This is a genomic window from Dietzia cinnamea NBRC 102147 (assembly GCF_001571065.1).
Lineage (GTDB): Bacteria > Actinomycetota > Actinomycetes > Mycobacteriales > Mycobacteriaceae > Dietzia > Dietzia cinnamea.
In genome coordinates this window covers 1-47,760 of the sequence record NZ_BCSW01000024.1, presented here as the reverse complement: position 1 = coordinate 47,760, position 47,760 = coordinate 1, and the positions used below count along the sequence as shown (strand labels likewise).

The following is a 47,760-nucleotide window of genomic DNA, read 5'->3' as shown; positions in this document are numbered from 1 at the left end:
CCCACCTGTTGCGTCGGGAGATGGAGTCGGGTGCCAGTGGCGGGGACTTCGTGGCCGCGTGCCGCACGGTGCTCCGTCGCCTCGAGGGCGCCTTCACTCTGGTCTTCAGCCATGCCGCCCACCCGGACGTCCTCGTGGCCGCGCGGCGCTCGACCCCGCTCGTGCTGGGTGTCGGCGAGGGTGAGATGTTCCTGGGGTCCGACGTCGCGGCGTTCATCGAGCACACCCGTGACGCCATCGAGCTGGGTCAGGACAACGTCGTGGTCCTGCGCGCGGACTCGTACGAGATCACCGACTTCGCCGGTGAGCCCTCCGAGGGGCGTCCCTTCTACATCGACTGGGATCTGGCCGCCGCCGAGAAGGGCGGCTACGACTACTTCATGCTCAAGGAGATCGCCGAGCAGCCGGGGGCGGTCGCCGACACCCTGCTCGGTCACTTCCAGGACGGTCGCATCGTGCTGGACGAGCAGCGGATGAGCGATCAGGACCTGCGCGACATCGACAAGGTGTTCATCGTGGCCTGCGGCAGTGCCTACCACTCGGGCATGGTCGCCAAGTACGCGATCGAGCACTGGACCCGGCTCCCATGCGAGGTCGAGATCGCCTCGGAGTTCCGCTATCGCGACCCGGTCCTGGACCGTTCCACGCTCGTGGTGGCCATCTCGCAGTCCGGCGAGACCGCGGACACCCTCGAGGCGGTCCGTCACGCCAAGGCCCAGAAGGCCCGTGTCCTGGCGGTGTGCAACACCAACGGTTCGCAGATCCCTCGGGAGGCCGACGCCGTCCTGTACACGCATGCCGGGCCGGAGATCGGTGTCGCCTCCACCAAGGCGTACCTCGCGCAGATCACGGCCAACTACCTGGTCGGTCTCGCGCTCGCGCAGGCTCGCGGCACCAAGTACCCGGACGAGGTGGCGGCCGAGTTCCGTCAGCTCGAACGCATGCCCGAGGACATCCAGAAGGTCGTCGACTCCCTGGGTCCGGTCCGGGGGATCGCCCGCGAGCTCGCCGGCTCCAAGTCGGTGCTGTTCCTCGGCCGCCACGTGGGGTACCCGACGGCACTGGAGGGCGCGCTCAAGCTCAAGGAGCTGGCGTACATGCACGCCGAGGGGTTCCCGGCAGGGGAGCTCAAGCACGGTCCGATCGCCCTCATCGAAGAGGGTATGCCGGTCTTCATCGTGATGCCGCCGGTCGAGGGTCGCGGGGTCCTCCACTCCAAGCTGGTGAGCAACATCCAGGAGATCCGGGCCCGCGGCGCGCGGACCATCGTGATCGCCGAGGAGGGCGACGAGGTGGCCCGGCCCCTCTCGGACTACTTCATCCCGATCCCGGCCTCGACCACTCTGCTCCAGCCGCTGCTGGCCACCATCCCGTACCAGGCCTTCGCCGCCGAGGTCGCCGCCGCGCGCGGGTACGACGTGGACAAGCCCCGCAATCTCGCCAAGTCCGTCACGGTGGAGTGACCCGCCCGCGATAGTCAGATCATGAGGCGCGCCCATCCCGTCGAGGTCATCCGCGCCGCGGAACGTCCGCTCATCGAGGCGGCCGCCGCGGCCGGGGACCCCGACGCGGTGATGCGGCGCGCGGCGGCGGGCGTCGCCCACCACACCGCGGCGCTGTTGCGTGAGCGCACCGGCGGCGTCTACGGCCGCTCCGTGCTGCTGCTGGTGGGCAGCGGTGACAACGGCGGGGACGCCCTGTACGCGGGCGCGATCCTGCGTGGCCGCGGGTGCCGCGTGGAGGCCGTTCTGCTGAGCCCGGACCGCGTGCACGAACGTGGTCTCGCCGCCCTGCGCCGCGCGGGCGGGCGGGTGCGCGGCGCGGAGACCGTGGGCTCCCACGTACCCGTCCCCGATGTCGCCGTCGACGGTGTGGTGGGTCTGAACGGCAGGGGACCGCTGCGTGACCCGGCGGGAGCGATCGTCCGGGGCTTGACGGCGGCCGGCGTGCCGTGGGTGGCGGTGGACCTGCCCAGCGGGATCGACGCCGACACGGGCACCGTTCACGAGCCGCACGTGCGGGCGGCGCTCACCGTCACCTTCGGCCTCATGCGCCGCGCCCACCTGCTCGCCTCGCCGGAGTGCGGCCGCGTCGAGGTCGTGGACATCGGCCTGGCCGAACCGCCGGACGGCCCGGACGTCGTGCGGCGCCCCGGCCCCGCCGAGGTGGGGCGCCATTGGCCGGTGCCGGGGCCGGACGACGACAAGTACACGCAGGGCGTGGTCGCGGTGCGCGCCGGGTCCGAGCGGTACCCGGGTGCGGCGGTCCTGTGCGTGTCGGCTGCGGTGACGGCCACGTCCGGGATGGTGCGGTACGTGGGGGCGGGGGCGGACGCGGTGCTGGCCGCCCGCCCCGAGGTGGTGTGCCACCCGACGGTCGCCGACGCGGGCCGCGCCCAGGCGTGGATCGTGGGGCCCGGCGGAGGGACGGGGCCGGACGCGGTGGCGGACATCGACGCGGTCCTCGCGGAGGGGCGGCCGACGGTGCTCGACGCGGACGCCCTCACCTGCGTCGCGACCCACCCGGTCCTGCTGCGGAGCGCCACCGCGCCGGTGCTGCTCACCCCGCACGCCGGCGAGTTCGACCGGCTCACCGGCGGATGGGACCGCGGCGACCGCCCCGGCGCGCTGCGCCGGTACGTCGCGGGGCTGCGGGACCGTGGGATCGAGGCGACGGTGCTGCTCAAGGGACGTGTCACCCTGGTCGACGACGGCGAGACGACGTTCGCGGTGGACTCCGGTTCCTCCTGGGCCGCGACGGCCGGTTCGGGCGATGTGCTGTCCGGGATCGTGGGCGCGTTGCTCGCGAGCGGCAGGGCGGCGTACGGATCTCCGGCGTGGCCGGCGGTCGAGGCGGCGACGGTGCACGGGGAGGCCGCGCGCCGGGCGGCGCACCGACACACCGTGGGCGCGGGCGGTGCTCACGGGGGCCCGGGCGCGCCGATCGGTGCATCCGACCTGCTGGCCGCGATACCGGGGGCGATCTCGGCGCTGCGGGGGAGGGAATCGCTGCCCGCCGGCGCTTTTTGGCAGAATTGACAGAATGGGTCCAGTTGTCCCCCCGGCTCCGTGCCGCGCCGAGATCGATCTGGACGCGATCGAGCACAACAGTCGCGTCCTCGTCCGGTCTGCCCGCGGGGCCCGGGTCATGGCCGTGGTCAAGGCCGACGCCTACGGGCACGGCGCCGTCCCCGTCTCCCTGGCCGCGCTACGCGGGGGTGCGCACGCGTTGGGGGTGACCACCATCGTCGAGGCCCTGCAGCTGCGATCGGCGGGCATCGACGCGGAGATCCTCGCGTGGCTCTACTCCGCCTCGGACGACGTCCGCGCGGCGGTCGAGGCGGATATCGACCTCGCGATCCCCAGCCCGGCCCACCTGGACACCGTCCTGGAGGCCGCGCGCCGCACGGGCCGTCGTGCCCGTGTCACCCCCAAGATCGACACGGGCCTCGCGCGGTCCGGCATCTCCCTCGAGGAGTGGCCGGCCGTGCTCGAGCGGCTCGTCACGGCCACGGCCGGCGGGCTGGTCGAGGTCACGGGGCTGATGGCCCACTTCGCGCACGCGGACGACCCGGGTAACCCGGTCATCGACCTGCAGGTGGCGCGGCTCCACGAGTGTGTGGCCCAGGCGCGGGGCCGTGGTCTGGACTGCCCGGTCAACCACCACGCCAACTCGGCCGCGACGCTCACCCGCCCCGAGGACGGGTTCGAGATGGTCCGCCCGGGCATCGCGCTGTACGGCCTCAACCCGGTCGAGGGACTCGAGGTGGACCTGGTGCCCGCCATGACGTTCTCGGCCGAGGTGCTCATGGTCAAGAGGCTGGCCGCGGGGCAGGGTGTGAGCTACGGGCACACGTGGCACGCCCCTCACGACACCACCGTCGCCCTCATCGCGGCGGGCTACGCCGACGGAGTGTGGCGGCTGCTCTCGGGCCGGCTGGACGTCTCGATCGGCGGGCGGCGCTATCCGAACGTCGGCCGCGTGTGCATGGACCAGTTCGTCGTCGACCTCGGACCCGACCCCGGACAGGCGGTGCGGGTGGGGGACACCGCCGTGTTGTTCGGCACGGGCGCTGACGGCGGGCCCACCGCCGCCGAGTGGGCCGAGACCCTGGGCACCATCCACTACGAGGTGGTCACCGCGGTGCGTGGCCGGGCCGCGCGCCACCACGTGGTACGCGGCAGCCATGCCGCGCCGTCCGCGCGTGGGACCCGCGCCGTCGCGCGGAGCGACGACGCCGCACCGGGGGCCGGGCGGGGGGTCGGGGGATGAGCGAGGACCACGACGACGAGGTCGGCGACGACCCGCGCGGTGGGCCCCGGCTGCGATTCCCGAGACGGCCCGAGCGGTCGGCCGCCGAGACACCGGTCGAGATCCGACCACCCGAGGTGGCCGGAGGCACGCCGCGCGACGCGGAGGCGGTCGCCGAACGGATCCGGACGCCCGGTGGCCTGCGCGCCGGCCTGAGCGCGCTCGGCGCCGCCACCCTGGGTTCGGTGGTCACGCTGCTGCCCGGCCGACGCGCCAACGACCCGTGGGCCGGCGAGGACATGTGGGAACTCGGGGTGGACCGGGGTTCCATGGTCGCCGCGACCGACGGTGTCCCGCTCGCGGTGCGCGAGGCGGGGCCCACCGACGCTCCGATGACGGTCGTGTTCGTCCACGGCTACACCCTGTCGATGGACACCTGGCATTTCCAGCGCCGGCACCTGGCCGACCGGTTCGGCTCCGAGATCCGGATGGTCTTCTACGACCAGCGCGGGCACGGCCTGAGCGGGGCCGGCTCGCGGAAGAACGCGACCATCGACCAGCTGTCCCGGGACCTCGACACCGTCATCTCGGCGACCGCCCCCACCGGGCCCGTCGTCGTGATCGGCCACTCCATGGGCGGGATGACCGTGATGGGGTTCGCCGCCCGGCACCCCGAGACGGTCCGTGAGCGGGTCCTGGGGGTCGGGCTGGTCTCCACCGCGATGGCGGAGCTCTCGGAGGCCGGACTCGGGGCGGTGCTCGACAACAGGAGCGTGGCCCGCCTCGCCGGGCTGGCCGGCCGCAGCCCCGGCGTGTTCACGAGCAGCCGGCGCGCGCTCGGGGCGATCATCTCGCCGTTCATCTACGGCGGGTCGTTCGGGGACCCCGCCACGGTCAGTCCGACCGTCGCCCGGTTCGTGGACAAGCTCATCGCCTCGACCGACGTGCTGACCATCGCCAACTTCTTCGAGACCCTCACGCGGCACGACGAATCGGCCGCCATGCCCGTTCTCCGCGAGGTCCGCACGACGGTCCTCAGCGGCGACCGGGACCTGCTCACCCCGCTGGACCGGTCGGTCGACATCGTCGAGGAGCTCCCCGACGCCGAGTTCGTCGTGGTCCCGGGCGCCGGGCACATGGTGATGCTCGAGGAGCCCGCGCACGTGTCCGAGGTGTTGGGCGACCTCGTGGCCGACGCGATCATCGAGTGGCGCCGCCTCGAGCGGGCGGGCCGCGCCGACGGGAGCCGGACATCGTGACGATCGGTGTGCCGGGGGAGCGCGACCTGCCGACGGTCGAGGACACGCGCGCGCTGGGCGTCGAGCTGGCCGGGCTGCTCCGCGCCGGCGACGTGGTGGTGCTCGACGGACCCCTCGGCGCGGGCAAGACCGCCCTGACCACCGGGATCGCCGCTGGCCTCGGCGTGCGGGGCCGCGTGACCTCGCCGACCTTCGTCATCGCGCGCCGCCACCCGCCCACGACGCCCGGCGGCCCGGGGCTCGTCCACGTCGACGCCTACCGCTTTCTCGGCGGGCAGGACCCGGACGGGACCCGGCCCACGACGGGCGACCTGGCCGACGAACTCGAGTCCCTCGACCTGGACTCGGCCCTCGACACCGACGTCGTGGTGGTCGAGTGGGGCGCCGGGTTCGTCGACTCGCTCGTCGAGGCCCCGCTCGTGGTGACCCTGCGCCGGCCCGACGGCACCGACGTGCGCACCGCCGTCTGGAGCCGGGGCGCCTCGCCCGGCCACGCGGTCGGCCCGGCGGTACCCTGACCTCGTGCTGGTCCTCGCCGTCGACACCTCCACCCCCTTCGTCACCGCGGGGGTGTGCCGCCTCGTGCCCGGTGACGACCACCCTGTGGTCGAGACGCTGGCCATCCGCGTCACCGAGGACGCCCGCGCCCACGCGGAGCTGTTGACCCCGCACATTCTCGACTGTCTCGCCGATGCCGGCCTGGCCGCGGACGGCCTCGACGCCGTGGTGGTGGGCACCGGCCCGGGTCCGTTCACCGGGCTGCGGGTCGGGATGGCCACCGCCGCCGCGTTCGCCGACGCCCTCGGCAGACCGGTCCACGGGGTGTGCTCGCTCGACGGGCTCGCGGCCACCGCGCGCGCCGCCGGGGCCGACGGGGACCTCGTCGTCGTCACCGATGCCCGTCGCCGCGAGGCGTATCACGCCCGCTACTCACCGCAGGGCGTGCGGACGTCGGGTCCCACGGTGGGGCCCGCCGCCGACATCGACGTCGCGGGCGCCACCCACTTCGTCGGGGATCCCGACCGCCTGCGCGAGGTCACCGACGCCCGCGGTCCCGCCGACACCCACGGTCCCGCCGACACCCACGGCCCCGGCGCCGTCCGCGGCGACCACGGCGCGGGCGACGCGCTGCCGCGTGTCCTCGACGGCGTGCACGCGCCCGATCCGGCCGGACTCGTCACCGCGGCGGCCGACGCCTTGCTCACCGACGCGGCACCGGCCCCGCTCGAGCCTCTCTACCTGCGACGCCCCGACGCGATCCCGCCCCGGCGCGCCGAACCCTCCGCGGCCCTGCGCGGGGTGGGGCGATGACCGGGACGCCGGACGTCGTCCACGACGCGCTGGTCCCCGACGACGCCATGCGCTGCGCCGACCTGGAGAGGCTCCTGTTCCGCGGCGACGGCCCGTGGTCGGCGGCGGCGTTCCTGTCCGAGATCGGCTCGCGTCACACCACGTGCCTGGCCGCCCGCGTCGACGGGCGGCTGGTCGGCTACGCGGTCCTGGCCGGGCTCGGGCCCGAGGGCGACCGCGAGTTCGAGGTGCACACCATCGGCGTCGACCCGGAGTACCAGGGGCGCGGCATCGGACGCGCGCTGCTGCGGCGGATGCTCGCGGTGGCCGACGCGGAGGGCGCGCCGGTCGTCCTGGACGTGCGGACCGACAACGTCCCCGCGCGCACGCTGTACGAGACCCACGGGTTCGAGGTCGTCGGCCTGCGGCCCCGGTACTACCGGCCCAGCATGGCCGACGCGCATCTCATGGTGCGGTCGGCGCGGGCCGGCGGGCGCGCGGACGGTGACGTCGCCGGCAGCGCGGGCGGCGGAAGCGCGGACACTGGTGGCGACGACACGGGAGAGGGGAGCGGCCGATGAGGACCGTCATGGGGATCGAGAGCTCGTGCGACGAGACGGGCGTGGCCGTGGCGCGGGTCCACGACGACGGGCGGGCCGAGCTGCTGTCCGACGTGGTCGCCTCGTCGATGTCCGAGCACGCCCGCTTCGGCGGCGTCGTCCCCGAGATCGCCTCCCGCGCCCACCTCGAGGCGCTCGTCCCCACGGTCCGCGCCGCGCTCACCGAGGCCGGGGTGGAGCGACCCGACGCCGTCGCCACCACCATCGGACCCGGGCTGTCCGGAGCACTGCTCGTGGGCTCGTCCGCGGCCAAGGCCTACGCCGCCGCCTGGGGCGTGCCGTTCTACGCCGTGAACCATCTGGTCGGCCACGTCGCCGTCGCGGGCTTCGACGGCGGGCCGCTGGGGGAGTGCGTGGCCCTGCTGGTCTCCGGCGGCCACACCCAGCTGCTGCACGTACGCTCGCTGACCGAGCCGGTCGCGGAGCTCGGGTCGACCGTCGACGACGCCGCCGGCGAGGCGTACGACAAGGTCGCCCGTCTGCTCGGTCTCGGTTACCCGGGCGGACCGGTGATCGACCGCCTGGCCGCCACCGGCGACCCCCGCGCCATCGCGTTCCCCCGCGGGATGACCGGCCCGCGCGACGCCCGCCACGACTTCTCCTTCTCCGGGCTCAAGACCGCCGTGGCCCGGCGGATCGAGACCGCCGAGCGGGACGGCGAGCAGCTCGACGTGGCCGACGTCGCGGCGTCGTTCCAGGAGGCGGTCGCCGACGTTCTCACCATGAAGGCCGTGCGGGCCTGCACCGATCTTGGGGTGGACACCCTGCTCATCGGCGGCGGCGTGGCGGCCAACTCGCGGCTGCGCGACCTCGCCGCCCACCGGTGCGCCGAGGCCGGCCTCACACTGCGTGTCCCGCGGCCGCGCCTGTGCACGGACAACGGCGCCATGGTGGTGGGGGTCGCCTCCGCCCTGCTCGCCTCGGGCGCCGCGCCCAGTCCGCTGACCGTCGCCGCCGACCCGGGCCTGCCGGTCGAGGTCACGCAGGTCGCCTGACTCCGCAGGCGGGCGGCACGGCGCCCGGCGCCGGCACGGCGCCGACGCGGCTAGAACCCGAGAATCGCCATCCCCATCGCGGCGGACGTGAGCGCGAGGACGAGGAACATGAGCATCCACGCGATGCCGAGGTAGCCGATGACGAGGGCCGAGATCGCCATCGCGCGGCCCTCCTGTCCCCGCCGCCTGATCTGCGCGAGCGACACGTGCCCGAGGATCACCACGATCACGGTGATGACCGCGGGCACCAGCGGGACGAACAGGCCGAGGAACGAGCCGAAGACGACGTTGCCCACGGCGACGACGAGGGCTACGAGAGCCAACTCGTTTCCGCCTGCCGGGTGCACCGGGTCATACGGGTCGGACACCGGCCGGTCAGTCCCCGGCCGGTTCGGTGCGATCGACGCGGGTCCGTTGCGCGAAGTACAGGCCGAGCCCGGCGAGCGTGAACCCGCCGATGAAGTTCCCGATGTGGACCGGGATCTGGTTCCACAGCAGCCAGTCGGCGACGCTCACGTCCGCCCCGAGCATCATCCCCGCGGGGATCGTGAAGTGGTTGACCACCGCGTGCTCGTAGCCGAGCGCGAAGAACGTGAGGATCGGCAGCCAGATCGCCAGGATCTTGCCCGAGGTGCTCGAGGAGGAGAACGACATGATCACGCCCAGCGCCACCAGCCAGTTACACAGCACCGCGCTGAGCGTCACCCAGCTCAGCCCGGTGACCAGGCCCGCCTCCTTGTAGGCGATCGTCTTCTCCACCGCGAGGTCGGCGAGGGCCTGGGCGCCGGTCGCGTCCGGCTCCGTGCCCATCCCCGTGAGCACGGAGGTGATCATCCAGGCGGCGGCGAGTCCGCCGATCGTGTGGCCGAGGATCATCCAGCCGAAGACCCGCAGACAGTCCCGCACCCGGACCCGCTTCTCCATGACCGCGAGCGGCACGAGCCCGTAGGCGCCGGTGACGAGTTCCCACCCGAGCAGCACGACCAGGGTGAGGCCGATGGGGAAGAGGACGGCGCCGACGATCTCGACCCCGGTCGCGTCGGTGACCATGACGGCCAGCGTCGTGGCCGCGCCGAGCAGATAGACGGCGAGGAAGCCCCGCAGTGCCAGCTGCCATCCCGGGATGTGGGCCTTCTTCTCCCCGGCGTCGACGGTGGCGGTGACGATGTCGGGAGGGGCTACTGCAGTCATTGCTGGGCCTCGCTGTCCTCGATGGGTGATCGGATCGGGCAGAGGTGTTCTGGTCGCTGACGTCCGTGCGTGCGGGCGAGCCTACCGGCGGCGGGGGGATCCGCAACGCGAAGAGCCTGCACGCGGTTTCCTTGAGTGCTGGCACTCGCCTGTGTAGAGTGCCAATAGACACGGTGCACCGAGGGCGTCACCCGCGACGGCGCACGCGGCGGGCCGGGTCGTACGGAAACCACGGGACGCCCTCGGTGTCCCGGATCTTCGAACCACACTCCGAGCCGCCCGGGATCCGGGCGGCCACACCCCATACGGGAGGATCATCGTGGCGATCAAGCCGCTTGAGGACAAGATTCTCGTCGAGGCCATCGAGGCCGAGACCACCACGGCGTCCGGCCTCGTCATCCCGGACACCGCCAAGGAGAAGCCCCAGGAGGGTACCGTCGTCGCGGTCGGCAAGGGCCGCTTCGACGAGGACGGCGACCGCATCCCCATGGACATCAAGAAGGGGGACAAGGTCATCTACTCGAAGTACGGCGGCACCGAGATCAAGTACGAGGGCAAGGAATACCTGATCCTCTCCTCGCGTGACGTCCTCGCGGTCATCGACTGACGTGAGCCGCGTCAACCCCGCCCCGGCGGCGCCGGCGACTGCCAGGCACCACCGGGGCGGTGGTGTCTCGCGCCGCGACACCGTATCGACCCGACCACCCACTTCCCTCCAGGAGTTCCATCAATGTCCAAGTTGATCGCGTTCGACGAGGAGGCCCGCAAGGGCATGCTCGCCGGTGTCGACGAGCTCGCCGACACCGTCAAGGTCACGCTCGGCCCCAAGGGGCGCCACGTCGTGCTCGCCAAGGCGTTCGGCGGCCCCACCGTCACCAACGACGGCGTCTCCATCGCCCGTGAGATCGAGCTGGCCGAGCCGTTCGCGAATCTCGGGGCGCAGCTCGTCAAGAGCGTCGCCACCAAGACCAACGACGTCGCCGGCGACGGCACCACCACCGCCACCGTGCTCGCCCAGGCCCTCATCCGTGAGGGGCTGCGCAACGTCGCGGCCGGCTCCAACCCGATGGCGATGGGCAAGGGGATCGAGAAGGCCGCCTCCGCCGTCGTGGAGTTCCTCCGCTCGGCCGCGACGCCCGTCTCCGGCTCCGAGGCCGTCGCGCAGGTCGCGACCGTGTCCTCGCGTGACCCCGAGATCGGCCGCATGGTCGCCGAGGCCATGGACGCTGTCGGCGTCAACGGCGTGGTCTCCGTCGAGGAGTCGCAGGGGCTGCACACCGAGGTGTCCGTGACCGAGGGCATCGCCTTCGACAAGGGCTTCCTCTCGCCGTACTTCGTCACGGACCCGGATGAGCAGAAGGCCATCTACGAGGACGTCCTGGTCCTGCTCCACCGCGAGAAGATCAGCTCCCTGCCGGACCTGCTCCCGCTGCTGGAGAAGGTCGCCGAGACCGGCAAGCCGCTTCTAATCGTCGCCGAGGACGTCGACGGCGAGGCGCTGTCGACGCTGGTGGTCAACTCGATCCGCAAGACGCTCAAGGTCGTCGCCATCAAGGCGCCGTACTTCGGTGATCGCCGCAAGGCCTTCCAGGAGGACCTCGCGATCGTCACCAAGGGGCAGGTCGTGAGCCCTGACCTGGGCATGAAGCTGTCCGAGTGCGGACTGGAGGTGCTCGGGCAGGCCCGCCGCGTGACCGTGTCCAAGGACGAGACGATCATCGTCGACGGCGCGGGCGACCAGGCCGACGTCGACGCCCGCGTGGCGCAGCTGCGCCGCGAGGCCGAGGCCACCGACTCCGACTGGGACCGCGAGAAGCTCGAGGAGCGGATCGCCAAGCTCGCCGGCGGCGTCGCCGTGATCCGTGTCGGCGCGGCCACCGAGACCGAGCTGACCGAGCGCAAGCTCCGTGTCGAGGACGCCGTCAACTCGGCCAAGGCCGCCGTCGAGGAGGGCATCGTCGCCGGTGGCGGCTCCGTGCTCGTCCAGGCGGCCGCCGCGCTCGAGCGGCTCGCCGAGGACACCACCGACGCCGACGAGAAGGTCGGCGTGACCGTGGTCCGCAAGGCGCTGTCCGCCCCGCTGTTCTGGATCGCCGCCAACGCCGGCGAGGACGGCTCCGTCGTCGTCAGCAAGGTCGCGGACCTCGGCCCCCGGGACGGTTTCAACGCCGCGACGGGCGAGTACGGCAACCTGGTCTCCGCCGGGATCATCGACCCGGTGAAGGTCACGTCCTCCGCAGTCGTCAACGCGTGCTCGGTGGCCCGCATGGTCCTCACCACCGAGACCGCGATCGTCGAGAAGCCCGAGGAGAAGGGCGCCGACACGCACTCGCACGCCGGTCACTCCCACTGATCGCGACCGGCTCACGGGCCCCGTTCCCCGCACCGGCGGGGAGCGGGGCCCGTCGCCGTTCCATGCCGGTCGTGTGGTCCCGCGCCCGCGGCAAGGGTTACGCTGGGCGCTCAGCAGTACACCCCCGACACTCCGGTCACGCGCCTATTCTGAGCGCGAGCCGCGCCGGCCGCCCCCGGGCCCGGACGTGGGACCCGTCGCGACCCGTGTCGCGCCCCGAGAGAAAGGCCGTGCCCCGTAACACATCCGTGTAACGCGTGGCCCCCTAATCCGATGACAGGTACAGCAGACGAGTTGGAACTCGCCGTCGCCGACGCGGTCAAGGGTGACCGCGCCGCCGCCGCGCGTGTGCTGGAGCTCGTGCGACCCGGGGTGGTGCGGTACTGCCGCTCCCGCGTCGGAGGTTCGGAGAGGGCCAACCTGTCTGCTGACGATGTCGCCCAGGAGGTGCTGATCGCGGTGCTCTCGGCTCTGCCGGGATACCGGGACCAGGGACGTCCCTTCATGCTTTCGTGTACGGGATCGCGGCCCACAAGGTCGCGGACGCCCATCGTGGCGCCGCGCGGAACAAGTCCGATCCCGTGGAGTACCTCCCCGAGGTGCTCTCGACCGACACGGGGCCGGAGGACCACGTCCTCGACGGCGAGGTGTCGAGAGCGGTGAGCCGCCTGCTCGACACCCTGCCCGAGAAGCAGCGGGAGATCATCCGACTGCGAGTCGTGGTCGGGCTCTCCGCGGAGGAGACGGCGGAGATCGTCGACAGCACGGCCGGAGCCGTGCGCGTCGCCCAGCACCGGGCGATGAAGCAGCTCCGCGCGAGAATCGAACAGGACGGAGAGGAGCGATGGCGATGAACGACGACGATGTCGACCCCGGCGCCCGGGATGCCGACGCCTCGCTCGACGAGCACGAGGTGGACCCGCTCGAGGTCGACCGCGACGACGAGCTCCTCGACACCCTCGGACGCGGAGAGCGCCCCGATGTGGACGATCCGCTCCTGGCCCTGTTCGCCGACTGGCGTGCCGAGACCGGATCCGCCGAGCTGCCCGCGCTGCCGAGTGACGAGGAGATCGAGGTAGCCCTCGCCCCGAACGTGTCGCGGCTGCGGCCCCGGCGCGGGTGGGTCTCCTCCGGCGACCACCATCACGGCAGGCGTCCCGCGCTCTGGCAGGCGGTGACCGGTGCCGCGGCCGTGGCCGCCGTGGTCGTCGGTGGCCTGTCCGTCGCCGCGCACAGTGCGATGCCCGGTGATCCGCTGTGGGGTGTGTCCAAGACGATCTTCTCCGACCGCGCCGGTGACGTCGAGCTGGTCAACGATCTCACCGAGTACCTCTCCGCCGCCGATCTCGCCGCCCGCGAGGGCGACCGGGGCGAGGCCGAGCGCCTCCTCGACGAGGTGAGCGAGCGGCTCGACGAGGTCTCCGACGCCTCGGAGCGCGTGGAACTGATGAAGCGCAGGGACGCCATCAAGCGCGATCTCAGCCGGGTGACACCGAGCACCGTGCCGTCGCCCGCGCCGGCGCCCGCCCCGACTCCGGCGCCCGCCCCCGCACCCGGAGCGGCAACGCTGGTTCCGGGTGTCCCGGTGCCGCTGCCGTCCAACCTGATCCCCCCGCCGCCCCCCGGGATGCCGGTCATCCCGCTGCCGCTCGACGGTCTGCGCATCTCCACGACGCTCCAGATCCCGATCGACACCCAGCGGATCCAGGACTTCCTGGCGCCCACCACGGGCCGACCGAGCGGGGACGTGGGGGAGGACCAGCTGGGCGTGCCGCCGTCACCGTCCCGCACCACGGTCACCCAGGTGCCCACCCCGACCCAGCAGCCCCCCACGTCGTCCCAGCAGGCGCCGGAGTCCACCCCGCCGACCAACTGATCGGCGGCGACCCCTTGGCCGGGTGGTTGCCCGTGTCGCACGCCGAACGAACAGATCCCCGCCTCCCGGTCAAGGGAGGCGGGGATCGGTCTCTCTGTCCGGGACCCGGGTCAGCGACGCCAGTTCAGCCGGCGCGGACGCATCGCGCGCACCGCGTCCGCGTAACCGCGGCAGTACTCCCAGGTGACGTAGTCGTCGGGGATGGGGTCGAAGGCGGGCTCGTGGGGCAGCAACGAACCGTCATCGAGCAACTGCATGAGGTTGGCGCGCAGCATGTCCCACTCGTGGTAGTGCTCCTCCGCACAGTCCTCGCACTGCACCGCGACACCCTTGACCCCGATCGGGGCCAGCAGTCGACGGAATTCGGCGAGGTCCGCCAGGTCCTCCTCGATCGCGCGTCGCTCATCGGCGTCGAGGGGGCCCGAGGGCACCCCGTCGTCGATGGGGTCGAGCCCGGCCAGCTCCGCGGCCGGGTCATCCGGATCGCCGGCGAACGGGTCGGGCGGCATTCCGTGCCGTAGGGGATCGTTCACGCCCTCCACCGTACCCGTGACCACGGTCTCACGGGGCCGACGGTTCGAGCCGCGGGCCCGGTAACCACTATCCTCGAACCCAGCACCGAGACGACCCCCCAGGAGGACGGCAGATGAGCGAGTCGCAAGGCCCAGTACGCACCGGCGGCGACGACCCGAGCAAGGTCGCGATGGTGGGCCTGACGTTCGACGACGTTCTCCTCCTCCCGGCCGCGTCCGAGGTGGTCCCCAGCGAGGTCGACACCAGCACGCGACTGACGCGGGAGATCACCCTCCGGGTACCCCTGATCTCCTCGGCGATGGACACCGTCACCGAGGCGCGCATGGCCATCGCCATGGCCCGGCAGGGCGGTATCGGTGTCCTGCACCGCAACCTGTCCGTGGGTGACCAGGCCGCGCAGGTCGAGACGGTCAAGCGGTCCGAGGCCGGGATGGTCACCGACCCGGTCACGTGTGCCCCGAGCGACACCCTGGCCGAGGTCGACGAGATGTGCGCCCGCTACCGCATCTCCGGCCTGCCGGTGACCGACGAGCGCGGCGAGCTGGTGGGCATCATCACCAACCGCGACATGCGCTTCGAGATGGACAAGTCGCGGCGGGTAGACGAGGTCATGACCCGTGCGCCCCTCGTGGTCGCGCGCGAGGGTGTGACCGCCGAGGCCGCACTGGGGCTGCTGCGTCGGCACAAGATCGAGAAGCTGCCGATCGTGGACGGGGACGGGCGTCTGACCGGCCTCATCACGGTCAAGGACTTCGTCAAGACCGAGCAGCACCCGAACGCCACCAAGGACTCCGACGGACGCCTCCGGGTGGCCGCCGCGATCGGCACCGGCGAGGACGCGTGGCAGCGCGCCGGCGCCCTCACCGACGCCGGTGTCGACGCGCTGGTCGTCGACACCGCCCACGCCCACAACCGCAACGCCCTCGACATGGTCGCCCGCGTCAAGCGTGAGCTCGGCGACCGCGTCCAGGTCATCGGCGGCAACCTCGCCACCCGCGGTGCCGCCCAGGCGATGATCGACGCGGGAGCGGACGCCATCAAGGTGGGCATCGGTCCCGGCTCCATCTGCACCACCCGCGTCGTCGCGGGCGTGGGCGCGCCCCAGATCACGGCCATCCTCGAGGCCTCCGTGGCCGCGAAGGCCGCCGGAGTCCCGGTGATCGCCGACGGCGGCATGCAGTACTCCGGGGACGTGGCCAAGGCGATCGCCGCCGGCGCGTCCTCCTGCATGTTCGGCTCGCTGCTGGCGGGCTGCACCGAGTCCCCGGGCGAGCTGATCTTCGTGGACGGCAAGCAGTACAAGGTGTACCGCGGCATGGGCTCGCTGGGAGCGATGCGCGGGCGCGGCAAGCCGGGCCAGGAGAAGTCGTTCTCCAAGGACCGCTACTTCCAGGACGACGTGCTCTCCGAGGAGAAGCTGGTGCCCGAGGGCATCGAGGGGCGTGTCCCGTACCGGGGCGACGTCGCGCAGGTCCTCCACCAGCTGGCCGGCGGTCTCCGCGCGGGCATGGGCTACACGGGGTCGGCGACCATCCCGGAGATGAACGACGCCCAGTTCGTCCAGATCACGGCCGCGGGGTTGAGGGAGAGCCACCCGCACGCGATCCAGATGACCATCGAGGCCCCCAACTACAACGTCAAGGACTGAGGGCGCGTGCGCAACGTCGTGGAGATCGGCCTGGGCCGCGAGGCCCGTCGGATGTACGGGCTCGGCGAGGTGGACATCGTCCCGTCCCGCCGGACCCGGAGTTCCAAGGAGGTGTCGACCTCCTGGCAGATCGACGCCTACCAGATGGACATCCCCGTGATGACGCATCCGACGGACGCGGTGGTGTCCCCGTCCTCGGCCGTCGAGTTCTCCAGGCTCGGCGGTCTCGCCGTGCTCAACGGAGAAGGTCTCTGGGCCCGTCACGCGGATCCCGAGGCGGTGATCGACGAGCTGCGTGAGCTCGCCCTGGAGGACCTGACCGGGCACCGCGCGGTCGCCCGCCTGCAGGAGCTGCACCGTGCGCCGATCGACCGCGAGCTGCTCGCCGCGTCGGTGCAGCGTATCCGCGACGAGGGCGCGACCGTGGCCGTGCGGGTCTCGCCGCAGCACGCGCGCGAACTCACGCCGGGTCTGGTCGCGGCCGGGATCGACCTGCTGGTCGTGCAGGGCACCATCATCTCGGCCGAGCACGTCAGTGGTGAGGACGCCCCGCTCAACCTCAAGGACTTCATCGGCGGACTCGACGTGCCGGTGATCGCCGGCGGCGTGGTGGACTACAAGACCGCCCTGCATCTCATGCGCACCGGTGCCGCCGGCGTGATCGTGGGCTATGGCGGCGCCGACGGCGTCACCACCACCGGGCCGGTGCTCGGCATGGAGGTCCACATGGCCACCGCGATCGCCGATGCGGCCGCGGCCCGCCGCGACTACCTGGACGAGACCGGTGGTCGCTACGTGCACGTGCTGGCCGACGGTGACATCTACACCTCCGGCGACATCGCGCGCGCGGTCGCGTGCGGTGCGGACGCGGTCGTGTTGGGCCCGCTGCTGGCCGGGGCGCTCGAGGCCCCGGGCCGCGGGGTGTACTGGAACTCCGTCTCCGCGCACCCCAAGGTCCCGCGGGGGCACGTCGCCGAGGTGGAGGACGAGACCGCCCTGGCGCCGCTCGTCGAGGTCCTCGAGGGGCCGACCAGCGTCCCCGACGGCACCCGCAACCTCATGGGGGCGCTGCGACGGGCCATGGCCAAGTGCGGGTACTCCGATGTCAAGGGTTTCCAGAAGGTGGACCTGTCCGTCCGTCCCTGACCCATCCGTCTCCAGTCCGCGCACCCGGAAGCCCGCCAGGGCCCGGGTGCGCGGCCGTTCCGGCGGGTGCCCCTGTCAGCCGCGCAACGCCCGTGTCCGCCCTCTGGACAAACCGCGGGCTACTGTCGGGTAAGTTAGCCGTGCTCAGGTACTGTGACCCACAACATCGACCACTCCCGGGAGTTGCATCATGACGGCACACACGCAGTCGACCCCGTCCCACGCCCCCTCCGCGGCGACGGACACCGATGTCCTCGTGATCGGATCAGGCTTCGGCGGCAGCGTGACGGCCCTGCGGCTGACGGAGAAGGGCTACCGCGTCACGGTGGTCGAGGCCGGTCGTCGCTTCGAGGACGCCGACCTGCCCAAGACGTCGTGGCGTCTCCACAAGTACGTGTGGGCGCCCAAGCTCAAGCTGTTCGGTATCCAGCGGGTCCACATGATGCGCGATGTGATGATCCTCGCCGGCGCGGGCGTGGGGGGCGGCTCGCTCAACTACGCCAACACGCTCTACAAGCCGACCGGCCAGTTCTTCAAGGACCGTCAGTGGGGCCACATCACGGACTGGGAGGACGAGCTCACGCCGTTCTACGACCAGGGCCGCCGCATGCTCGGCGTGGTCACCAACCCCACGCACACCCACTCGGACGAGGTCATGAAGAAGGTCGCCCGCGACATGGGCGCGGAGGACACCTTCGTCTACACCCCGGTCGGCGTGTTCTTCGGCGAGAAGACCGGGGGCCAGGGCAAGCCCGGCGAGAGGGTGCCGGATCCGTACTTCGGTGGGGTCGGGCCGGACCGCAACGCGTGCATCGAGTGCGGTGAGTGCATGACGGGGTGCCGTCACAACGCCAAGAACACGCTCATGAAGAACTACCTCGCCCTGGCCGAGCGCGCGGGTGCCCGGATCCTGGACCGCACGACGGTCAGCGACCTCCGCGAGCGCGCCGACGGGACGTGGGAGGTCACGCTCGAGCGGACCGGTGCGTGGACCCGGCTCGGCAAGCGCACCACGACCACGACCGCCCAGCAGGTCGTCGTGGCCGCCGGCACCTGGGGGACCCAGCACCTGCTCCACTACGCCAAGGACTCGGGCTCGTTGCCCCGGCTCTCGGACGCCCTCGGCAGGCTGACCCGAACGAACTCGGAGGCCATCCTCGGGGCGATGCGTCCGAACTACAAGCCGGAGCAGGACTTCTCCGAGGGCGTGGCCATCACGTCGTCGTTCCATCCCCGCTCGGACACCCACATCGAACCGGTCCGCTACGGCAAGGGCTCCAACGCCATCGCCATCCTGCAGACCCTCCTCACGGACGGTGACGGCCCGCTCCCGCGGTGGCGCGTCCTCCTCAACGAGGTCCGGCGCGACCCGAAGGTCTTCCTCCAGCTGTTCAACCTGCGCCGCTGGAGCCAGCGGTCGGTGATCGCGCTGGTCATGCAGAACCTGGACAACTCGCTGCAGACGTACGTCAAGCGTGTCGGGCCGTTCCGCTACGTCACCAGCAAGCAGGGGCACGGCGAGCCCAACCCGACGTGGATCCCGGCCGGCAACGAGGCGACCCGCAAGATCGCCGAGGAGATCGGCGGGCTGGCCGGGGGTACGTGGGGCGAGATCGCCAACATCCCGCTCACCGCGCACTTCCTCGGCGGCTGCGTGATCTCGGACTCGCCGGAGACGGGTGTCGTGGACCCGTACCACCGGGTGTGGAACTACCCGACGATGCACATCGTGGACGGTTCCGCGATCTCGGCGAACCTCGGCGTCAACCCCGCACTGAGCATCACCGCCCAGGCGGAGCGGGCGATGTCGCTGTGGCCCAACAAGGGCGAGGCGGACCCCCGGCCGGCGCAGGGGGAGTCCTACCGCCGCCTGTCCCCGGTGAAGCCGGTGCGCCCGGTGGTGCCCGAGGACGCGCCGGGTGCGCTGCGGCTGCCGATCGTCGAGGTCTCTAGCGGCGGGGCGCCTGCTCGCGGGTGAGCTCGAGCAGGTGGTCCATCGCCTCGCGGATCCCGGTGGCCACCAGGTCGGGGTCGGGGACGAGGTGCTCGCAGGCGTTGATGCCCACGTCGAGCTGCCCGTCGACGGACATGGCGGTGACGGACAGCCCGGAGCCGTGCATGAGCGGGCCGAGCGGATACATGCGGGTGACCCGTCCGCCGAGGAAGTCGAGTTCCTCGTCGGGGCCGGGGATGTTGGAGACCACCAGGTTGTGCACGACGGGGTGCAGGTCTGCGAGGTGGAAGTCGCCGTAGATCCGCATGAGCAGTTGCAGTGTGCTGGCGGGGGCGAGTTCGGCGACGTCCTGGATGAGGTCGGGCCGCATCCCGTTCCTGGTCTGCTTCTTGCCCCGGCTGGTGCGGGCGGAGATGGCGCGCAGTCGGTCGAGGGGGTCGGCGATGTCGGTGCCGAGGGACGCGAACAGGACGGTGACGCGGTTGTGGCCGCGGGCGCCGTCGGCGTCGCGGGTGGAGACGGGCACCACCGCGATGAGCGATGGGTCGGGCAGGTCGTCGTGGGCGCGGAGGTAGCGGCGTAGCCCGCCGCCGACCGCCGTGAGGTAGACGTCGTTGACGGTGACGCCGAAGGCGTCCTTGACCTCGGCGATCTCGTCGAGGTCAAGGGAGGTGCCCCACACGGCTCGGTGCGGGGTGATCGTGGCGTTGAACCGGGTACGCGGTGCGGTGAACGGCGCGGCTCTGGGGACGACGACGAGGTCCTCGTTCCCGTCCTCCGGGCTGTCGTCGTCGGGGGCGGGCTCGTCGGGTGTCTCCGTGGACGGGGGCGTGTGCAGTGCGAGGGGCAGGGTCAGGACCTCGGGGATGAGCCGTGCCAGGGTCAGCGGGCGTCGTACGGCGAAGTCCCACAGACCGCCGGCGAGGAGCCGGATGGGGTTGCCGCTGCCGGCCTCGACGCGCACCATGTCGAGGTCGCGGGGTGAGTCGGGTTGTCCGGCCCGGCTGAGTTTGAGCAGGATGTCGGCGCCGTTGGCCCCGTCGAGGACGGCGTGGTGGGCGCGGAAGTAGACGGCGACGGTGTCGGGTTCGGCGAGCCCCTCGAGGATCCACATCTCCCACAGGGGTCGGGTGCGGTCGAGCGGGCGGCTGCCGAGGGTGCCGCACATCTCGAACACGGCACGTTCGTCGCCTGGTTCGTCGACGTCGACGCGGCGGACGTGGGCGGAGACGTCGAGGTCGTATTCCTCGACCCAGGCGGGATGGCCGAGGTTGAGCGGGGAGTCGTAGATCTTGCGCCGCAGCTCGGGGAGTTCCTTGATCCGGCGGCCGAGCTCGGTGCGGAGTCGGCCGAAGGAGTAGGCGACCTCGAGGTCGGACACGTCGATGAACAGGACCGCGCCCACGACGAGGGGCTGCTGGGCGGTCTCGAGGTACAGCAGGCTCGCGTCGAACCCGGTCATCCGTTCCATGAGTGATCTCCCGCTCTGTGAGCCCGTCGCCGGGCCGGGGCCGTGGTGGGAGTTCATTGTTAACCCCTGTGCGGGGGATGTGGTGGAGTTCGGCGCACGGACCGTGGGGCCTAGACTCGACGCCGTGGCCGAGAACGCACAGACCGACTCCCAGATCACCGCCGAGGCGGTGGCGCCCCGTCCCGTGCTCGTCGTGGACTTCGGTGCCCAGTACGCGCAGCTCATCGCGCGGCGGGTGCGCGAGGCACGCATCTATTCCGAGGTGATCCCGCACACCGCGTCCGTGGAGGAGATCCGCGAGAAGGACCCGGTCGCGCTGGTGCTGTCGGGCGGGCCGGCCAGTGTCTACTCCGAGGACGCGCCGTCGATCGACCCGGCGGTGTTCGAGCTGGGGCTGCCGGTGTTCGGCATCTGCTACGGCTTCCAGGCGATGGCCGGTGCGTTGGGCGGCGAGGTCGCGCACACGGGGAACCGCGAGTACGGGCGCACCGACGTGTCCGTCTCGGGTGGCGTGCTGCACGCGGGCCTGCCGGAGCACCATCCGGTGTGGATGAGCCACGGGGACGCGGTCACCGCCGCCCCGGACGGCTTCGAGGTCACCGCGTCCTCGCCGGGCGCCCCGGTGGCGGCGTTCGAGAACCCGGAGCGGCGGATGGCCGGCGTGCAGTACCACCCGGAGGTGCTGCACTCGCCGCACGGCCAGCAGGTGCTGAGCCGCTTCCTCACCGAGGTCGCGGGGCTCGAGCCGACGTGGACGGCGGCGAATATCGCCGACCAGTTGGTCGAGGCGGTCCGCGAGCAGATCGGGGACGGGCGCGCGATCTGCGGACTGTCCGGTGGTGTCGACTCGGCGGTCGCGGCGGCGTTGGTCCAGCGGGCGATCGGTGATCGCCTCACGTGTGTGTTCGTCGACCACGGTCTGCTGCGCGCGGGCGAGCGCGAGCAGGTGGAGAACGACTTCGTGGCCGCCACGGGCGCCCGCCTCATCACGCTGGACGAGTCCGACGTCTTCCTGGGGCACCTCGACGGGGTGACCGATCCGGAGGCCAAGCGCAAGATCATCGGCCGTGAGTTCATCCGGTCCTTCGAGCGGGCGGTCACGCAGGCGCTCGAGCTCCAGGGCGAGGACGGCGGGTCGGTGGACTTCCTCGTCCAGGGCACGCTGTACCCGGACGTGGTGGAGTCCGGTGGCGGGTCGGGTACCGCCAACATCAAGAGCCACCACAACGTGGGCGGCCTGCCGGACGACGTGGAGTTCACGCTCGTGGAGCCGCTGCGGCTGCTGTTCAAGGACGAGGTCCGCGCGGTGGGCCGGGCACTCGGTCTGCCCGAGACGATCGTCAGCCGCCACCCGTTCCCCGGCCCCGGCCTGGCGATCCGCATCGTCGGCGCCGTGGACCGCGACCGGCTGGCCACGCTGCGGGCGGCGGACGCGATCGTGCGCGAGGAGATGACGGCCGCGGGCCTGGACGCCTCGGTGTGGCAGTGCCCGGTCGTGCTGCTCGCCGACGTGCGTTCGGTGGGCGTGCAGGGCGACGGCCGCACCTACGGTCACCCGATCGTGCTGCGTCCGGTGAGTTCCGAGGACGCGATGACGGCCGACTGGACGCGGGTGCCGTACGAGACGCTCGCGTTGATCTCCAATCGCATCACCAACGAGGTGCCGGACGTCAACCGCGTCGTGTTGGACGTGACCAGTAAGCCGCCGGGGACCATCGAGTGGGAGTGAGCGCCACCCGCTGAGCCGAGCCCCGCTCTGCCCGGCTCCGCGCGTGCCCGCCTCAAGCGCAGCCGCTCTTTCTCACACAGCGCCGAGCCACGAAACCGCCTCGTCGCACCGAGCTACGCAGCCGCTCCTAGCGATGGCGTCTCGCTCCCGCGCCTGCCCGGCTCGATTCGCAGCCGCTCCTCGCGATGGCGTCTTGCTCCCGTGCGTGCCCGCCTCGTTTGGCAGCCGCTCCTCGCGATGGCGTCTCGCTCCCGCGCCTGCCCGGCTCGATTCGCAGCCGCCCCTCGCGATGGCGTCTCGCCCACACCGAAGAGCGCGCGAGACGCCATGTTCACGTGCGGCTGTCTTCCGCGTGCGCAGACGCGGGAGCGAGACGCCAGGCCGATCAGCGGCTGTCGGCAGGTCGCGAGCGCTCATGCAGGCGCGAGACCACCGAGCCAACAGGCGACGGTCGGCCCGTCCCGCCGCGAAGTCAGCCTCAGATGTAGCCGAGCGCCTCGCGGCCGGCTGGGGTGAGGCGGACCCAGTTCGCGGTGGCGGGGGCGTGGACCTCGGTTGCCGGCAGTTCGAGCCAGCGCCGTCCCCGGCTGATGCGGCGGCGGATGTCGTCGGCATCGGTGCCGAGGACACCGGCGCACCAGGGGATGCGTCGCTCGGCGGTGTGATGCTGGAGAACCAGCAGCTCGAGCACATCCGGCGACAGCCGCCCGTCCGTGACAGCGGCCGCGGCATCGGCCGTCAGCGTGGGCGGTTTCTCGAGCCGGGTGCCGTGGATGTGGTCGGCGGTCTCGTAGCGGGGCAGCGAGAGCGCGGTCAGGCACCCCACCACCACCGCGGTGGCGAAGATGACCGGCCAGTGGTCGAACAGGTCGATCAGGCTGCCGAGGAAGATCAGGGTGTACATGGCGGGTCCGGCGAGGGCGGGGCTTCGCCACCAGCGGTGCCCGGGGGCCGCCGGGACTTCGGCGCTCCCGCTGTGCCCGCGGAAGCTCGCCCGGCGGGCCCAGAGGACGATCCCGATCACCGCGACCGCCGTCACACCGACGAGAGTAGTGAGAGCTGTTGCTAATCCGCCCGGCAGCAGGTCGGGATTGGCGATCATCGCGAACACGAGCGCGAAGAACACCCCCAGCGCCGGCCGCTGCCACGTGCTCTGCTTCTCGGCCCGCCGCCGCAGCTCCCAGACCCGGTCGACGATCGGCTCGCCGGCACCGGCAGGAGTGGCGGGCTCTGTCGCGCCGGCACCGGCAGGAGTGGCGGGAGCGGTCGACCCTGCGTCTCCGGCCGGGGGCGGGTCTGAGCTTGCGGACATGCGCCGACCGTAACAACCCGACCGCGGCGGCAACCCGACCGCGGCGGCAACCCGACCACGGCAGCAACCCGACCACGGCGATCGGCCGCCCCCGGGTGGCGAGGGCGGCCGATGCAGGGCGCGTCGGGTGCGGCGCACGCGGTGCACGGGGCGGCCGCGGGATACGCCGTCGACGAGGTCAGCGCCGCAGGACCATCATCAGTCCCACGAGCACAGCCAGGACGAGCCCGGCGGCCAGCAGCAGCGTCGGGGTGATCACCGGTGCCCCGAGGATCGCCCACACCGCGACGCCCAGCGAGGCCAGGCCCGCCACGGCGAGGACCGGGGAGCCGCCACGCCGACGCTCGGTCACCTCGACAGCGCGGGTCGGAGACGGGGCGGGCTCGGGGGCGACGCCGAACCCGAGCGGCTCGGGGGTCGAGAACCCGGCGCCGTAGGGGAGAGGGTCGTGCAGCGGCTGGTCGGGGCGGAAGCCGGTGTCGGAGGTGGGGCCTGGGCTGGTCATGTCGGTGCTCCTGTCTGGGTTAGGTCGGGTCCGGGAGTCGACGCCGGGCTTCGCGCCGGTGTAGGCGTCGGGCGTCGCGCCGGAGTCGCGGTCGCCGCCGGCCGGGGCGGTCACCGCGTCACCGTGATCGACCCGGCCTCGGTGGCGACGTCCAACGTGAGGACGGGGCCGGGCACCTCGCCGGGCGTGGGGACCGGGCAGTCGACGGAGCCGAGGTCGGCGTGGCAGCTGAGGTCCACGGCGAGGTCCTCGGGCAGCAGGACGCGCACCCCGCCGAGGTCGTTGCGGACGCTGAAGTCGCGGTCGCGGTCGAGGTCCATCTCCCGCAGGTCGACGGTCACCGAGCCCAGCTCGTGGACGACCGGGGTGTCGAGCTGCGCGGGCTCGGTGATGTCGACCCGCAGGTCACCGGTGCCCTCCCAGCCGCCCTCGGGCAGGTGGGGCTGGACGAGCGAGGCCAGCAAGACGAACCCGACGAGCGGGCCGGCCACCACGAGCAGCCCGTGGCCGCGTCGGGTGAACGCCCCCACCACCAGGCCGCCCGCCACCACGGCGAGGGCGATCGCCGCGATCCGCGTGGAGTCGAGCCAGGTGATCCCGCCCAGGGTGGACAGGCCGATCGCGACGGCCGTGGCGATGAGCGCGAGCCCGAGGGTGACCTTGGTCAGGCGCGAGCGGGGCGTGGCCGGCTCGGGGTCGGGACGGGGCGCGTCCGCGGGGTCGGGCAGGTCCCACGCGAAGGGCGCCGCGCCGAGCGGGTCCCAGGCGGGCGGGACGGGCGGACCGTAGACGGGCTGGCCGTGGGGGACCGGGCCGTGGGAGGCCGGGCCGTAGGGGGCGCCCGCGCCGACGCCCGGGCCCGGGGCCGCCCCCGGCGCGCGCCAGGGGCCGGGGCGGGTCGACGCGCCGCCGCGGTCGTGCGCGGGGGCGGGCCGCACGGAGGAGACCTCCGCCCACCCCGCCGGTGGGGTCGGGGTGCGGCGGTGCAGGCCGTACCACCCGGCGAGCATCGCGGCCGCCATGAGGAACCCGGCACCCACGAGGAAGGTGCCTCCGGAACCGCCGAAGGTGGGGGCGCTGATGAGGGCGACGACGACGAGGAGCACCGATGTCGTCCTGGATCCGGACGCCCGGCCCTTCCCGAGGAGCGCTTCCCCCCTGGACACCTCGTCGCCGGCGGCCCGCAGGAGGAGCCACAGCAGGGCGTAGAGGAACACCCCGGCCCCGCCCCAGAGCGTGGCGATCACGAAGACGATGCGGATCAGGACCGGGTCGACGCCGTAGCGTCGGCCGAAGCCTCCGCAGACGCCGGCGATCCGTGAGTCGTCCGGGGTCCGGACGGGCCGTGTCCGCCACAGGGAGCGGAGCTCTGACGGGACGTCGTGGGTGCTGGTGCTGGACATGCCCCTATCGTGCTCGGCCGGCGGGCCCGGCACATCGGGGACCGACCCTGAGATCCGGACCCCCGGAATCTCGGGGTCACACCCCGATGCGACCCCGGGGTGGATCTGTGACGATGGCGGACATGAGTGAGAACGCGACGACCGGCCCGGTGTCCGGCTCGGCGTCCGGCCCGGCGTCCGGCTCGGCGTCCGGCCCGGCGCCGGCCAGTGCGGACCGGCCGGCGCTCCCCGGTCCGGCGGCGGCCACCGCAGACCGGCCAGAGTCACCCGGCCCGGGGTTGCCGTCGCGTCCGCCCGTCGCGCAGCCGGCCGGCTTCCGCTGGTACCCGCGGCTGACCCGCGTCCCTGACGGGTCCGTGGTCTCCGGGGTGTGCACGGGGTTGGCCGAGCACCTGGGCGTGCGGGTCACGCACGTTCGGGTGGTGATGGTCCTGCTGGCCACGCTGTCCGGCGCCGGGGTGGCGCTCTACGCGGCGTTGTGGGCGTTCACGTCGTCGACCCCCGCGCAGTCGTCTCCCGGCCCGTCGGCTCCCGCCACCTCGTCGGCCCCCGCGTCCTCGGGGTCGGCCGTGCCGGACCACCGCGAGCGAAGGCGCGGCGTGGCGCTGGCCGTCCTGGGAGTCGTGGGTTCGGTGCTGTCGTTCATGGTGACCACCGCGACGGGACTGCACGTCATCGTGCCCGTCGTGATCGTGGCCCTGGGTGCCGGGCTGGTCTGGCAGCAGTACGACGGCGGCGGAAGAGGGTCTCCACGCTCCGTCTTCGACTGGGCCAGGGTCACGGCAGGGGCCACCCTCGTCGTCGTCGGTCTCGCGGTCGTCGTGCTCGGCCAGGTCGAGCACGCCGCCCTGCGGTCGTCCCTCCTGGCGGTCGTGGCGACGCTCGTCGGCGTGGGGCTCCTCAGCGTCCCCGTGGGCCTGCGCCTGTGGCGGTCGCTGGAGGAGGAACGCGCGGCGCGGATCCGCGAGGCCGAACGCAGCGACATCGCCTCCCACCTGCACGACTCCGTCCTGCAGACCCTGGCCCTCATCCAGAAGCGCTCCGACGACCCCGCGCAGGTGGCGCGCCTCGCCCGCCGGCAGGAACGCGAACTGCGGCAGTGGCTGTTCGGCGCCGGCTCCCGGATGTCCTCCGGCGCCGCGACGGTGGCCGGGGCGGTCGAGGTGATGATCGGCGACGTCGAGGACGTCTACGGTCTGCGGGTCGACCAGGTCGTGGTGGGCGGCGACGGCCCGGTCGGCGATGCCGAGGACGCCGTGCTGGGCGCCGTCCGCGAGGCGCTGGTCAACGTCGCCAAGCACGCGGGGGTCGACACCGCCGACGTGTTCGTCGAGAACGACGGGCGCGTCCTCAGCGCGTTCGTTCGCGACCGCGGCCGGGGCTTCGACCCCGACGCCGTGGACGGTGACCGGCACGGCCTGGCGCAATCCATCCGACATCGTGTGGAGAGTCGCGGGGGCACCGTGCGGGTGCGCAGTACGCTCGGGCGGGGGACCGAGATCGGGATCGAGATGCCGCTGGAGGGTGAATGACGGACGGGCCGTGTCGTGTGTTCCTCGTGGACGACCATGCGGTGTTCCGCAGCGGCGTCCGCGCCGAACTCGCCGGGCAGTCGGCGATCGAGGTGGTCGGCGAGGCCGGGTCGGTGGGGGAGGCCGTCGCCGGCATCGGTCGGGTGCGCCCCGACGTGGTGCTTCTCGACGTGCACATGCCCGACGGTGGCGGCGTGGCCGTGCTGCGGTCGGTGCTGGGCGCGGACCCGGGTGGCGTCGCCGATCCCGCCCGCGCCCCGGAGCCGACCTTCCTCGCGCTGAGCGTCTCCGACGCCGCCGAGGACGTGATCGCCGTGATTCGGGCCGGCGCCCGCGGTTACGTCACCAAGACCATCACCGGCGACGACCTCGCCGACGCGGTCCGCCGGGTGGCCGACGGGGACGCCGTGTTCTCCCCGCGTCTGGCTGGATTCGTGCTGGACGCCTTCGCCCGCGCCGCGCCCGGCCCCGAGGAACGCGGCGAACCCGTCCACGATCCCGAGGTCGACTCTCTCACCCCGCGCGAGAAGGAGGTCCTGCGGCTGCTGGCCCGCGGTTACACCTATCGGGAGATCGCCGAGGAGCTGTTCATCTCGGTCAAGACCGTGGAGACCCACGCCTCCAACGTCCTGCGCAAGACGCAGCAGTCCAACCGGCACGCCCTGACCCGCTGGGCGCAGTCGCGGCACCTGGACTGAGCGGCCGACACCGCTGCCGCGCCGGCCGTCCGCCCGCCCGAGACCGCCCCCGGCGATCCGGACGGCCCGATACGGTGACGGCATGAGCGAACCGCGTGACCTGCCCGTCTGCTTCATCGGTGATTCGTTCGTGGCCGGATACGGCGACGAGACGGGCCGCGGCTGGACCGCGCACCTGGTCGAGGCGGGTGCCCGCGAGGGGCTGAACCTGCACGCCACCGTCGCGGGGATCGGCGGGGACACGTCCGAGATGATCCTGGTCCGCTGGGACGAGGTGGACCGTCGGCGGGCGGCGTTCCCGACCACCGCGGTGATCGCGGAGTTCGGCGTCAACGACGTCATGGAGGTCGAGGGCGAGATGCGCGTCGACGAGGCGGGCACGGTCGCGGCGCTGCGCGGGATGATCGATCGGGCTCCCCGCGGGCGGTTCCTCGTGGTGGGTCCGCCACCGGTCGTGTGGGACGAGGTCAACGAGCGGATTGCCGCCCGCGCCGAGGCGATGGCCGCGGTGTGTGACGAGGCCCGCGTGCCGTTCGTGCCGACTTTCGACGTGTTGCTGGCGGGCGGAGCGTGGATGCGCGAGGTCGCCGTCGGTGACGGGGCCCACCCCGGCCCCGGCGGGTACGAGCAGTTCGCGGACGTCATCGTCGGCCCGGCGCTCGCGTGGCTGGGTTCGCTACCCGACGCCGAACCGGGCTACTAGCCGTCGACCGGGTTACTAGGCGTCGCACCGGCCCACTAGACGTCGAGCCGGGTCGCTAGCGGGAAGTCTTCATGGCGCGCCTGACCGTGACGGTCGGGTCGGCCTCGAGCTCGACCACGCGGGGCGAATCCATGGGCAGCAGCGCGATCCGTCCGTCGGCGTCGAAGTGCAGGGCCCATCCGTAGGTCTTGGCCAGGGGAGAGGTGCGCAGGCAGGGCTGGCCCTTGCCGAAGAATCGCTCGCGTTCGGCGGCGCGGTCGCTCTCCGGGATCCCCTTGCGCGCGCAGTGCACGTCGAACAGCAGGTCGTCGCTCGTCCACGTGTAGTCCGTGTCCGCGAGCCGCTCGTACTGCAGTTCGGCGACCGTGCCCTTCCCGGACGGTGGGACGGTCGCCGTCTCGGCCCGGGTGTCGGGGGCGGGCAGGATGAGCGTGTCGGTGTAGTTGGTGGTGTGCATGGCGAGCCTCCGGCCCTCGTCGCCCGGCATCCGGTGCCGGGCGGTGCTGTGCGGTCGTGCCGGACGGGGCGTCCGGTAACGTGAGTCTCGCCGTACGCCCGGTACGGCGGGAGGAGATTGTTGCATGTCCAACCCGCAGAACTCTGACCACAACGACGACAAGTCCGACGAGAAGGACGAGAGGGACAACCGTCCGGATTCGAAGGACGACCTCGCCGACGAGTGGGGCGACGAGTCCTTCCCGGCCAGCGATCCCCCCGGGGCTCCCTGAGCTCATCTCAGGATCTCGAACTGTTCGGACACCGCCCGCAGCGCGCTCGCGCTGCGGGCGAACTGTTCGCGCTCGGTGGTGTCGAGCTCCAGCTCCACCACCCGGTGCACGCCGGTCCGTCCGATCACGGCGGGCACCCCGATGAAGATCCCGTCCTCGCCGTACTCGCCGCGCAGCAGGGTGGACACGGGTAGGGAGACCTGTTCGTTGCGCAGCACGGCGCGGGTGATGCGGGCCAGGCCCATGCCGATGCCGTAGCTGGTGGAGCCCTTCGAGTCGATGATCCGGTAGGCGGCGTCCCGCGTCTCGGTGAAGATCTGTGCGAGCCGTTCCCGCTTGGCGGGGTCGCCGTCCAGGTCGCGGCGTAGCGGCACCCCGGAGACGTTGGCGGAGGAGAGCACCGGCAGTTCGGTGTCGCCGTGTTCGCCGATGATCGAGGCGTGCACGCTCATCGGGGCGACGCCGTAGTACTCGCCCAGCATGAACCGGAACCGTGCGGAGTCGAGGATCGTCCCGGACCCGATCACCTGCGCCGACGGCAGCCCGGAGTAGCGCCAGGTGGCCTGGGCGAGGATGTCGACGGGATTGGTGGCCACCAGCAGGATGCCGTCGAAGCCGGTCGCCATGACGTCGCCGACGATCCTCTCGAACAGCGTCATGTTCTTGCCCACCAGGTCGAGGCGGGTCTCGCCGGGCTTCTGGGCGGCCCCGGCGCAGATCACCACCATCGTGGCGTCGGTGCAGTCGTCGTGGGTGCCCTCGGTGACGAGGGTGGGGGAGGGCGCCCACACGACGCCGTGGTTGAGGTCCATGACCTCGCCCACGAGTTTGTCGCGGTCGATGTCGATGATGGCCAGATGGTCGGCCAGACCCTGGTTGACCAGCGCGTAGGCGTAGGCGATGCCGACGTCGCCGGCGCCGATGAGCACGATGCGGTTCCCGATGGAGGCCTTCATGGTCACCGAGGGTAGGCCCCCGGTACGACACGGCGGGCGTAGTCGCGGTGGACAACCGGGTGACGACGACGAGGAGAACCCGTCTCGAACAGGTGTTCTTGCGCGGTGTCGTACCCGTGGTGTTCACTGTTCCCGTGGTCGAAAAATAGTTCGATTACGTGCTCGACGGCGTGTCGCGCGTGACGGGAGGTTCTGATGATGGTAGTGGACGCTGCTGCTGTTGCCGATCTGGCCGACCTCGACACGGCGGACCGGGTCGCGGAACTGCGGCGCCGCCTGGCCGCGATGCCGGGCGGGGGTCCGCCCGCGGCCGCGCGGTCGACCGCGCCCTCGGTCCCGCGCCCGTCGGCTCCCGCCGTGCCGCCGCGCTCGACGACCCCGCCCGCGGCCGCCGCGCATCCGGAGGGCCCCGGAGACGTCGCGCCCGTCGTCGCGGGTCCCGCCCCCGTGGCGTCCGCACCCACCGGCGTCGCCGCCTCCGCTCCCGTCGCCGGCCCGACCGCGGCGCCCGCCGCGGCCGTGTCCGGCGTGGCCGTGCCGGAGTCCGTGGCGCATCTGGTGCCGGGCGGGGTGTTGCCCGCGGGCCGTGTCACGGCGGTCTCCGGCAGCGCCACCCTACGGGTCGGCCTGTTGGCCGCGGCCACGGCGTCCGGTGCCCGGTGCGCGGTCGTGGGATGGCCCGAGCTCGGGGTGGCGGCCGTGGCGGAACAGGGCGGTCGGTTGGACTGTCTGGCGCTCGTGCCCGATCCCGGCCCGGATCCGGCGGCGGTCGTGTCTGTCCTGCTCGACGGGCTGGACCTGGTCCTGCTCGGCCCGGCGGTCGCGGCCGTCGCCCCGTCGCGGGCGCGGGTGCTCGCCGGCCGGGTGCGGGCCGCGGGCGCGGTGCTCCTGGTGGGCCCGGGTTGGCCCGGCGCGGAGCTGACGCTGGCGGGGCGGCACTGCCGCTACGGCGGTCTGGGGGCGGGCACGGGCCGGCTGGCCTCGGTCTCCACCGTGGTGCGCTGCTCCGGACGGGCCGCGCCCGCCCGGACCGCGGAATGGGTGGCGGCGGGATGAGCGCCCGGGTCATGGCGGTGTGGTGCCCGGACTGGCCGGCGGTCGCGGCGGCCCGGGCCGAGGGGCACGGTCTCCACCTGCCGTTGGCGGTGATCGGACCCCGCGGGGTGCTGGCGTGCAACGCCGTCGCCCGTGCGGTGGGGGTGCGTCGTGGGTTGCGTCGGCGCGAGGCCCAGTTCCGCTGTCCGGAGCTCGTGGTGGTCGCCGCGGACCCGGCGCGGGACGCCGTGTGGTTCGAGCCCGTGGTGCAGGCGCTCGACGCCGTCGTCCCGGGGATCGAGGTGCTGAGGCCCGGCCTGTTCGTGTTCTCCGCGGCCGGGGCGCTGCGTTTCCACGGCGGGGTCGAGCAGGTCGTCACCCGTGTGGTCGACGCGGTGGCCGCGGCGGGGGTGGAGTGCCAGGTGGGACTCGCCGACGAACTGCCCACGGCCGTGCTCGGCGCCCGTGGCTCGGCGCTGTTGGAGCCGGGTGGGGACGCCGACTACCTGGCGGGTCTGCCCGTGGAGGCGCTCGTGGTGGAACCCGCGCTGGGGGATCCCGAGATGCTGTCGGAGCTGGTCGGCCTCCTGCACCGCCTCGGCGTGCGGACGCTGGGCGATTTCGCGGCCCTCCCGCCGCGGGACGTGGCCACCCGTTTCGGTGAGGCCGGGTCGGTGGCGCACCGGATCGCCCGCGCGGTCCCGTGGCGCCCGCCGTCGGTGACCGCGGTGCCCACGGGCTCGGCGGTCGAGCACCGGTGCGATCCGCCCCTGGAGCGGGTCGACGAGGCGGCGTTCCTCGGCCGGCGGCTGGCGGGGGAACTACACGCCGTGCTCGCCGCGGCCGGGGTCTCGTGTCTGCGGCTGTCCATCACGGCCCGGGTCGAGGGGGGCACGGAGGTCAACCGGGTGTGGCGGTGCTCGTCGCCGCTCACCCCGGAGGGCACCGCCGACCGGCTGCGCTGGCAACTCGAGGGCTGGCTCACCGGCACCGCGATCGCCGGCGGGGTCGGGGGCGCGGTCACCGCCCTCGTCCTGGAACCGGTGGAGGTCGTCCCCGCCGGCCGCGTCCAGGAGGGGCTGTGGGGAGAGGCCGGGCTCGCGGAGGCCCGCGTCCACCGCGCGCTCGTTCGCGTCCAGGGACTGCTCGGACCCGAGGCCGTCCGGGTGCCGGTGGAGGTGGGTGGCCGCGGTCCTGCCGACCGGGTGCGCTGTCTGCCGTACGGGGACGCCCCGGCCGACCCCGTGGCCCGCGGCCCGTGGCCGGGTGCGCTGCCCGCGCCCTCGCCGTCGGTGGTGTGGCCCGGACCGGGCTACCGGCTCGAGATCCGCGAGAACGGTGACCCGGGGGCCGCCGTCGCGGCGCGGGTCCCGCTCGCCGGGGGAGTCGTGCTGCGCAGCGCGGAGGGGGCGGCCGTCGGGGTGAACCCACGCGGTCTGCTCAGCGCGCGACCCGCCGTCATCGAGGTGGGCGGTCGCCGCTGCGCGTTGCTCGGGTGGTCGCGGCCGTGGCCGATCGACGAGGCCTGGTGGGAGCCCACGCCCGACGGGGAACCCCGCCGGCCCCGGGCCCGCATGCAGGTCGTCCCCGAGCGTGCGGCCGCGTTGCTGCTCTGCGGCGTACTCGGGGACGGGTCGGAGAACTGGACGGTCGAGGGGGTCTACGAATGATGATCCGGTCGCTCACGCCCCGGTCGGCCGTGCCCGGCCCCGGGTCGCGATCAGCGCTCGACGTCCACCACCAGACGGGTCGGGTTCTGCAGGAGGAAGGCGGAGAAGGCGCGATCGGTGCCCTCGAGGCCGATCACCGCCTGCGCCTGTCCCTCGAACTGTCCCGCGAACGCCACGCCGGCCACCCCGGTGGCGTCGTCACCCGTCACGGTGCCCACCGGGACCTCCTCCATGTCGGTCTCGGTCGGCAGGATCTGGCCTCCGATCATCACCTGGAGAAACGAGTCGCCCGGTACCTCCACGGGAAAACCGCTGCCCTGCTGGGCGGGGGCGTCCACGTAGTCCACGGAGTAGCTCGGGACGCCGCGACCGTCGAGCTCGAAGACCACGCGGTCCTCACCCTGGTAGTCGCCCATCCGGATCTCGGACACGACCAGCTCGGCGCGCCCTGCGGCGGCATCCGGGGTCTCGCTCTTGGGGGCGGAGTCCGCCGGACCGGCCGTGGGGTCGGCGGCCTCGGTCTCCTCCGGGGACAGGTTCTGCGCCAGGGCGGCCGGCGAGGAGCCGGCGGTGGTCGTCTGGCTCGTGGCGGGGGCGTCGGTCGAGGTGTCGGTCCCGCACCCCGCCACTGCCAGGGACACGGCGGTGGTCAGTGCGGCGGCCGCGGCGAAGCGGCGGTGTCGGGTACGCATGGCCCCACCCTAAATCCCTCTCATCACTTTTGTCCCACAAGGTGGCTACAGTTACACCACTTCGCACGGTGGGGCACCATGGGGGCGTGTCAGTCATCGATCCCGCCCCAGTCCCCGCCTGGTGTTCGCTCCAGTCGGCCGACGAACCACCGGCCGGCACCGCTGCCCACGAGGAGTCGTGGGTGTTGCTCGAGGTCCCCGCGCGATGGGGTCGCGACATCTTCGACGGAGAGGCGCTGGGCGACGAGCTCTCCGAGCGCCTCAAGAAGCACGTATCCGACTGCGGGTCCCGCATGCTGTTCATCAGGCGACCCGGCCGCGAGGGCCAACGCATCGACCGGCACCGCTTCTATCTCTGTGACACGCGGCCCGGTCGGCGGAACATCAGGGTCGGCCGCGTCGACCGCCCCGCAGACATGCTCGACCTCGATCTCTCACCCGGCGGACACGTGGACGGCACCCGTGAGGTCGAGGGGCCCGTGGTCCTCGTCTGTACCCACGCCAAGCGCGATCAGTGCTGCGCCGTCCGGGGCCGACCGGTCGTGGCCGGACTCGAGTCCCGTCTCGGGGACCGTCTGTCCTCGCTCGATCAGGACTCCGCGGTGTGGGAGTGCTCCCACACCGGCGGACACCGCTTCGCCCCGGTCCTGCTGCTGCCCGGGACCGGGTACACCTACGGGCCCGCGGAGACCGATCTCGCGGTCCGCATCGTCGAGGCCGAACTGGACGGCCGGGTCGTCACCGAGCACCTGCGGGGGCGCAGCACGTGGCCGCCGGCCGGGCAGGTCGCGGAGGTCGCCGTCCGCGACTCCGGAGTGGAGGCGGGGATCGACGACCTCGTCGTCGACATCGACCCGGACGACCCGCACGTGGCCGTCGTCCAGCACACTGACGGCCGCGCCTGGCGCGTCGAGACCGGTACACGCCCGCTCCCGCCCCGCGCGCAGAGCTGCCGCAAGCCACCGGGCAAGGCCTCCGCATGGGTCGTGGAGTCCCTCACCCGGCTCTGACCGCACCCACCGGCACCGGGCGGGTGAGCCCCGGTGAACTGGTACCACGGGCCCAGGAGCTGGGGAGAGCTCGAACGGGTGCTGTCCGGGCGGCCGAACCCGCGCGGGCCGGAGAACCCCCATCCCGGCGACGGCAGCGACGCCCCCGCATGGTCGCGCACGCGGGGTGACTACACGCCCCCGCAGCGACCGCGCGTCCAGGGACGCGTGCCGTACGCGGAGCTGCACGCACACACGGCGTTCAGCTTCCTCGACGGTGCGTCCTCGCCCGAGGCGATGGCGGAGGCCGCGGCCGACCTGGGGCTCACGGCCCTCGCGATCACCGACCACGACGGCCTGTACGGGGTGGTGCGTTTCGCCGAGGCCGCCTCCGAGCTGGGCCTGGCTACGGTGTTCGGGGCGGAGCTGTCCCTGCCGGGTGGCGAGCACCTGCTCGTTCTCGCCAGGGGGCAGGAGGGGTACCGCCGGCTGTCCCGCGCGATCGCCCGCGCCCACCTGCGAGGCGGGGCCAAGGGCGAGCCGCGGTACGAGATCACGGAGCTCGCGGAGGCGGCCGGGGGCCACTGGTACGTGCTCACCGGGTGCCGACGCGGCCGCGTCCGTCGCGCGCTGGAACGCGGCGGCACCGGAGCCCCCGATTTCGACACCGAGGCGGCCGGTACGACCCTGGACCAGTTGGTCGAGCTGTTCGGGCGGGACAGGGTGGTCGTGGAACTCACCTGCCACGGGGTGCCCGAGGACACCGAGCGGTGCGACGCGCTGGCCGGACTCGCGGCCCGGGCGGGACTGCCCGTCGTGGCCACGACCGCCGCCCACTGCGCGGGGCCCGAGGACGCGCGGCTGGCCTCGGTCATGGCGGCCCTCGGCGCGCGTGACGCGCTCGAGACCCACGCCGCACACCTGCCCGCGGCGGGCGGCGCCCACCTGCGCTCGGGAGAGGAGATGGCCGACCTGTTCGACCGGTGGCCCGACGCCGTCGCCGGGGCCGACAGGCTGGGGCGGGAGTGCGCGTTCGACCTGAAACTCATCGCTCCGCAGCTGCCGCCGTTCGACGTCCCCGAGGGCCACACCGAGGACACCATTCTCGCCGAGCTCGCCTACGCCGGCGCCGCCCGTCGCTACGGCACCCGCGAGGAGATGCCGGAGGCGTACGCGCAGATCGACCGCGAGCTGAAGGTGATCGCCGAGCTGGGTTTTCCCGGGTACTTCCTCGTGGTCCACGACATCGTCGAGTTCTGCCGCCGCGAGGGCATCCTCTGCCAGGGCCGGGGCTCGGCCGCCAACTCGGCGGTCTGCTACTCCCTGGGCATCACCAACGTCGACCCGGTGCGCGCCCACCTCCTCTTCGAGCGGTTCCTGGCGCCCGAGCGCGACGGTCCGCCCGACATCGACGTGGACATCGAGTCCGGTCGTCGGGAGGAGGCCATCCAGTACGTCTACTCCCGGTACGGCCGGGACTACGCCGCCCAGGTGGCCAACGTCATCACCTACCGAGGACGCTCGGCGGTGCGGGACGTGGCCCGGGCGCTCGGGTACTCCCCGGGACAGCAGGACGCCTGGTCCAAGAGCGTCGACCGGTGGTCGGGGCTGAAGAACCACGAGCGGGAGGCCACCGAGCACACCGTCCCGCCCGACGTGCTCGCGCTGGCACGACAGCTCGTCGGCCTGCCCCGACACCTGGGCATCCACTCCGGCGGCATGGTGATCTGTGACCGCCCGGTGGCCGACGTGGTGCCCGTCGAATGGGCGCGGATGCCGGGCCGGACGGTGCTGCAGTGGGACAAGGACGACTGCGCGGCGGTCGGACTGGTCAAGTTCGACATGCTAGGTCTGGGCATGCTCACCGCACTCCACCACGCCATCGACCTGGCGGCCGAACACAAGGACCTCGACGTGGACCTGGCCAAGCTCGATCTCGCGGACCCACAGGTCTACGAGATGCTGTGCCGCGGCGACTCCGTGGGCGTGTTCCAGGTGGAGTCGCGTGCCCAGATGGCCACCCTGCCCCGGCTGCGACCGCGGACGTTCTACGACCTCGTGGTGGAAGTCGCCCTCATCCGCCCGGGCCCCATCCAGGGCGGTTCCGTCCACCCCTACATCCGCCGACGCAACGGGCGGGAGAAAGTGGAATTCGATCATCCCGCCCTGGAAGAGGTACTGGGACGGACGTTGGGGATCCCGCTGTTCCAGGAGCAGCTCATGCAGATCGCCACGGTGATCGCCGGCTTCACCGGCGCGGAGGCCGACCAGCTGCGCCGGGCGATGGGGGCCAAGCGGTCCCCGGAACGGATGGCGCGGCTGAAGGAGCGGTTCTTCGCGGGCATGCGCGAACTGCACGGTATCGGCACCAGTCCGCCGGGGACCCCGTACACCGGCCCGGAGGTGGGGGAGCGGATCTGGGAGAAGATGTGCGCCTTCGCCAACTACGGCTTCCCCGAGAGCCACTCCCAGTCCTTCGCCGCGATCGTCTACTACTCCGCGTGGTTCAAGTGTCACCACCCGGCGATCTTCTGCGCCGCCCTGCTGCGCAGCCAGCCCATGGGCTTCTACTCACCCCAGTCGCTGGTGGCCGACGCCCGCAGACACGGCGTCACCGTGCACCGGCCGTGCGTCAACCGCTCGCTCGGCGGCGCCACATGCGAGAACGACGGAACCGAGGTGCGCCTCGGCCTGGAGTCCGTGAGGGCGATCGGGGAGGATCTGGCCACCGCGATCGCCGACGAGCGCGACAGTCACGGCCCCTACACCTCCGCGGCCGACCTCGCCGGGCGCACCGGACTGTCCGTCCGGCAGATGGAGGCACTGGCCACCGCCGGTGCGCTCGACTCGCTCGGCACGGGTGGACGCCGCGCGGCCCTGTGGTCGGCGGCCACCGCGGCCCGTGAGAAGCCCGGCATGCTGCCCGGGCTCAGTCAGGTCGACGCCCCCGCACTCCCCGGGATGAGTCTCCTCGAACTGACCTCCGCGGACCTCGCCGCCACCGGCATCAGCCCGGAGGAGTACCCGACCGTCCACGCCCGGCCGTGGCTCGACTCCCAGGGGGTGTGCACCACCGCCGGGCTCGCGCACGTCCCCGACGGCAGCCGCATCCGGGTCGCCGGGGCGGTCACCCACCGACAGCGGCCCGCCACCGCGGAGGGCGTGACCTTCCTCAGCCTCGAGGACGAGACCGGTATGACCAATATCGTCTGCTCGGTCGGGCTGTGGGCGCGCTACCGGCCGATCGTCTCCTCGGCCCCGGCGCTCATCGTCCGCGGCACGGTGGAGAACCGCTCGGGCGCGGTCAGCGTGGTGGCGGACAAGATCGAACGGCTCCACCTGGGCATGGCCATCGGCCGCAGCAGGGACTTCCGGTGACACCCCGGGACGGCGTCAGAGGCGCCACGTCGAGGGGCGGCGTCAGAGACGTCGAGGGGCGGAGCCAGAGAGGCCACGCCGACGGACGGCGTCAGGCGGCCCGCGCCGAGGCGATCGCGCGGACGCTGGCGACCGCGCACACCACCCAGATGGCGATGAGCACCGCCACCGTCAGCAGGCTCGCCGCATGCCATCCGAGGTAATGAGCGCCCAGGCCGCAGGTCGACAACGGATAGGTCATCGCCCACCACCCCGGGGTGAACGGCATCCGGGCCAGGAACCCCCGCACCGTCGTCAGAACCGCGAACGCGCCAAGTCCCGCACCGGCGACCAGCACGGTGGCCCCGTACACCCGGGCCACACCCGCCAGTGCCGGACCCGAGAGCACCTGGGCCGCCGCCGTGGACTGTCCCACGATCCCCAGCGGAATCCACGTCGAGGTCGACAGCACCACCGGCACCGGCGTGCGGAACCACGCATGGTGGTACGCCATCACGATCACCGCGCCCCCCAGCGCCAGGGCCAGCACGAAGCAGAACACGCACGCCGCCGACAACAGGACCCTGGCGGCATCCGACTCGAACTGCCTGGCGATCACGCCACCCGCCGTCGCCGAGACCATGGGCGGCACCATCGGCAACGCCCACGTGGGGAGCGGATGGTCGGGTCGCGTGGCGAACAGCCACACCGCGAACCCCACCGCCGTGGCCAGGCCGAGCACCGTGCCCGCGGCCCACAACGCCACGTCCACACCGAAGGCGATCCACGACAGCATCGGCGCGTGGGCCTCCACCACGATGAACGTCGACGACCCCACCGCGAGCAGTCCCATCGAGACCATGCCCCACAGCGGGAGCATCGCCGCGTCACGCACAGAGGCCGTCCACATGTCCGGATCGCGCGCCACCGACCTGGCGAACCCCGCGCCCAGCCCGACCAAGAGCACCCAACCCGCGACGAGCATGACCACCGCTGCCGGGGAGAAGCCGGGCACCCGCACCGAGTGGATCTGCAGGAGCGTGGCCAGGCCACCGGTTCCCATCACCGCGCCGAACCACGCAGGCCCCGGGCCGGGAACAGCGGGCGCCGCAGGTCCTCGTCCTGCTCCGGGGGTCTCGGTCACCAGGACACTATGCCCCCGGCCGACCCCGCGCGAAGAACCGGGGGGAGGGCGCGGACCATGCACGGATACCGCGGCGGCAGGCTGGGCGAGGCCGTACCTTCGGGTCATGAGCGTCCCCTCCGCCGACCGTCATCCCGCCGCGGCACTCGACGACCTCCGCACCCGTCTCGACCACTCACACCTCATCACCGACCCCGACGTCCTGCAGAGCTACCGGCAGGACTGGGCCAAGGCCCCCGACCCCGGTATGCCCCTCGCCGTGGTGCGCGCACGCACCACCGAGGACGTCCAGGAGGTCATGCGCTGGGCGAGCACCCACTCCGTGCCGGCCGTCCCGCGCGGCGCGGGATCCGGGTTGTCCGGCGGCGCCACCGCCGTGGACGGCGGGATAGTCCTGTCCACGGAACTCATGCGCGACCTCCACGTCGACCCCGTCACCCGCACCGCCACCGTCCAGCCGGGGCTGTACAACGCCGAGGTCAAGCAGGCCGTCGCCGAGCACGGCCTCTGGTACCCGCCGGACCCGTCCTCCTACGAGATCTGCTCGATCGGCGGCAACATCGCGACCAACGCCGGCGGACTGTGCTGCGTGAAGTACGGCGTCACCACCGACTACGTCCTCGGGATGACTGTCGTCCTGGCCGACGGCACCGCCGTCCGACTCGGCGGACCGCGGCTCAAGGACACCGCCGGACTCAGCCTGACGAAGCTGTTCGTCGGCAGCGAGGGGACCCTGGGGATCGTCACCGAGACCATCCTGCGGCTCATCCCCGCCCAACCACCGCGGTCGACGGTGGTGGGGATCTTCCCCGACGTCGTGGCGTGCAGCGAGGCGGTCCTGGCCATCACCCGGCGGATCCGCCCCGCGATGCTCGAGTTCATGGACACCGTCAGCATCCGCGCCGTCGAGGCGGACCTGCGGATGGGTCTCGACACCGACGCCGGCGCCATGCTGCTCGCCCAGTCCGACCTGACCGGACCCGACCGCGCGGCCGAGACCGAGTTCATGGCCGAGGCCTTCCGCACCCACGGCGCCACCGAGGTCTTCGCCACCGACGACCCCGACGAGGGCGAACAGTTCACCATGGCGCGCCGGGCCGCGTTCACGAGCCTGGGCAAGGTCGGGACCCTGCTCCTCGAGGACGTCGGCGTGCCGCTGCCCTCGCTGCCCCGGCTCGTCGCGGGAATCGAGGAGATCTCCGCGCGTCGGGACGTCCCGATCGCCCTCGTCGCCCACGCCGGGGACGGCAACACCCACCCCATCATCGTCCTCACCGACGACGACCCGGACCGCGCCGAGCGGGCCCGTCTGGCGTTCGGCGAGGTGATGGACCTCGCGATCGGGATGGGCGGCACGATCACGGGCGAGCACGGCGTCGGACGACTCAAGGCACCCTGGCTGCCCGCGCAGCTGGGCGACGACGTCATGGACCTGACCCGGCGCATCAAGAACGCGCTCGACCCGCAGGGGATCCTCAACCCCGGCACGATGCTGTAGCGGCCGCTTCGGAACGGAATCAGGCCCGATCCCGGGGGATCTCCCCGATGCACGGTCGCGCCCGGACGACGAGCATCCCCCTCATGGCCACCGACCGACTCTGCCTGCTGCTCTACCGGTCCCTGCTGCTGACGACCGCGGCGGTGGCGCTCGGCCTGGGCGTCGCCGCCGGCCTCGAGGCGCCCAGCATCACACCCGAATACCAACTCACCGGCTACTGGCGCGCCTACGGGCTGCTCGTCTTCGCGGCCCTGTCCGCCTACCTCGGCGCGACCCCGCCCGGAGCGGCCGTGCTGTGGCTGGTCGTGATCTTCCACAAGGCGTCCATGACCATGACCGCCGTGCTCCTGCTCCGCCACGACGTGACCGGCGCGCCCGCCGCGGCCGCGATCGACGGGGCGATCGCCCTGGCCACGCTCCTCGCGCTCGGTCTGCGACGGCCCGCCGCGCGGGCGGCCCGACCTGATCGCCCGGCCACCGCCGCCCCCACCAGCACCCGACCTCCGGCCACCGTCCCCCACGCCGCCTGAGCGACCGCGGGGGAGCGGGGCGGACGCGGACCTCGTCGTCGTCGTCCCCCCGCCGCCCGGTGCGCCCGACGTCAGTCGTCGACGCGGACCCGCACCGCCGCGGCCACCGGCGTGCCCACCTGCACGACCCGGCCCGCCAGCGACACCGAGATGATCCCCAACTCGACCTGCCGGGAGACCACCTCCACGGGGGAATCGGGGCGCAGGCCGATCTCGGCGAGGTGGCGCAGGACGGCGTTGTCACGGTCGGAGACCCGCGTCACCACACCCGTAGAGCCCTCTTCGACGCGATCCAGCGGGGTGTCGCCGAGCGGGTCGAGGTGGCCGTCGCGGGTGGGGATGGGATCGCCGTGGGGATCGCGGCGCGGGTGGTCGAGGAACACGTCGAGGGCGTCGACGAACCGGTCCGAGACCACGTGCTCCAGCGCGTCGGCCTCGGCGTGCACCTCGTCCCACGGGTACTCCAGGCACCGGGAGAGGAAGGTCTCGATGATCCGGTGCCGCCGCACCATCGCCACCGCGAACGACCGACCCGCCTCCGTGAGCACCACCGGCGCGTACGGCCGGTGCTCGGCCAGGCCCATCGTGACCAGCTTGCGGACGCCCTCGCTCACGGAGGACGGTGACGCGCCGAGACGCTCCGCCAGCGCGCTCGAGGTCACCGGGTCGTCGCCGGCGCCGAGAGCGTGCACGGCCATGAGGTAGGCCTGGATCGTCGGGGTGAGGTCGGCGAGGGCTCTCGGCGGGTCGACGGTCATGTGGCCATCATCCCCGATCGTCGACCGCGGGCGCCCGCCACCGCCCGCGGGATCACCCCGCGCCGGGGCGCGAGCAGCTGCGCCACCGCGAAGATGACCGCCTGGGTGAGGACCACGACCGGACCGGGCGGGAGGTCGGCGTAGTAGCCGAGGTACAGGCCGGTGACACCGCCGATCAGGGCGACGACGACGGCGAGGATCATCGTCCCCCGCATCGTGTCCGCGACCAACTGGGCGGTCGCGCCCGGGATGATGAGCGTCGCCACGACCAGGATCACCCCCACGGACTGCACCCCGGCGACCGTCGCGGTGGCCAGCGTCGCCAGCAGCAGGGCGGTGAGCGCCCGGGTGCGCAGCCCCAGGGTGTGGGCGTGGAGCCGGTCGAACGCCAGCAGGATCAGGTCGCGCCGGAACGTCAGCAGCACGATCACCGTGAAGGCGGCCACGACGAGCACCTGCACGAGGTCGGAGTCGCGGACGCCGAGCACGGAACCGAACAGGATCGAGTGCAGGTCCTGCTGGGTGGGGAACCGGGCGATCAGCACGAGACCGAACGAGAACAGGGCCGTGAACACGATGCCCATCGCGGCGTCCGGCCGCACCGTCCCGCTCTCGCGGACCGCGCCGATCAGCCACACGGCGACGAGGGCGGCGACGAGGGCGCCGACCGCGAACGGGATGCCGGTCAGCGCCGCGATCACCACTCCCGGCAGGACCGCGTGCGACACGGCGTCGCCCATGAGCGACCACCCCATGTGGACCAGCCAGCAGCTCAGCAGTGCGCCGGCGACCCCGGAGGCCGTCACCACGAGCAGCGCGCGGCGCATGAACTCGTACGACATCGGTTCGGTGAGCAGTTCGATCACGAGACGGCCCGATCGGTGACAGGGGACGCGGCGGCGCCCCGGGCGGAGTCGGCGGCCCCGGGGAGGCGGGCCCCGAGCAGGGTCGACAGGACATGCGGCGTCGTGGTCTCGGCGACCGGGCCGTGGGCGACCAGGCGGCCGTTGAGCAGGGCCACCGAATCGGCTAGCCGCTCGACCGTGCCCAGGTGGTGGGTGGAGACCAGCGCGGTGCGGCCGCCGGCGGTGAGCTCGCGCAGGACGTCGATGTAGACCTCCTCGCTGCCGGCGTCCATCCCGTTGAACGGCTCGTCGAGCAGGAGCAGGTCGGCTTCCTGGGCCAGGCAGCGCGCCAACATGACCCGGCGACGCTGGCCGCCCGAGAGCTCGCCGATGCGACGCGCCGCGAGCCCGGACAGGCCCACCCTCTCGAGGGCGTCCGCCACGGCGGCGCGGTCCCGTCCCGACGGCCGACGCCACGGCCCGGTGAAGTGCCGACGGCCCTGCATGACGACCTCGGCTGCCGTGACGGGGAAATGCTCGTCGATGCCGTCGGCCTGCGGCACCGCCGCGACTCGTCCGCTGCGCAGCGCGCCGCGGACGGACGTGCCGAGGAGGCGGACGGAGCCCGCCGTGGGGGTGACCAGGCCGAGCAGTGCCTGCAGGAGGGTCGACTTACCGGAGCCGTTGGGGCCGAGCAGGACGGTGATCTCGCCCCTCGGCGCGGACAGCGACACCGCGTCGAGGGCCCGGACCTGTCCCCGGTCGACGGTGAGATCGGAGACGACGACGGCGGCAGGGCCGGCGTCCGGGGAGAAGGGCAGTGGCCGATCGGTCATGAGGTCAGCTCCCGGGTGATCGTCTCGAGGTCGTGGTCGAGGAGGTCGAGATAGGTGGGCACGGGCCCGGTGGGGCCGGAGAGCGAGTCGACGTACAGCAGGCCCGCCAGGCGGCTGCCGGTCTCGGCGGCGACCTGCTCCATGGCGGCGTCGGAGACCGTCGACTCGCAGAACACGGCGGGGATCTCCCGCTCGCGGATCCGGTCGATCAACGCGGTGACCTGCCGGGGCAGGCCCTGGTTCTCGCTGTTGACCGGCCACAGGTACAGCTCTTCCAGCCCGAGGTCGCGGGCCAGGTAGGAGAAGGCGCCCTCGCAGGTGACGAGCACGCGACGGTCCTCGGGCACCGACGCCACCGCCTCGCGGGCGCGGACCGCCATCGCCTGCAGGTCGGCGACGTAGCCCTCGGCGCGGGCGCGGTACTCCGTCGCACCGTCCGGATCGAGGTCGGCGAGGGCGCCGGCGATCGCGCGGACGTAGCGTGCGCCCTCGACCGGCGACATCCACGCGTGGGGATTGGGCCGGCCGGTGTAGTTGCCCGCACGGATGGGCAGGGGCTCGATTCCGTCCGTGGTGACGAGGTGGGCGGCGTCGGTCCCGTCGATGAACCGCAGGAGCCAGTCGTCCATCCCCAGCCCGTTGCTCACCACGAGGTCCGCGCCTTCGACCCGCTTGAGGTCCTCGACGGTCGGCTCGTACTGATGTACGTCGGCGCCCGGCGTGGTGACCGACTCGACCACCACGCGGTCGCCGCCGACGCGCCCGACCATGTCGGCCAGGATCGTGAACGTCGTGGCCACCACCACCCGGCCCCCTGACGCGTCGGACCTCTGGCGGTCGTCGACGTCCGCCGGGCCGGTGGCGCCGACCGCGCACCCGGACAACAGCGCGAGCGCAGTGGTGAGCGCTGTGGCGCGCGCTGCGGCGGCTGCTCGACGGGGGGCGGCGCTACGGGTGGCAGCGCCTCTGAGTTTCGGCATACCGAAACTTTAAATCAATCGGCGGGAAAATCCATACCGCCCTGGTAGTCCTGCTGGCGCCACGCCTCGTAGACCGCCACCGCGGCGGCGTTGGACAGGTTCATCGACCTCCGCCCGGGCAGCATCGGGATCCGCACCCGCGCCGTCACGCGCGGATCGGCGAGGACGTCCTCGGCCAGGCCGGTGGGTTCGGGGCCGAAGAGCAGGACGTCACCGGGGGCGAACCGCACTTGCGGCAGCGCGAGGTCGGCCCGGGCGGAGAACGCCCACACCCGCGCCGGCAGGAGCCGGGAGTACGCCGACTCGAGGTCCTCGTGGACCTCGACGTGCGCGAGGTCGTGATAGTCCAGCCCGGCCCGCCGCAGGTGCGGCTCCGACAGGTCGAAGCCCAGCGGGCCCGCCAGGTGCAGCTCGCACCCCGCGCCGGCGGCCATGCGGATCGCGTTGCCGGTGTTGGGTGGGATACACGGACGGTCGAACAGCACGCGCACACCCACACCGGTCATGGGGGCCATTCTCGCAGCGCCCCGACGACGGCCGCGCCCGGGAGTGGGATACTGGTGCGCGTGACCGCGATCAAGCTGGACGGCAAGCTCACCCGCGACGAGATCGTCGCCGACCTCACCCGGCGCGTGTCCGCGCTGCGGGAGAAGGGGATCACCCCGGGGCTCGGCACGGTTCTGGTGGGGGACGACCCCGGCAGCCACTCCTACGTCAAGATGAAGCACCGTGACTGTGAGCAGGTCGGCATCGCCTCCATCCGACGCGATCTGCCCGCCGACACCAGCCAGGCCGAACTCGAGGCCGTGATCGACGAGCTCAACGATGATCCCGCGTGCACCGGGTACATCGTGCAGCTGCCGCTGCCCGGGCATCTCGACGAGAACGCGATCCTCGAGCGCATCGACCCGGCCAAGGACGCCGACGGACTCCACCCCGTCAACCTCGGCAAGCTCGTGCTGGGCGAGCCCGCCCCGCTGCCGTGCACCCCCAACGGGTGCATCCACCTGCTGCGCCGGTTCGGGGTGGAGCTCGACGGCGCACACGTCGTGGTGGTCGGCCGCGGCGTCACCGTCGGTCGCCCGATCGGTCTCATGCTCACGCGGCGCAGCGAGAACTCCACCGTGACCCTGTGTCACACCGGCACGCGCGACCTGGCGGCGGAGACCCGGCGCGCTGACGTCATCGTCGCCGCCGCGGGCGTGGCTCACATGCTCACCCCGGACATGGTCAAACCCGGCGCCGCGGTGCTGGACGTGGGGGTCTCCCGCCTCGACGGCAAGCTGGCCGGTGACGTGCACCCGGACGTGTGGGAGGTCGCCGGGGCGATCTCGCCCAACCCGGGCGGCGTCGGCCCGCTCACCCGCGCGTTCCTGCTGAGCAACGTGGTCGAGCGCTGCGAGCGGCTCGACGCCGACACCTGACGGCTCCCGTGACACACCCCGCTCCCGACCGCGCCCGGCACCGGGCCACCGACGCCCGGCCCCGCCGGACGCGCCCCGCGCGCCTGACGTGGGCGCAGGTGCGTGCGCAGTGGCCGCTCGCGCTCGTGCTGGCCGGGGTCGTGGTGGCGCTGGGCTTCGTCGTCCTCGAGCGCTGGCGGAGGGGCGCGTTCCTGCTGGGGCTGGTCGCCCTGGCGGCGGCGACCCTCCGTGCCGTGGTCCCGGACGAGCGCGCGCGACTGCTCGGGGTTCGCGGCAAGGGGTTCGACGTCGCGTTCTACGTCGGGATCGGGGCCGTCATCCTGTGGCTGGCCACGTCCGTCGACTCGCTCGGTACCGGCTGATTCTCCCGGTCGTGCACGGCGGGGTGCTGTACCCGGCCGGGCCGCTCTGCTAGCTCGGCGGCTGCGCCTGCCGAAGGCGCTCGGCCACCCCTGCGGAAGGCGCTCGGCCGCCCCCAACGGAAGGCGCTCGCTCGCCCCGCTGACGTCGACGCCGCCTATCAAGTCGAGCGCCACCTATCGAATCGCACGCCACCTATCCGGCTACGCGCCACCTATGGGGTCCCGCAGGCGGCGCGTAGTCGGATAGGTGGCGCGCGCTCTGGAGGGGCGCCGGGCGGTTTCTGCCCTGCGGCCGGCCCGCTGGGCGACCGCGATCACGCAGCAGCGTTCGCGATCACGCAGCGGCTGCGAAGAGCACACGCTTGATCCGCGCAGCCAGCACATGAGGCTCGAGCACATCGCGCCACCGCCAATGGAGGACCCGGTAACCGAGGGCCATCAGTTCGGCGTCGCGGTCCTTCTCCATGCCCAAGCGGTGCCGGGTCTCACCGGGGCTCAGTCCGTCGAAGTACTTGCCGAAGCCGTCGCACTCTCCGATCACGCCGTACTCCCGCCACAGGAAGTCCACACGGGCGACTCGAACGCCGCCGGGGGTGTAGATCTCGACCTGGGGCTCGGGCTCCGGCAGGCCGAAGTCGTGGAAGGTCAGCCGGCTGAGGCTCTCTGCCACGCTCTCGCTTCTCCCGTCGACGAGGCTCAGTGCATGTCGTGCACGTCTGATCCCGCGACGGCCAGCGGATGCGCGCAAAGACTCGTCGAGCTCGTCCCTGGTCACGATCTCCCCGAACAACGCCGCGTCGGCGACCGCCACGGCAGCGTCTCTGGGTGTCGAGATCGCGATGTCCGCGACTGTCCGTGCCGGGGTGGTGACCCGCAATCCGTTGACCGTCATCACTTCATCGGAGAGGCCGGGCGCGGTGCGGAAGGTCGTCAGGCTGGTCGTGCGGGAGCGCGGCGTCGGGCCGTCCTCGCACACCGCGACCCTGCGCAGCGGAAGACCCCACTCCGGAAGCCCGTGGATGAGAGCCGCGGATGAGTGGGAGAAGACCGGCGCGTCGAGTGCGGCGTCCGCGGCAAGAATCGACAAGAAGTGGCGCTCGCGCCTTCCGAGGTCACGCGCTCGCCTTTTGACGTAGAACCCGGGCCTGAGTCGGATCAGGTCGCCGGACCCCATCGCGCGGCTGATGCTCTGACTCGACATTCCGCGGGCGAGAAGCTGATCGGAGGTGACCAGCAGGGAGTTCAGGTGGTCTGGTGTGTTCACGGTCCCGATCATCTGGGCCGGGACTCCGGGAAATCGGTTCAGCACCGCCTGACGCGGCCTGCCTGTGGAGAACGCCGGGCCTGCGGATGGACGAGTACGAGCGCTTGAGATTCCGGGCTGAGCAGCGCACATCGTGCCGCGCGCGGGTCATGGATGGACGATCGCGCCCGCCGGAACCTCATTGCAGCGCATGTCACCTATCGGGATGCGCGCCGCCTAGGA

General features: G+C 72.6%; 44 protein-coding genes and 1 pseudogene. 28 read left to right on the top strand and 17 right to left on the bottom strand.

Features of this window, described 5'->3' with window-relative positions:
• The 8 genes from glmS to tsaD all read left to right on the top strand — a co-directional run.
• Positions 1 to 1,463, top strand: a 1,463-nt coding sequence (glmS, locus tag DCI01S_RS10165; protein ID WP_061229110.1) for a glutamine--fructose-6-phosphate transaminase (isomerizing), incomplete at its 5' end; no start/stop codon positions are given.
• A gap of 21 nt (positions 1,464 to 1,484) precedes the next feature.
• A complete protein-coding gene (locus tag DCI01S_RS10160) occupies positions 1,485 to 3,038 on the top strand; it encodes a bifunctional ADP-dependent NAD(P)H-hydrate dehydratase/NAD(P)H-hydrate epimerase (RefSeq protein ID WP_061229099.1) in 1,554 nt (517 codons plus the stop codon).
• A gap of 4 nt (positions 3,039 to 3,042) precedes the next feature.
• Positions 3,043 to 4,272 (top strand): alanine racemase, encoded by a 1,230-nt coding sequence (alr, locus tag DCI01S_RS10155; RefSeq protein ID WP_061229098.1) that lies wholly within the window; start codon positions 3,043 to 3,045, stop codon positions 4,270 to 4,272.
• Complete coding sequence (locus DCI01S_RS10150) at positions 4,269 to 5,510, top strand: alpha/beta fold hydrolase (protein ID WP_082767736.1); 1,242 nt, start codon at positions 4,269 to 4,271, stop codon at positions 5,508 to 5,510. Before alr ends, DCI01S_RS10150 begins: the two co-directional genes overlap by 4 nt.
• A complete protein-coding gene (gene tsaE / locus DCI01S_RS10145) occupies positions 5,507 to 6,028 on the top strand; it encodes a tRNA (adenosine(37)-N6)-threonylcarbamoyltransferase complex ATPase subunit type 1 TsaE (RefSeq protein WP_061229109.1) in 522 nt (173 codons plus the stop codon). Before DCI01S_RS10150 ends, tsaE begins: the two co-directional genes overlap by 4 nt.
• 4 nt (positions 6,029 to 6,032) lie before the next feature.
• Entirely contained in the window at positions 6,033 to 6,821 is a 789-nt protein-coding gene (tsaB, locus tag DCI01S_RS10140) for a tRNA (adenosine(37)-N6)-threonylcarbamoyltransferase complex dimerization subunit type 1 TsaB (RefSeq protein WP_061229097.1), read from the top strand.
• Positions 6,818 to 7,381 (top strand): ribosomal protein S18-alanine N-acetyltransferase, encoded by a 564-nt coding sequence (gene rimI / locus DCI01S_RS10135; protein WP_061229096.1) that lies wholly within the window; start codon positions 6,818 to 6,820, stop codon positions 7,379 to 7,381. The genes tsaB and rimI overlap by 4 nt, the downstream gene beginning before the upstream one ends.
• Positions 7,378 to 8,415: a tRNA (adenosine(37)-N6)-threonylcarbamoyltransferase complex transferase subunit TsaD gene (gene tsaD, locus DCI01S_RS10130; protein WP_061229095.1), complete on the top strand. Its 1,038-nt coding sequence runs from the start codon at positions 7,378 to 7,380 to the stop codon at positions 8,413 to 8,415. The genes rimI and tsaD overlap by 4 nt, the downstream gene beginning before the upstream one ends.
• 50 nt (positions 8,416 to 8,465) lie before the next feature.
• On the opposite strand, the gene DCI01S_RS10125 is transcribed toward tsaD, so the two are convergent.
• Both DCI01S_RS10125 and DCI01S_RS10120 read right to left on the bottom strand, forming a co-directional pair.
• Positions 8,466 to 8,783, bottom strand: coding sequence for a DUF4190 domain-containing protein (locus tag DCI01S_RS10125; RefSeq protein WP_061229094.1), 318 nt, complete (start codon positions 8,781 to 8,783; stop codon positions 8,466 to 8,468).
• Positions 8,784 to 8,790: 7 nt separating this feature from the next.
• Positions 8,791 to 9,606, bottom strand: a complete 816-nt coding sequence (locus DCI01S_RS10120; protein ID WP_061229093.1) for a formate/nitrite transporter family protein — start codon at positions 9,604 to 9,606, stop codon at positions 8,791 to 8,793.
• A 313-nt stretch (positions 9,607 to 9,919) separates the two neighbouring features.
• Here DCI01S_RS10120 and groES point away from each other — a divergent pair, with 313 nt between their 5' ends.
• The 4 genes and pseudogenes from groES to DCI01S_RS10100 all read left to right on the top strand — a co-directional run bounded on the left by groES (position 9,920) and on the right by DCI01S_RS10100 (position 13,835).
• On the top strand, positions 9,920 to 10,213 hold the full coding sequence (groES, locus tag DCI01S_RS10115) for a co-chaperone GroES (protein ID WP_182642644.1): 294 nt from the start codon (positions 9,920 to 9,922) through the stop codon (positions 10,211 to 10,213).
• 123 nt (positions 10,214 to 10,336) lie between these two features.
• Positions 10,337 to 11,959, top strand: a complete 1,623-nt coding sequence (gene groL / locus DCI01S_RS10110; RefSeq protein ID WP_061229091.1) for a chaperonin GroEL — start codon at positions 10,337 to 10,339, stop codon at positions 11,957 to 11,959.
• Between the two features lie 273 nt (positions 11,960 to 12,232).
• Positions 12,233 to 12,813 (top strand): annotated as a pseudogene (locus DCI01S_RS10105) (sigma-70 family RNA polymerase sigma factor).
• Positions 12,810 to 13,835, top strand: coding sequence for a hypothetical protein (locus tag DCI01S_RS10100; protein ID WP_082767739.1), 1,026 nt, complete (start codon positions 12,810 to 12,812; stop codon positions 13,833 to 13,835). The pseudogene DCI01S_RS10105 and the gene DCI01S_RS10100 overlap by 4 nt, the downstream one beginning before the upstream one ends.
• A 110-nt stretch (positions 13,836 to 13,945) precedes the next feature.
• On the opposite strand, the gene DCI01S_RS10095 is transcribed toward DCI01S_RS10100, so the two are convergent.
• Positions 13,946 to 14,368: a DUF5319 domain-containing protein gene (locus DCI01S_RS10095; RefSeq protein WP_043568413.1), complete on the bottom strand. Its 423-nt coding sequence runs from the start codon at positions 14,366 to 14,368 to the stop codon at positions 13,946 to 13,948.
• A gap of 113 nt (positions 14,369 to 14,481) precedes the next feature.
• Between DCI01S_RS10095 and guaB the strand changes: the two genes are divergently transcribed.
• The 3 genes from guaB (at position 14,482) to DCI01S_RS10080 (ending at position 19,141) form a co-directional block, all read left to right on the top strand.
• Positions 14,482 to 16,017 carry an IMP dehydrogenase gene (guaB, locus tag DCI01S_RS10090; protein ID WP_061229089.1) on the top strand — a complete coding sequence of 512 codons (1,536 nt, stop codon included), beginning with the start codon at positions 14,482 to 14,484 and terminating at the stop codon, positions 16,015 to 16,017.
• A 6-nt stretch (positions 16,018 to 16,023) separates the two neighbouring features.
• Positions 16,024 to 17,163 carry a GuaB3 family IMP dehydrogenase-related protein gene (locus DCI01S_RS10085; RefSeq protein ID WP_061229088.1) on the top strand — a complete coding sequence of 380 codons (1,140 nt, stop codon included), beginning with the start codon at positions 16,024 to 16,026 and terminating at the stop codon, positions 17,161 to 17,163.
• A gap of 190 nt (positions 17,164 to 17,353) precedes the next feature.
• Positions 17,354 to 19,141: a GMC family oxidoreductase gene (locus tag DCI01S_RS10080; protein WP_061229087.1), complete on the top strand. Its 1,788-nt coding sequence runs from the start codon at positions 17,354 to 17,356 to the stop codon at positions 19,139 to 19,141.
• Here DCI01S_RS10080 and DCI01S_RS10075 read toward each other — a convergent pair.
• Complete coding sequence (locus DCI01S_RS10075; RefSeq protein ID WP_061229086.1) at positions 19,113 to 20,588, bottom strand: WS/DGAT/MGAT family O-acyltransferase; 1,476 nt, start codon at positions 20,586 to 20,588, stop codon at positions 19,113 to 19,115. The two genes, DCI01S_RS10080 and DCI01S_RS10075, sit on opposite strands and share 29 nt — an antisense overlap.
• A gap of 124 nt (positions 20,589 to 20,712) precedes the next feature.
• Between DCI01S_RS10075 and guaA the strand changes: the two genes are divergently transcribed.
• A complete protein-coding gene (gene guaA, locus DCI01S_RS10070) occupies positions 20,713 to 22,317 on the top strand; it encodes a glutamine-hydrolyzing GMP synthase (protein ID WP_274532675.1) in 1,605 nt (534 codons plus the stop codon).
• Between the two features lie 478 nt (positions 22,318 to 22,795).
• Here the strand turns inward: guaA and DCI01S_RS10065 are convergent, their stop codons facing one another.
• The 3 genes from DCI01S_RS10065 to DCI01S_RS10055 form a co-directional block, all read right to left on the bottom strand.
• Entirely contained in the window at positions 22,796 to 23,629 is an 834-nt protein-coding gene (locus DCI01S_RS10065; RefSeq protein WP_243699696.1) for a hypothetical protein, read from the bottom strand.
• A gap of 178 nt (positions 23,630 to 23,807) precedes the next feature.
• Complete coding sequence (locus DCI01S_RS10060; protein WP_061229085.1) at positions 23,808 to 24,248, bottom strand: hypothetical protein; 441 nt, start codon at positions 24,246 to 24,248, stop codon at positions 23,808 to 23,810.
• A complete protein-coding gene (locus DCI01S_RS10055) occupies positions 24,245 to 25,537 on the bottom strand; it encodes a PspC domain-containing protein (RefSeq protein ID WP_061229084.1) in 1,293 nt (430 codons plus the stop codon). The genes DCI01S_RS10060 and DCI01S_RS10055 overlap by 4 nt, the downstream gene beginning before the upstream one ends.
• A 122-nt stretch (positions 25,538 to 25,659) precedes the next feature.
• Here DCI01S_RS10055 and DCI01S_RS10050 point away from each other — a divergent pair, with 122 nt between their 5' ends.
• The 3 genes from DCI01S_RS10050 (at position 25,660) to DCI01S_RS10040 (ending at position 28,470) form a co-directional block, all read left to right on the top strand.
• The gene (locus DCI01S_RS10050) at positions 25,660 to 27,069 is read left to right on the top strand and encodes an ATP-binding protein (protein ID WP_082767737.1); all 1,410 of its coding nucleotides are present in this window, start codon (positions 25,660 to 25,662) and stop codon (positions 27,067 to 27,069) included.
• Positions 27,066 to 27,767: a LuxR C-terminal-related transcriptional regulator gene (locus DCI01S_RS10045; RefSeq protein WP_061229082.1), complete on the top strand. Its 702-nt coding sequence runs from the start codon at positions 27,066 to 27,068 to the stop codon at positions 27,765 to 27,767. The genes DCI01S_RS10050 and DCI01S_RS10045 overlap by 4 nt, the downstream gene beginning before the upstream one ends.
• Positions 27,768 to 27,849: 82 nt before the next feature.
• Complete coding sequence (locus DCI01S_RS10040) at positions 27,850 to 28,470, top strand: GDSL-type esterase/lipase family protein (protein ID WP_061229081.1); 621 nt, start codon at positions 27,850 to 27,852, stop codon at positions 28,468 to 28,470.
• A 55-nt stretch (positions 28,471 to 28,525) separates the two neighbouring features.
• Here the strand turns inward: DCI01S_RS10040 and DCI01S_RS10035 are convergent, their stop codons facing one another.
• A complete protein-coding gene (locus DCI01S_RS10035) occupies positions 28,526 to 28,927 on the bottom strand; it encodes a DUF6157 family protein (protein ID WP_061229106.1) in 402 nt (133 codons plus the stop codon).
• 124 nt (positions 28,928 to 29,051) lie between these two features.
• Here DCI01S_RS10035 and DCI01S_RS17565 point away from each other — a divergent pair, with 124 nt between their 5' ends.
• Positions 29,052 to 29,198: a hypothetical protein gene (locus tag DCI01S_RS17565; RefSeq protein WP_007630246.1), complete on the top strand. Its 147-nt coding sequence runs from the start codon at positions 29,052 to 29,054 to the stop codon at positions 29,196 to 29,198.
• Positions 29,199 to 29,200: 2 nt separating this feature from the next.
• Here the strand turns inward: DCI01S_RS17565 and DCI01S_RS10030 are convergent, their stop codons facing one another.
• Positions 29,201 to 30,154, bottom strand: a complete 954-nt coding sequence (locus DCI01S_RS10030; protein WP_061229080.1) for an L-lactate dehydrogenase — start codon at positions 30,152 to 30,154, stop codon at positions 29,201 to 29,203.
• 195 nt (positions 30,155 to 30,349) lie between these two features.
• On the opposite strand from DCI01S_RS10030, the gene imuA' reads away from it, so the two are divergent.
• Together imuA' and DCI01S_RS10020 are read left to right on the top strand one after the other, a co-directional pair.
• A complete protein-coding gene (imuA', locus tag DCI01S_RS10025) occupies positions 30,350 to 31,210 on the top strand; it encodes a DnaE2-dependent mutagenesis accessory factor ImuA' (RefSeq protein ID WP_243699697.1) in 861 nt (286 codons plus the stop codon).
• Complete coding sequence (locus tag DCI01S_RS10020; protein ID WP_061229104.1) at positions 31,207 to 32,859, top strand: DNA polymerase Y family protein; 1,653 nt, start codon at positions 31,207 to 31,209, stop codon at positions 32,857 to 32,859. Before imuA' ends, DCI01S_RS10020 begins: the two co-directional genes overlap by 4 nt.
• Before the next feature lie 50 nt (positions 32,860 to 32,909).
• Here the strand turns inward: DCI01S_RS10020 and DCI01S_RS10015 are convergent, their stop codons facing one another.
• Entirely contained in the window at positions 32,910 to 33,551 is a 642-nt protein-coding gene (locus DCI01S_RS10015) for an AMIN-like domain-containing (lipo)protein (protein ID WP_061229079.1), read from the bottom strand.
• 86 nt (positions 33,552 to 33,637) lie between these two features.
• Between DCI01S_RS10015 and DCI01S_RS10010 the strand changes: the two genes are divergently transcribed.
• Both DCI01S_RS10010 and DCI01S_RS10005 read left to right on the top strand, forming a co-directional pair.
• On the top strand, positions 33,638 to 34,561 hold the full coding sequence (locus tag DCI01S_RS10010) for a ferredoxin family protein (protein WP_082767732.1): 924 nt from the start codon (positions 33,638 to 33,640) through the stop codon (positions 34,559 to 34,561).
• Positions 34,562 to 34,594: 33 nt separating this feature from the next.
• Positions 34,595 to 37,918, top strand: coding sequence for an error-prone DNA polymerase (locus tag DCI01S_RS10005; protein ID WP_174521549.1), 3,324 nt, complete (start codon positions 34,595 to 34,597; stop codon positions 37,916 to 37,918).
• Positions 37,919 to 38,009: 91 nt separating this feature from the next.
• Here DCI01S_RS10005 and DCI01S_RS10000 read toward each other — a convergent pair whose 3' ends face one another.
• Complete coding sequence (locus DCI01S_RS10000) at positions 38,010 to 39,041, bottom strand: SLAC1 family transporter (protein ID WP_061229077.1); 1,032 nt, start codon at positions 39,039 to 39,041, stop codon at positions 38,010 to 38,012.
• Positions 39,042 to 39,147: 106 nt separating this feature from the next.
• Between DCI01S_RS10000 and DCI01S_RS09995 the strand changes: the two genes are divergently transcribed.
• Positions 39,148 to 40,539, top strand: a complete 1,392-nt coding sequence (locus DCI01S_RS09995; protein ID WP_061229076.1) for an FAD-binding oxidoreductase — start codon at positions 39,148 to 39,150, stop codon at positions 40,537 to 40,539.
• A gap of 83 nt (positions 40,540 to 40,622) precedes the next feature.
• A complete protein-coding gene (locus DCI01S_RS09990) occupies positions 40,623 to 41,069 on the top strand; it encodes a hypothetical protein (RefSeq protein ID WP_061229075.1) in 447 nt (148 codons plus the stop codon).
• 71 nt (positions 41,070 to 41,140) lie between these two features.
• Here DCI01S_RS09990 and DCI01S_RS09985 read toward each other — a convergent pair whose 3' ends face one another.
• From DCI01S_RS09985 to DCI01S_RS09965, 5 genes are read right to left on the bottom strand one after another with little or no spacing between them, the layout of a single operon-like run.
• On the bottom strand, positions 41,141 to 41,827 hold the full coding sequence (locus DCI01S_RS09985; protein ID WP_061229074.1) for a metal-dependent transcriptional regulator: 687 nt from the start codon (positions 41,825 to 41,827) through the stop codon (positions 41,141 to 41,143).
• Positions 41,824 to 42,693 (bottom strand): metal ABC transporter permease, encoded by an 870-nt coding sequence (locus DCI01S_RS09980; protein ID WP_061229073.1) that lies wholly within the window; start codon positions 42,691 to 42,693, stop codon positions 41,824 to 41,826. The genes DCI01S_RS09985 and DCI01S_RS09980 overlap by 4 nt, the downstream gene beginning before the upstream one ends.
• Positions 42,690 to 43,508, bottom strand: coding sequence for a metal ABC transporter ATP-binding protein (locus DCI01S_RS09975; RefSeq protein ID WP_061229072.1), 819 nt, complete (start codon positions 43,506 to 43,508; stop codon positions 42,690 to 42,692). Before DCI01S_RS09975 ends, DCI01S_RS09980 begins: the two co-directional genes overlap by 4 nt.
• Entirely contained in the window at positions 43,505 to 44,488 is a 984-nt protein-coding gene (locus DCI01S_RS09970; protein ID WP_438356736.1) for a metal ABC transporter substrate-binding protein, read from the bottom strand. Before DCI01S_RS09970 ends, DCI01S_RS09975 begins: the two co-directional genes overlap by 4 nt.
• Before the next feature lie 14 nt (positions 44,489 to 44,502).
• Complete coding sequence (locus tag DCI01S_RS09965) at positions 44,503 to 44,994, bottom strand: tRNA (cytidine(34)-2'-O)-methyltransferase (RefSeq protein ID WP_007628191.1); 492 nt, start codon at positions 44,992 to 44,994, stop codon at positions 44,503 to 44,505.
• 60 nt (positions 44,995 to 45,054) lie between these two features.
• On the opposite strand from DCI01S_RS09965, the gene DCI01S_RS09960 reads away from it, so the two are divergent.
• Both DCI01S_RS09960 and DCI01S_RS09955 read left to right on the top strand, forming a co-directional pair.
• Positions 45,055 to 45,912, top strand: coding sequence for a bifunctional methylenetetrahydrofolate dehydrogenase/methenyltetrahydrofolate cyclohydrolase (locus DCI01S_RS09960; protein ID WP_061229101.1), 858 nt, complete (start codon positions 45,055 to 45,057; stop codon positions 45,910 to 45,912).
• Between the two features lie 8 nt (positions 45,913 to 45,920).
• Positions 45,921 to 46,274: a DUF3017 domain-containing protein gene (locus DCI01S_RS09955; protein WP_174521548.1), complete on the top strand. Its 354-nt coding sequence runs from the start codon at positions 45,921 to 45,923 to the stop codon at positions 46,272 to 46,274.
• 334 nt (positions 46,275 to 46,608) lie between these two features.
• Here the strand turns inward: DCI01S_RS09955 and DCI01S_RS09950 are convergent, their stop codons facing one another.
• Positions 46,609 to 47,538, bottom strand: coding sequence for a type IV toxin-antitoxin system AbiEi family antitoxin domain-containing protein (locus DCI01S_RS09950; protein ID WP_244881698.1), 930 nt, complete (start codon positions 47,536 to 47,538; stop codon positions 46,609 to 46,611).
• Between the last annotated feature and the right edge of the window lie 222 nt (positions 47,539 to 47,760).

What these genes read in the sequence shown, in the direction of transcription:
- DCI01S_RS09990 (WP_061229075.1), top strand. Translation starts at nt 40,623, where the DNA reads ATGGCCACCGACCGACTCTGCCTGCTGCTCTACCGGTCCCTGCTGCTG.
- groL (WP_061229091.1), top strand. Translation starts at nt 10,337, where the DNA reads ATGTCCAAGTTGATCGCGTTCGACGAGGAGGCCCGCAAGGGCATGCTC.
- DCI01S_RS10040 (WP_061229081.1), top strand. Translation starts at nt 27,850, where the DNA reads ATGAGCGAACCGCGTGACCTGCCCGTCTGCTTCATCGGTGATTCGTTC.
- DCI01S_RS10050 (WP_082767737.1), top strand. Translation starts at nt 25,660, where the DNA reads ATGAGTGAGAACGCGACGACCGGCCCGGTGTCCGGCTCGGCGTCCGGC.
- DCI01S_RS10030 (WP_061229080.1), bottom strand. Translation starts at nt 30,154, where the DNA reads ATGAAGGCCTCCATCGGGAACCGCATCGTGCTCATCGGCGCCGGCGAC.
- DCI01S_RS10100 (WP_082767739.1), top strand. Translation starts at nt 12,810, where the DNA reads ATGAACGACGACGATGTCGACCCCGGCGCCCGGGATGCCGACGCCTCG.
- DCI01S_RS17565 (WP_007630246.1), top strand. Translation starts at nt 29,052, where the DNA reads ATGTCCAACCCGCAGAACTCTGACCACAACGACGACAAGTCCGACGAG.
- DCI01S_RS09965 (WP_007628191.1), bottom strand. Translation starts at nt 44,994, where the DNA reads ATGACCGGTGTGGGTGTGCGCGTGCTGTTCGACCGTCCGTGTATCCCA.
- DCI01S_RS10045 (WP_061229082.1), top strand. Translation starts at nt 27,066, where the DNA reads ATGACGGACGGGCCGTGTCGTGTGTTCCTCGTGGACGACCATGCGGTG.
- DCI01S_RS10065 (WP_243699696.1), bottom strand. Translation starts at nt 23,629, where the DNA reads ATGTCCGCAAGCTCAGACCCGCCCCCGGCCGGAGACGCAGGGTCGACC.
- DCI01S_RS10020 (WP_061229104.1), top strand. Translation starts at nt 31,207, where the DNA reads ATGAGCGCCCGGGTCATGGCGGTGTGGTGCCCGGACTGGCCGGCGGTC.
- DCI01S_RS10150 (WP_082767736.1), top strand. Translation starts at nt 4,269, where the DNA reads ATGAGCGAGGACCACGACGACGAGGTCGGCGACGACCCGCGCGGTGGG.
- DCI01S_RS09995 (WP_061229076.1), top strand. Translation starts at nt 39,148, where the DNA reads ATGAGCGTCCCCTCCGCCGACCGTCATCCCGCCGCGGCACTCGACGAC.
- DCI01S_RS10015 (WP_061229079.1), bottom strand. Translation starts at nt 33,551, where the DNA reads ATGCGTACCCGACACCGCCGCTTCGCCGCGGCCGCCGCACTGACCACC.
- DCI01S_RS09975 (WP_061229072.1), bottom strand. Translation starts at nt 43,508, where the DNA reads ATGACCGATCGGCCACTGCCCTTCTCCCCGGACGCCGGCCCTGCCGCC.
- DCI01S_RS10080 (WP_061229087.1), top strand. Translation starts at nt 17,354, where the DNA reads ATGACGGCACACACGCAGTCGACCCCGTCCCACGCCCCCTCCGCGGCG.
- imuA' (WP_243699697.1), top strand. Translation starts at nt 30,350, where the DNA reads ATGATGGTAGTGGACGCTGCTGCTGTTGCCGATCTGGCCGACCTCGAC.
- DCI01S_RS09970 (WP_438356736.1), bottom strand. Translation starts at nt 44,488, where the DNA reads ATGCCGAAACTCAGAGGCGCTGCCACCCGTAGCGCCGCCCCCCGTCGA.
- DCI01S_RS10120 (WP_061229093.1), bottom strand. Translation starts at nt 9,606, where the DNA reads ATGACTGCAGTAGCCCCTCCCGACATCGTCACCGCCACCGTCGACGCC.
- DCI01S_RS10075 (WP_061229086.1), bottom strand. Translation starts at nt 20,588, where the DNA reads ATGGAACGGATGACCGGGTTCGACGCGAGCCTGCTGTACCTCGAGACC.
- DCI01S_RS10035 (WP_061229106.1), bottom strand. Translation starts at nt 28,927, where the DNA reads ATGCACACCACCAACTACACCGACACGCTCATCCTGCCCGCCCCCGAC.
- alr (WP_061229098.1), top strand. Translation starts at nt 3,043, where the DNA reads ATGGGTCCAGTTGTCCCCCCGGCTCCGTGCCGCGCCGAGATCGATCTG.
- guaB (WP_061229089.1), top strand. Translation starts at nt 14,482, where the DNA reads ATGAGCGAGTCGCAAGGCCCAGTACGCACCGGCGGCGACGACCCGAGC.
- DCI01S_RS10055 (WP_061229084.1), bottom strand. Translation starts at nt 25,537, where the DNA reads ATGTCCAGCACCAGCACCCACGACGTCCCGTCAGAGCTCCGCTCCCTG.
- DCI01S_RS09985 (WP_061229074.1), bottom strand. Translation starts at nt 41,827, where the DNA reads ATGACCGTCGACCCGCCGAGAGCCCTCGCCGACCTCACCCCGACGATC.
- rimI (WP_061229096.1), top strand. Translation starts at nt 6,818, where the DNA reads ATGACCGGGACGCCGGACGTCGTCCACGACGCGCTGGTCCCCGACGAC.
- tsaD (WP_061229095.1), top strand. Translation starts at nt 7,378, where the DNA reads ATGAGGACCGTCATGGGGATCGAGAGCTCGTGCGACGAGACGGGCGTG.
- DCI01S_RS10160 (WP_061229099.1), top strand. Translation starts at nt 1,485, where the DNA reads ATGAGGCGCGCCCATCCCGTCGAGGTCATCCGCGCCGCGGAACGTCCG.